The organism is Streptomyces sp. NBC_00086, from assembly GCF_026343255.1.
Taxonomy (GTDB): Bacteria; Actinomycetota; Actinomycetes; order Streptomycetales; family Streptomycetaceae; genus Streptomyces.
Map to the genome: position 1 here is coordinate 3599415 of NZ_JAPELZ010000001.1, position 57671 is coordinate 3657085.

At 70.7% G+C, this 57671-nt stretch carries 41 protein-coding genes, 1 tRNA gene and 1 pseudogene (2 of these 43 cut by a window edge); 21 read left to right on the forward strand and 22 right to left on the reverse strand.

Annotated elements, in window-relative coordinates:
• The 3 genes from OG276_RS16020 to OG276_RS16030 form a co-directional block, all read right to left on the reverse strand.
• On the reverse strand, positions 1-15 hold the start of the coding sequence (locus OG276_RS16020) for a hypothetical protein (RefSeq protein WP_266906010.1). The gene continues 1257 nt to the left of window position 1, outside the view; the window shows 15 of its 1272 coding nt (coding positions 1-15); the start codon lies at positions 13-15; its stop codon lies beyond the left edge, outside the window.
• 95 nt (positions 16-110) lie between these two features.
• Entirely contained in the window at positions 111-620 is a 510-nt protein-coding gene (locus OG276_RS16025; protein ID WP_266906012.1) for a SigE family RNA polymerase sigma factor, read from the reverse strand.
• A gap of 65 nt (positions 621-685) precedes the next feature.
• Positions 686-1267: a GNAT family N-acetyltransferase gene (locus tag OG276_RS16030; protein ID WP_266906014.1), complete on the reverse strand. Its 582-nt coding sequence runs from the start codon at positions 1265-1267 to the stop codon at positions 686-688.
• A gap of 123 nt (positions 1268-1390) precedes the next feature.
• Here OG276_RS16030 and OG276_RS16035 point away from each other — a divergent pair, with 123 nt between their 5' ends.
• The gene (locus OG276_RS16035; RefSeq protein ID WP_266906016.1) at positions 1391-1954 is read left to right on the forward strand and encodes a LemA family protein; all 564 of its coding nucleotides are present in this window, start codon (positions 1391-1393) and stop codon (positions 1952-1954) included.
• Positions 1955-4039 (forward strand): DUF2207 domain-containing protein, encoded by a 2085-nt coding sequence (locus OG276_RS16040; protein WP_266906018.1) that lies wholly within the window; start codon positions 1955-1957, stop codon positions 4037-4039.
• On the opposite strand, the gene OG276_RS16045 is transcribed toward OG276_RS16040, so the two are convergent.
• Together OG276_RS16045 and OG276_RS16050 are read right to left on the reverse strand one after the other, a co-directional pair.
• Positions 4017-5183 (reverse strand): serine hydrolase, encoded by a 1167-nt coding sequence (locus OG276_RS16045; RefSeq protein WP_266912868.1) that lies wholly within the window; start codon positions 5181-5183, stop codon positions 4017-4019. The two genes, OG276_RS16040 and OG276_RS16045, sit on opposite strands and share 23 nt — an antisense overlap.
• Positions 5184-5295: 112 nt before the next feature.
• Positions 5296-6012, reverse strand: a complete 717-nt coding sequence (locus OG276_RS16050) for a TetR/AcrR family transcriptional regulator (protein ID WP_266906020.1) — start codon at positions 6010-6012, stop codon at positions 5296-5298.
• Positions 6013-6141: 129 nt separating this feature from the next.
• Here OG276_RS16050 and OG276_RS16055 point away from each other — a divergent pair, with 129 nt between their 5' ends.
• The 4 genes from OG276_RS16055 to OG276_RS16070 all read left to right on the forward strand — a co-directional run bounded on the left by OG276_RS16055 (position 6142) and on the right by OG276_RS16070 (position 11021).
• On the forward strand, positions 6142-6774 hold the full coding sequence (locus OG276_RS16055; RefSeq protein ID WP_266906022.1) for an NADPH-dependent FMN reductase: 633 nt from the start codon (positions 6142-6144) through the stop codon (positions 6772-6774).
• Between the two features lie 14 nt (positions 6775-6788).
• Positions 6789-8243 (forward strand): DHA2 family efflux MFS transporter permease subunit, encoded by a 1455-nt coding sequence (locus tag OG276_RS16060; protein ID WP_266906024.1) that lies wholly within the window; start codon positions 6789-6791, stop codon positions 8241-8243.
• Positions 8244-8655: 412 nt separating this feature from the next.
• Positions 8656-9648: a DNA cytosine methyltransferase gene (locus OG276_RS16065; RefSeq protein WP_266906026.1), complete on the forward strand. Its 993-nt coding sequence runs from the start codon at positions 8656-8658 to the stop codon at positions 9646-9648.
• A gap of 11 nt (positions 9649-9659) precedes the next feature.
• Positions 9660-11021 carry a DNA cytosine methyltransferase gene (locus tag OG276_RS16070; protein WP_266906028.1) on the forward strand — a complete coding sequence of 454 codons (1362 nt, stop codon included), beginning with the start codon at positions 9660-9662 and terminating at the stop codon, positions 11019-11021.
• 17 nt (positions 11022-11038) lie between these two features.
• On the opposite strand, the gene OG276_RS16075 is transcribed toward OG276_RS16070, so the two are convergent.
• Genes OG276_RS16075 through OG276_RS16085 form a run of 3 tightly spaced genes read right to left on the reverse strand, consistent with a single transcriptional unit; the run spans position 11039 to position 15060 of the window.
• Entirely contained in the window at positions 11039-11917 is an 879-nt protein-coding gene (locus OG276_RS16075) for a DUF6339 family protein (protein WP_266906030.1), read from the reverse strand.
• Positions 11914-12909 carry a hypothetical protein gene (locus OG276_RS16080; protein ID WP_266906031.1) on the reverse strand — a complete coding sequence of 332 codons (996 nt, stop codon included), beginning with the start codon at positions 12907-12909 and terminating at the stop codon, positions 11914-11916. The genes OG276_RS16075 and OG276_RS16080 overlap by 4 nt, the downstream gene beginning before the upstream one ends.
• A 3-nt stretch (positions 12910-12912) precedes the next feature.
• Positions 12913-15060, reverse strand: a complete 2148-nt coding sequence (locus OG276_RS16085; protein ID WP_266906033.1) for a helix-turn-helix transcriptional regulator — start codon at positions 15058-15060, stop codon at positions 12913-12915.
• 545 nt (positions 15061-15605) lie between these two features.
• Here OG276_RS16085 and OG276_RS16090 point away from each other — a divergent pair.
• The 7 genes from OG276_RS16090 to OG276_RS16120 all read left to right on the forward strand — a co-directional run bounded on the left by OG276_RS16090 (position 15606) and on the right by OG276_RS16120 (position 28721).
• Positions 15606-15818, forward strand: coding sequence for a hypothetical protein (locus OG276_RS16090; RefSeq protein WP_266906035.1), 213 nt, complete (start codon positions 15606-15608; stop codon positions 15816-15818).
• Between the two features lie 473 nt (positions 15819-16291).
• Complete coding sequence (locus OG276_RS16095; protein ID WP_266912870.1) at positions 16292-20758, forward strand: DEAD/DEAH box helicase; 4467 nt, start codon at positions 16292-16294, stop codon at positions 20756-20758.
• Positions 20755-22659 carry a UvrD-helicase domain-containing protein gene (locus OG276_RS16100; RefSeq protein WP_266906037.1) on the forward strand — a complete coding sequence of 635 codons (1905 nt, stop codon included), beginning with the start codon at positions 20755-20757 and terminating at the stop codon, positions 22657-22659. Before OG276_RS16095 ends, OG276_RS16100 begins: the two co-directional genes overlap by 4 nt.
• Positions 22656-25913: a helicase-related protein gene (locus OG276_RS16105; RefSeq protein ID WP_266906039.1), complete on the forward strand. Its 3258-nt coding sequence runs from the start codon at positions 22656-22658 to the stop codon at positions 25911-25913. The genes OG276_RS16100 and OG276_RS16105 overlap by 4 nt, the downstream gene beginning before the upstream one ends.
• The gene (gene drmB / locus OG276_RS16110) at positions 25910-27775 is read left to right on the forward strand and encodes a DUF1998 domain-containing protein (protein WP_266906041.1); all 1866 of its coding nucleotides are present in this window, start codon (positions 25910-25912) and stop codon (positions 27773-27775) included. Before OG276_RS16105 ends, drmB begins: the two co-directional genes overlap by 4 nt.
• A 405-nt stretch (positions 27776-28180) precedes the next feature.
• On the forward strand, positions 28181-28480 hold the full coding sequence (locus OG276_RS16115) for a hypothetical protein (protein WP_266906042.1): 300 nt from the start codon (positions 28181-28183) through the stop codon (positions 28478-28480).
• A gap of 7 nt (positions 28481-28487) precedes the next feature.
• A complete protein-coding gene (locus OG276_RS16120; protein WP_266906044.1) occupies positions 28488-28721 on the forward strand; it encodes a hypothetical protein in 234 nt (77 codons plus the stop codon).
• 5 nt (positions 28722-28726) lie between these two features.
• On the opposite strand, the gene OG276_RS16125 is transcribed toward OG276_RS16120, so the two are convergent.
• The 6 genes from OG276_RS16125 to OG276_RS16150 all read right to left on the reverse strand — a co-directional run bounded on the left by OG276_RS16125 (position 28727) and on the right by OG276_RS16150 (position 36786).
• Positions 28727-30643: an anthranilate synthase family protein gene (locus tag OG276_RS16125; protein WP_266906046.1), complete on the reverse strand. Its 1917-nt coding sequence runs from the start codon at positions 30641-30643 to the stop codon at positions 28727-28729.
• On the reverse strand, positions 30643-31296 hold the full coding sequence (locus OG276_RS16130; RefSeq protein ID WP_266906047.1) for an isochorismatase family protein: 654 nt from the start codon (positions 31294-31296) through the stop codon (positions 30643-30645). The genes OG276_RS16125 and OG276_RS16130 overlap by 1 nt, the downstream gene beginning before the upstream one ends.
• Before the next feature lie 84 nt (positions 31297-31380).
• Positions 31381-32151, reverse strand: coding sequence for a 2,3-dihydro-2,3-dihydroxybenzoate dehydrogenase (locus OG276_RS16135; RefSeq protein WP_266906049.1), 771 nt, complete (start codon positions 32149-32151; stop codon positions 31381-31383).
• Between the two features lie 66 nt (positions 32152-32217).
• Positions 32218-33492, reverse strand: coding sequence for a 3-deoxy-7-phosphoheptulonate synthase (locus OG276_RS16140; RefSeq protein ID WP_266906051.1), 1275 nt, complete (start codon positions 33490-33492; stop codon positions 32218-32220).
• Positions 33493-33533: 41 nt separating this feature from the next.
• Positions 33534-35144, reverse strand: a complete 1611-nt coding sequence (locus OG276_RS16145; protein ID WP_266906053.1) for an FAD-dependent monooxygenase — start codon at positions 35142-35144, stop codon at positions 33534-33536.
• 157 nt (positions 35145-35301) lie between these two features.
• Complete coding sequence (locus tag OG276_RS16150; protein ID WP_266906055.1) at positions 35302-36786, reverse strand: MFS transporter; 1485 nt, start codon at positions 36784-36786, stop codon at positions 35302-35304.
• Positions 36787-37104: 318 nt separating this feature from the next.
• Here OG276_RS16150 and OG276_RS16155 point away from each other — a divergent pair, with 318 nt between their 5' ends.
• Positions 37105-37587: an SRPBCC family protein gene (locus tag OG276_RS16155; RefSeq protein WP_266906056.1), complete on the forward strand. Its 483-nt coding sequence runs from the start codon at positions 37105-37107 to the stop codon at positions 37585-37587.
• Positions 37588-37665: 78 nt separating this feature from the next.
• Here OG276_RS16155 and OG276_RS16160 read toward each other — a convergent pair whose 3' ends face one another.
• Positions 37666-38400 carry an SDR family oxidoreductase gene (locus OG276_RS16160; protein WP_266906058.1) on the reverse strand — a complete coding sequence of 245 codons (735 nt, stop codon included), beginning with the start codon at positions 38398-38400 and terminating at the stop codon, positions 37666-37668.
• 68 nt (positions 38401-38468) lie between these two features.
• The gene (locus tag OG276_RS16165) at positions 38469-40046 is read right to left on the reverse strand and encodes an FAD-binding oxidoreductase (protein ID WP_266906060.1); all 1578 of its coding nucleotides are present in this window, start codon (positions 40044-40046) and stop codon (positions 38469-38471) included.
• Between the two features lie 311 nt (positions 40047-40357).
• On the opposite strand from OG276_RS16165, the gene OG276_RS16170 reads away from it, so the two are divergent.
• Complete coding sequence (locus tag OG276_RS16170; protein ID WP_266906062.1) at positions 40358-40834, forward strand: SRPBCC family protein; 477 nt, start codon at positions 40358-40360, stop codon at positions 40832-40834.
• A 91-nt stretch (positions 40835-40925) separates the two neighbouring features.
• On the opposite strand, the gene OG276_RS16175 is transcribed toward OG276_RS16170, so the two are convergent.
• The gene (locus tag OG276_RS16175) at positions 40926-43757 is read right to left on the reverse strand and encodes a helix-turn-helix transcriptional regulator (protein WP_266906064.1); all 2832 of its coding nucleotides are present in this window, start codon (positions 43755-43757) and stop codon (positions 40926-40928) included.
• Positions 43758-44204: 447 nt separating this feature from the next.
• Here OG276_RS16175 and OG276_RS16180 point away from each other — a divergent pair, with 447 nt between their 5' ends.
• From OG276_RS16180 to OG276_RS16200, 5 genes are read left to right on the forward strand one after another with little or no spacing between them, the layout of a single operon-like run.
• Positions 44205-45059: a 2-amino-3,7-dideoxy-D-threo-hept-6-ulosonate synthase gene (locus tag OG276_RS16180; protein ID WP_266906066.1), complete on the forward strand. Its 855-nt coding sequence runs from the start codon at positions 44205-44207 to the stop codon at positions 45057-45059.
• A gap of 54 nt (positions 45060-45113) precedes the next feature.
• Positions 45114-46220, forward strand: coding sequence for a 3-amino-4-hydroxybenzoic acid synthase (griH, locus tag OG276_RS16185; protein WP_266906068.1), 1107 nt, complete (start codon positions 45114-45116; stop codon positions 46218-46220).
• Entirely contained in the window at positions 46217-47005 is a 789-nt protein-coding gene (locus OG276_RS16190; protein WP_266906069.1) for an amidohydrolase family protein, read from the forward strand. Before griH ends, OG276_RS16190 begins: the two co-directional genes overlap by 4 nt.
• Positions 47002-48315 (forward strand): phenylacetate--CoA ligase family protein, encoded by a 1314-nt coding sequence (locus OG276_RS16195; protein WP_266906071.1) that lies wholly within the window; start codon positions 47002-47004, stop codon positions 48313-48315. The genes OG276_RS16190 and OG276_RS16195 overlap by 4 nt, the downstream gene beginning before the upstream one ends.
• Positions 48316-48354: 39 nt before the next feature.
• Entirely contained in the window at positions 48355-49551 is a 1197-nt protein-coding gene (locus OG276_RS16200; RefSeq protein ID WP_266906073.1) for an FAD-dependent monooxygenase, read from the forward strand.
• Positions 49552-49657: 106 nt separating this feature from the next.
• Here the strand turns inward: OG276_RS16200 and OG276_RS16205 are convergent, their stop codons facing one another.
• On the reverse strand, positions 49658-50911 hold the full coding sequence (locus OG276_RS16205) for an aspartate kinase (protein ID WP_266906075.1): 1254 nt from the start codon (positions 50909-50911) through the stop codon (positions 49658-49660).
• A gap of 404 nt (positions 50912-51315) precedes the next feature.
• Here OG276_RS16205 and OG276_RS16210 point away from each other — a divergent pair.
• Positions 51316-51534 (forward strand): annotated as a pseudogene (locus OG276_RS16210) (hypothetical protein); the annotation flags it as partial.
• Positions 51535-51711: 177 nt separating this feature from the next.
• Here the strand turns inward: OG276_RS16210 and OG276_RS16215 are convergent.
• The 4 genes from OG276_RS16215 to tmk form a co-directional block, all read right to left on the reverse strand.
• Positions 51712-51785 (reverse strand) — tRNA-Thr (locus OG276_RS16215).
• 117 nt (positions 51786-51902) lie between these two features.
• Positions 51903-53486, reverse strand: coding sequence for an alpha/beta fold hydrolase (locus tag OG276_RS16220; protein WP_266906077.1), 1584 nt, complete (start codon positions 53484-53486; stop codon positions 51903-51905).
• A gap of 181 nt (positions 53487-53667) precedes the next feature.
• On the reverse strand, positions 53668-54879 hold the full coding sequence (locus OG276_RS16225) for a DNA polymerase III subunit delta' (RefSeq protein WP_266906078.1): 1212 nt from the start codon (positions 54877-54879) through the stop codon (positions 53668-53670).
• Between the two features lie 112 nt (positions 54880-54991).
• Positions 54992-57671: the 3' portion of a dTMP kinase gene (tmk, locus tag OG276_RS16230; RefSeq protein WP_266906080.1), read on the reverse strand. 566 nt of this gene lie beyond the right edge of the window; the window shows 2680 of its 3246 coding nt (coding positions 567-3246); the start codon falls outside the window, past its right edge; its stop codon occupies positions 54992-54994.

Sequence of the window (57671 nt, forward strand, 5' to 3'; positions counted from 1 at the left end):
ATCTTCAAGGGACATGCGGAATCGAACCTTCCGTTCACAGGGATCGTGGAATGAGGAGAAGCGGAGAGAAGGAGGTGCGCGGGAGAGGGGCGGGAGGGGGCGGGAGGGGCTCAGCGCCCCGCGAACTCCGCCAGAGAACCGCCCAGTTGCTCCCGCAGCCGGGTCAGCGCTCGCGAGCTGCGGGTCCGTACCGCCGCCGAGCTGACGTTCATCGCGTCGGCGGTCTCCTCGACGCTGCGGTCCTCCCAGTACCGCAGCACCAGGACCGCCCGGTCCTTCGGCGCCAGCCTCCCCAGCGCCTCCAGCAGCGTCAGCCGCAGCGCGGGATCGCCGCCGGCCGGCGCGCCCGCGTCGGGGAACTCCCCGACCGGGCGCTCCCCCGCCGACCGGCGGCGCTGGTGCGTCAGGAAGGCACGCACCAGCACGGTTTGCGCGTACGCCGCCGGATTGTCTATCCGTGCGACGCGCGCCCAGAGCAGGTACATCCGCCCGAGGGTCTCCTGTACGAGATCCTCCGCGAGGTGGGTGTCACCGCTCGTCAGCAGACAGGCCGACCGGTACAAGTGCGCCGATCTGCCCATCGCGAACTCACGGAACCCATCTCTGCGTCCGTACCCCATCCACTCCCCCTCGTGTGCGTCTCACCCCAATGACGCGACGGGGACCGGGAATGTTTCAGCCGATCTCAAACTGATGCGGACCCGGTCTCAGAGCCGGTCCCGGACCCCTTCTCGGACCCGGTCTCGGACCCCTTCTCGGACGCGCTCTCGGAGAGGTCGTGGAAGTACACGTGGAACTCCTCCCGCACGAACCCCTCGGCCTCGTACAGCCCTTGGGCGACGAGGTTGTCGTACGCCGTCTCCAGCTGCACGCCAGAGACCCCGGCCTCCCTCGCCCGGCGCAGCACCTCGCGCAGCAGCGCGCGGCCCGCGCCCGTACGGCGGCCGGCGGGGGCCACGTAGAGGTCGCCCAGCAGCCACGCGGGCTTCATGGCCAGCGAGGAGAACATCGGATAGACCTGCGCGAAGCCGACCGTGCCCGCACCGGGGACCTCGGCCAGCAGGATGAAGGAGTCCCCGCCCGCCAGCCGCTCCGCCAGGAAGGCGCGCGGCCGCTCCGGGTCCTCGACCTCCACCTCGTAGAACTCCAGGTAGCCGCGGAAGAGCTCGGCGGCGATGTCCAGATCCGCCTCGCCCGCCTGCCGCAGGACCACCTTGTCCGGCTCTCCGGCCCCCAGGAGTTCGCCCTGCGTCTTCCGACCGTTCATACCGCTCTCCTTCGTCCACTCCCGCGCGCCGATTCCATTGTGCGCGGGGGGTCCCAATCCACCGGCGCCGCCCTACGCTACGGCCGGGCCGGCAGGGGACCGGCCCGTATCGGGGGGCCACACATGACACCGCTCGGCACGCTCGTCATCGTCTGCGTCGTGATCGTCCTGCTGGTGCCGGTCTGGCTGACCGCCACCTACAACGGACTCGTCCGGCGCCGCAACCAGGTCGACAACGCCTGGGCCCAGGTCGACGTCCAGCTCAAACGGCGCTACGACCTGATCCCGAACCTCGTCGAGACCGTCAAGGCCTACGCCGCCCACGAGCGCGGCACCTTCGAGGCCGTCGTCCGGGCCCGCGAAGCGGCCGTCGCCGCCAGCGGCCCCGCCGACAAGGAACGGGCCGAGGCCGTCCTGCGCACCGGCCTGACCGGGCTGCTCGCCCTCGCCGAGGCCTATCCGGCGCTGCGCGCGGCGGGCAACTTCGACTCCCTGCAGCAGGAGCTGGCGACCACCGAGGACCGCACCGCGTACGCCCGGCAGTACTACAACGACGCCGTACTGGCCTACAACACCGCCGTCTCGGCCTTCCCGGCCCTGCTGGTCGCCGGGCCCCTGGGCTTCCGCGTCCGCGCGTTCTTCGGTGCGCCCGAGGGCGAAACCGGCCCGGTCCAGGTCCGGTTCTAAGTGACCTGGACCTGGTTCATCGGGGCGGCCGCCCTGGTGAGCGCCCTGCTGTGGCTGGCCGCCGTCGGCTGGGCGGTGGTCGCCAACCGGCCCGCGATCGTGGCCGCCGACGGGCCGACGATGGACCTGCGGCCCGAACCGCCCGCGCTGGTGGAGTTCCTGACCGGCGGCTGGGAGTCCGGCCGCGGCGCCCCGCGCGCCACGCTCCTGGACCTGGCCGCGCGCGGGTTCCTCGCGCTGGAGCAGACCGGCCCCGATCCGCGCGACACCCTCGTCCGCATCAGGCCGCCACGGCGCGGGACGGCCGCCGGAGCGGGCGCGGAGGAGGATCTGCTCCCCTACGAGGCCCTGGTGCTGGCCCGGGTCACCGCCCTGGCCTCCGCCGGGGTGCTGCCCGTCGGCGCCCTGGCCCGGGGCACCGAGGACGAGGACCGGCGCTGGTGGCGTGCCTTCGGCCGGGCCGTGGCCGCCGACGCCCGGGACCGCGGACTGGCCCGGGACCGCTACCCGGCGCCGCTGAAGGCCGGTCTGACGCTGGCGGCGGTCCTGCCGGCCGTCCTGGCCGCCGTCCTGTTCGTGTCGCTGACCGGGGTCGGCGGCTGGTTCATGTCCCTCGCCGTCGGCCTGGGCGTGTGGGCGTGCGGCTCGGTACTGGTGGCCCGCCTCACCGGGGAGCGGGAGACGCCCGCCGGTGTCGAGGCCTGCGCGCACTGGCTCGGCGTACGGGAGTGGCTGGCCCGCGACGAGTCCTTCCCCGGGCTGCCCCCGGCGGCGGTGGCCCTCTGGGACCGCTACGTCGCCTACGGCGCCGCCACCGGGGTGGCCCGCTCCGCACTGGCCGTGCTCCCGCTCGGCCCGCGCGACGAGCGCCGCGCCTGGTCCACGTACGGCGGCGGCTGGCACGAGGTCAGGCTCCGCTACGCCCCCGCCCCGGCACGCACCCTGCGCCCGCCGCGCGACAGCGTGCGCCTCGCCCTGCGGCGGATCGGGTCGACCTCGATCGTGCTGCTGCTGGTCGCCTGGTGGCACACGCATCCGCCGACCGAGGTCCGCCTTCCGGTGCCGAGCGTCCCGCTGCTGGTCGTGGAGCTGGTCCTGCTGATCGGCGCGCTCATGGGCTCCCGCTGGCTGTGGACCGGCCGGCGGCCCGTGATCCCGCTCGCGGCGTACGTGTACGGCGGCTTGCTCGCCTTCGTCGGCTCCACCTGGGGGCTCCAGGCCTCCGGGAACTGGACGGTGCCGCCCCGGGCGGTGTGGGCGCAGCTGCCTCCGGTGCTGATCACCGGTCCCGTGCTGCTCTGGTACCTCTTCCTCCTCGCCGCCGCCCTGCTGGACCTGTCCCGGCGGGCCTGGACCGAGGGCGAGGTGGTGCGGCTGCGCACCGGGAGGGGGGTGCGCCACCTGGCGCTCGACCCGGGCGGCCGGACCACGGTCACGGCCTGGCCCGTACGGTCCGGGCTGTACGGGCCGCTGCGCGAGGGGGCGGTCGTACGGGTGCTGCGGGGACCGGTGCTCGGGCACGTCTACGAGGTCGTGCTGGTGACGCCCTCACCGCAGGGCGAGCTGTTCCCGGAGGCGGACCCGTCCGAGTCCGAGGTCTCCGACTCCGGCTCCGGCGCGGAGGACTCCGAGTCCGGGTCCGGCTCCGGCTCCGGGGAGGCCCCCGGGCTGCCCGGACTCACCGTCCCCGCCGCCCTCTCCACGCTCCTGCGGCGGGGTGATCCGCAGGAGTTCCTCCCGGTCGCCGAAGCCGCCCGGATCCTGCGCGTACGGCTACGGGCGTCGGACACCCTGCCCGGCCTCGGCATCGTCACCTACGTCACCCCGGACGGCCGCACCGCCCTGCTGCTGCAGACCGCCTCGGGGGCCCTCGGCCGACGTCTCCTCGCCACCCACAAGCGGCGCGCCGTCCCGGTCGGCGCGGGTGAGGCCGACGTGGCCTACGCGCGGGGGCGGCGGCTGGTGCTGCGCCGCGGCGAGCACGTCCTGATGCTCGAACTCCCGGACGGCGCCGACCCGTCGGCCCTGCCGGCGCTCGCCGAGGAGGCGGCCCGCCGGATGGTCAGTGGTCCTCGTCCCCGGTGACGGGCTGGGCGGGCAGCGTGTAGACGTGCTGCGGGGTCACGATCTTGGTGATCGCCTCCCCGAACAGCGTGCTCGGCTCCTCGCCCTCGGCGGAGATGTCGGTGTTGAGGAGCACCACCAGGGTGGCATCGGACTGCTCCGGGTTGTAGACGGTCAGGGACTGGTAGCCGGGCAGCGAGCCGTTGTGCCCGATCCACCCCTGGACGTTGAAGATCCCCAGTCCGTAGCCGGTGCCCGGCAGGGCCGGTACGACATCGAGGCGCTCGGCCTGGGTGGCGGGGGTGAGCAGCTCACCCGTGGCCAGCACCTTGGCCCACCGCCGCATGTCCGGGAGGTCGGAGATCATCGCTCCGGCGGCCCAGCCCCAGGAGGGGTTCCAGTCGGCCGCGTCCTCGGTCTTCCCCGAGGCCGTCTGGTCCGTGTAGCCCTGGGCGTGCGGGGTCGGGAACTCGGCGCCGGTCGGGAAGAGGGTGTTCTTCAGCCCGGCGGGCTCGATGACCTCCTCGGTGAGGTAGTCGGCGAGCGTCTGCCCGCTGATCTTCTCCACGACGAGCCCGATCAGGATCAGGTTGGTGTTGCAGTAGGAGAACTGCGCGTTCGGCTCGAAGAGCACCGGGTGCTTGAAGGAGTACGCGAGCAGCTCCTGCGGGGTGAAGGGCCGCCGGGGATCGCTGGTCAGCGCCTTGAAGAAGCCTTCGTCGGCCGAGTAGTTGAACAGCCCGCTGCGCATGCCGGCCAGCTCGCGCAGGGTGATGCGGTCGCCGTTGGGAACGCCGTCGACGTACTTGCCGATGGGGTCGTCCAGCCCGATCTTCTTCTCGTCGACGAGCTTCAGCATCGCGGTCACGGTGAAGGTCTTGGTCTCGCTGCCGATCCGCATGTTGAGGCCGTCGGTCATGGACGCCCCGGTGGCCTTGTCGGCCACGCCGAAGGCCCGTACGTACTCTCCCTTGCCCGGCGCCGACAGGACCACTTGGACCCCGGGCACCTTGGCCTCGTCCATCACCTTCCGGATGGCGTCGTCCAACTGCCGCGCCACGGCGGGGGTGAGCTGCGGAAACTCATCGGAGACGGCCGAACTGCTCGCCGCCGGAGGTGTCGGGGCATCCACTGCGTACCCGGCACCGGCCCCCACGGGCACCATCAGGAGCCCCACTGCGGCCGCCCCCACAGCCGCCCTGCGCAACCGTGTCGTGCTCACCCGTCCAACGTAGCCCCGGGCCGGGGGCCGGGCGACCGGAAGGGCCGGCTCGGGCTCAATCGGCCCGATAGGCCCGCAGGAAGGCGCCCACGCCGCCCGCGATCAGGCGGTCCGTCTGCTCCTTGGGCAGGGGCACGACCCCGTAGTGCGAGAGCTGCCAGACGGTGTGCGAGGTCAGTGCCATGAAGTGGGCGCCGGCCATCATCGCGTCACCGCGCAGGTCGATCAGCCCGGCCGCTTCGAGGCCCTCCAGCGCGTCGGCAAGCGCGCGGGACACCGGGCCGGGGCCGGCGTTCACCCAGGCTTCCAGCACCTCGGGCGGCACGTGGTCGGCCTCGGCGTGGATGTGGCGGACGAGCGCGAAGTGGTCGGCGTAGTCGGTCAGGAGCCCGATGACCCGGTGGGCGAAGTCGACCAGGTCCCGCTCCAGGTCCTCGGGGCGGGGCGGGCGCACGGGGTTCAGGACGGCTTCGATCTGGGCGATCTGGGCGTCGCGCACCTGCGTCGAGGTCCAGGTGACGACGGTGGCGAAGAGCATCGCCTTGCCGCCCGGGAAGTGGTTGTAGAGCGTGCGGGTCGAGATGCCGGCCGCGGCGGCGAGCCCGTCGACCGTGGCCCGGGCGTAGCCCTCACGGCCGAAGACCCCGCAGGACGCGCTCGCGATGGCGAGCTGCTTCTCCAGCTTCTTGGCATTGGTTCCGGGGGTTCCGGCTCCGGGGGTTCCGGCTCCGGGGGTTCCGGCTCCGGGGATTCCAGGGGTTCCGGTGCTCACTGCGCCTCCACGCGGGAAAAACAACGACCGAGAAGTACAACGACCGTTGCACTTTTTACAACGCCCGTTGTACTTTACCGGAGGAGCGGCCGTACCGAACGGCCGCCCCGCCAACGAGGGGACCCTGCCATGCCCGTCACCAACGCTTCCACTCCCGCCACCGCGCCCCACGAGGACGCGCCGCTGCGCGTCGCCGTCATCCTCGGCAGCGTCCGCGAGGGCCGTCAGGGCCCCGCCGTCGCCGACTGGTTCCTCGGCGCCGCGCACGCCCTCGGCGGCCTCGACCTCGACCTCATCGACCTCGCCGACGTCGACCTGCCGCTGGTCATGCCCGGCTGGGGCGGCTCCCCGGACCCGCGGGCGGCCGCCGCCCTCGCGGAGGTCAGCCCGCGGCTGGCCGCCGCCGAGGCCTTCGTCATCGTCACCCCCGAGTACAACCACAGCTTCCCGGCCGTACTGAAGAACCTCATCGACTGGCACCGCGAGGAGTGGCACGCCAAGCCGGCCGGCTTCGTCTCCTACGGCGGCCTCGGCGGCGGCCTGCGCGCCGTCGAGCAGCTCCGGCTGGTCTTCGCCGAGCTGCACGCCGTGACCGTCCGCGACTCCGTCAGCCTGCACGGTCCCTGGTCCGGGCTCGGCCCGGACGGCGCACCGCGCGACACCGCCGTGGCCGAGGGCGCCGTCAAGGGCATGGTCGGCCAGCTGGCCTGGTGGGGACGCGCGCTGCGCGCCGCCCGCGCGAGCCGCCCGTACCAGGGCTGAGGGGCGGCAGGAAGATGCGTACGACCCGAGAACCCGGCGGCCCCGACCAGCCGGCGCCGCCCACGGACCCCGCGATCGCCGCCGGCTCCCCCGCCTCCGCCTCCGCATCCGCGGCCCTGCTCCGGCGCACCGCGGGAGTCGTCATCGTCGGCTCGGTCATGGCGGTGCTCGACATGACGATCGTCAACGTCGCCCTGCACCGCCTCTCCGAGGCCTTCCACGCACCACTCGCGACGATCCAGTGGGCCGCCAGCGCCTACACGCTCGCGCTCGCCGCCGTCATCCCGGCCTCGGCCTGGACGATGGGCCGCTTCGGCGCCAAACGCACCTACCTGGGCGCCCTCACCCTGTTCTCGCTCGGATCGCTGCTCGCCGCGTGCGCCTGGAGCGCCGGCAGCCTGATCGCCTTCCGCGCGGTACAGGGCCTCGGCGGCGGGCTGCTCATGCCCGTCGGCATGGCCATGGTGATGCGCACGGCGGACCCGGCCCGGCTCGGGCGGGTGATGGCCCTGCTCGGACTGCCCATCATCGTCGGGCCGGTGGCCGGTCCGGTCCTGGGCGGCTGGCTGGTCGACTCGGCGTCCTGGCAGTGGATCTTCCTGGTCAACCTGCCCGTCGGGGCGGTCGCCCTGGTCCTCGCCGCGAAACTGCTGCGCTCCGACGCCCCGAGCACCCCGGCCTCCCCGCCGCGGCTGGACGTACCCGGCCTGCTGATGCTGTCCCCGGGCCTCGCCCTGCTCCTCTACGGCCTGGCCCGCGGCGGCGAAGGCGGCACCTTCACCGCACCCGACGCCCTGCTCCCCACCCTGGCCGGCGCCGCGCTCGTCGCCGCCTTCACCCGCCGGGCCCTGACCGCCCGCGAACCCCTCCTCGACCTGCACCTCCTGCGCGACCGCACCTTCCGGGCGGGCATCGCCACGCTCGCCCTCTTCACCTGCGGCTACTTCGGGTCCATGCTGCTCGCCCCGATGTACTGGCAGCAGGGCCGCGGCATGAGCGCGACGGCCGCCGGCCTGCTGGGCGCACCGACCGGCCTCACCGTCGGCCTGGTCATGCAGATCGCCTCCCGCCGCGTCGACAAGGTCTCCCCGCGCCGCCTGATCCGGGCCGGGATCGCGGTGGGCGCACTGGGCATGGCCCTGACCGCCCTCCAGGCGGGCTCACCGGATGCGGCGCCCTGGCGGTTCGTCGGCGCCTCGATCGTCATGGGCATCGGCGCCGGCATGGTCATGATGCCGACGATGACCACCGCGAGCCGCGACCTCCCCAGGCCCCACCTGACCGCGGCGAGCACCCTCCTGAGCATCAACTCCCAGATCGGCGCCTCGATCGGCACGGCCCTCCTCTCGGTCACCCTGACCGAAACGGGCACGACCCCCACGGGCTTCCGCACCACCTACGCGATCGCAGCCCTCCTCCTCGCCCTGGCCCTACTCCCGGCCTCCCGCCTCCCCGACCGCCACCCCTGACCGGCCTCCGGAAAATGCCACTACACCCGCGGGCCGACGGCCGACCCGCATCGCGGTGCCGTGCACGATCGTCACCTCGCTCGCCACAGGAGGCCCGGCCCGCTGGGCATGGCAGTCCCACCCGCCGAGAAGACGCTCCGCGGGGGTATGAAGAAGCCCCAGGTCACGGCGAGTGAGTCCTGGGGCCGATCCGAGCCGACTTCGGGGCACGGCAGGCGGAATCCGGTGCGGCCGCGCTCGGCCCGTGATGGAATCAACACGACAGCCGTAGCGGCTCGACGGTACGGAGTCGACTGCCGTCGGGAGCGAGTCACGATCGTGAGGCCGGAGCACGAAGCACCGGATGGCGTGGCTCTCCGTTTCACGGCGGCGGTGGAGCTTGGGAGGGGCCGGCGGGGACGGGGAGGAATCGTTGAGCGGGCTGAGTTTTGTCGACATCTGCTCGGGGGCAGGTGGACTCGCTCTGGGGCTGGAACGAGCGGGTTTCACGCCTCGACTCCTCTTGGACAACGAGCCGACTGCCTGCGAGACGCTCAAAGCCAACCGGCCGCATTGGAACGTGCTGAAAGCGGACCTCCTCGACTTCGACCCCGTGGACCACCCCGAGGTGTACGACGTCGATCTCCTGGCAGCCGGCCTCCCCAGGGTGAGGTCGAGCGCGACGGTGATGCGTCGGTCGGACGCCGAGTTGCGCCTCATCGAGGCGACCGCCTATCTGGTCCACGCCGTCCAGCCTCGTGCACTGATCATCGAGAACGTGCCCACCCTGGTCGACGAGGACTCCTTGGCCCCGATACGGGACTTTCTCCGCGAAGAATTGGAGCACCTCGGCTACGCACTGACCTGGTTCATCCTGAACGCTTCCGACTTCGGAGTGCCCCAGCACCGCTTGCAAGGCATCGTCGTGGCCGTCAAACAGCAGTGGGCCAGCGCCTTCCGACCGCCCCGACCCAGCGTCCACCAGCACGTGTCCGTCGGGGCGGCGCTGGCGCCGTCGATGCGTTCCTGCGGCTGGCCGGACGCAGACCGTTGGGCGGCCCAGGCGGCGAGCGTGGCACCTACCTTGGTGGGTGGATCCAAGACGCACGGAGGCCCCGACTTCGGACCGAGCGGCACGAAGGCCAAGTGGCGACGGATGGGGGTCTACACGAAGTCGTTCGGAAACGAACCGCCCGGCCCCGACTTCACATGGGATCCGTCACTCGGTGACGACGGACTGGTACGGATCACGGTGGACCAGACCGCCCTGCTCCAAGCCTTCCCCGAAGCGTGGCGGATCTCCGGCCTCAAGACCGCCCGGTACCGCCAGATCGGCCACGCGACCCCGCCGCCGGTCGGAGAGGCGCTGGGACGGGCCGTAGCCGAAGCGTTGAACCGGGATCCGCGAGGGCCCGCGGCCGGCTAGACTTCCGCCACATGACCAGCTCGGCGCACCACCAGCCCATCCTCGACAACCCCTTTGTCCTGGACCTCTTCGCAGGACCCGGAGGGCTGGATGTCGCTGCGCAGGGGCTCGATCTCCCGAGTCTCGGCATCGAGTGGGACAAAAGTGCGTGCCTCACGCGATACGCGGCCGGGCTGGACACTCTTCACGCCGACGTGAGCGCGGCACGCAGGGATTCCTTCGAGTCCCTGCCGCCGGAGATCAACGTGCTCGCAGGTGGCCCTCCGTGTCAGACGTACTCTGTGGCCGGGCACGGCGCCGGACGCCAAGCCTTGGACCAGGTCGCGAAGTACATCGAGCGGCTGATGGCCGGCGAGTCCGACCAGAAGATCGACGAGGATCTGAAAACCCTCACCGATCCGCGCACCGCGTTGGTCCTCGAACCTCTCCGATACGCGATTCAGGCGACCAGGAGCCCTAATCGGGGGCACCGCCCGTACGACGTCATCGTCCTGGAGCAGGTCCCTGCGGTGGCCCCGCTCTGGAGGCACTACGCCAAGGTCCTGGAGGAGACGGGGCTCCCCGACGGGACCAAGTACAAGGTCGTCGTCGACATCCTCGCCACCGAGACCTACGGGGTGCCTCAGACACGCTCCCGCGCTGTACTGATCGCTCGGCGTGAAGGGCTCGGAGAGCCCTCGCTCCCCCGTCGGACCCACCATGCCTATGAAGCGAAGGAATGGAATCGGAAGAACGGGACGCGCGAACCCGACCAGGCCGCGGAACAGGTCCATCAACCGACTCTTGACGACGGCGCCCCCGCATCGAAGAGGGACGAGGAGCCACAGCCCTGGAAGTCGATGCGGGATGCCCTTGGGAATCCGGTGGGCTCGCACCCGGGACGTCCGAAGCCCTTCCTGGTCCGCTCGAACTACGGCAGTTCCGGGATTCCGGGAAGGCGTGGAGTGCGGACCGACCAGCAGCCCGCCGCCACCGTCACCGGCCGCATCTCCCGCTTCGTGGTCTTCGAGCACCTCGACGAGAACATCGTCTACGAGGGCCCTCGGTTCAGCATGAACGAGGCCGGGCTGCTGCAGACCTTCCCGCCGGACTATCCGTGGTCCGGTACGGCGCAGGCCCAGCAGGTGGGCAACGCGGTACCGCCGCTGTTCGGTGCACACCTGCTGAGCGCCGCTCTGGGGCTCCCCAAGCCGGACCCGGAGGCGTTGCGGAAGCCGTGGCAGCCGGCCACGGAGGAGCAGCGGGCCAAGCTGCGTAGCAGCGGCTGCGGGGCCGCCGACGCTTGCACCGACAGGTGCCCGCGCCCCACGGACCAGGTGCCGCCCCCTTCCTCCGTGCGCCCTCGTAAGAGCAAGAAGGCGTCGGCGAAGTAGCCCGAGCAGGGCCCAGGTCAATCCCCGCTCTTCCTGCCCCTGACCGGCGCAGTCTCGAACAGCTCCGCGAAGTAGCCGGTGAGCGCCGCTACGGACTCCTCCGGGACAGGGTCCTCGTCGGGCCCGTTCGGGAGTTCGTACCGCTCGACCGGTGGCGCCGATTCCGCTTCCGCGATCCAGTCCCGCAGTCGGGCGGGGTCGCGGGGCTGGTCCGGCGCGAGGATGTCGTAGAGCAAGGTCGCTCCCACGGTATTGATCGCGACGCTGAGGCCGTTGACCTCTCGCCCGCCGGAGACCTGGCCGCTCCTCAGGAGACGGACCAGGGCCTGAGCGGTGGGACGGTGATCGATCAGCTCGGTCCGGAGAACGGTGTGGATGAGGTCCTGATTTCCGCAGGCGACCTCTACCGGCTCGTAGTCCGACCCGTTCCGGAAGAGTTCGGCCGCCCACCACAGGCGCGAGAAACACTGCCGGTCCGCGGGGCCACGGAAGCGCTCGGCGGCGATGCGCCTTTCCGGCCTGTTGGCCGTCGGCTCCGGCTGGTGCCGCCAGACCACATAGTCCGGGGCCACAGCCAGGGCGAGGTGGTTCCACAGACGCTTGTCCGCCGCTTCCCGCCGCGTCAGGCGCAGCGTGGCATGGAGCCGAGGCGCGAGCCAGGCGTCGGCGCGGGTGCGGTCCTCCCGGAACTCGAACATGGCGTCCTCCACCAGGCTCCGGATCGGCTCGACCCACCACCTGGCGTCGCCCTCGGGGAGCGGCTCGACTACCTTGGCGAGATCGATGCCGCCGTGAACCTGTTCGCCTTTGAGGAGCTCCTCGGTGAGAAACGGATCGACGGCAGAGGTGGCGAGCAGCCCCAGGCGCTCCGGCACGTGGTTCGGTTGGGTGATCACGTCTCACTCTCGCGGTTCATCTGTTCCAGGCTGCGGATGACAAAGGCAAGCGCCTTGGTGGCATCGGCGCGGCGGACCGCCGCGTAATGGATACGCGTCTGTAGCTCCACCCACCCCGATTCGCCGGTGCGCCGGCGATGGACCTGCCGTAGGGCCTCCTCGACATGGACGCCGGGAATCACGTCCGGGAGCATCTCCCGTAGCACCTCGCCCTGCCAGTCGGTGGGGAAGACCGGCCCGCCACCGGGTTCCACCTCGAGATCGCCGATGGCACCGTGAAACACTGCGGTCCAGACGTCGGTGGACATCTGGGCGACCAAGAGGTCACGCACCTTGCTGTCCACACCCGAGCCATTGCTGTCCAGCAGATCGATGACACCTTCGACATCGGTGTTTACGAACACGGTGGGGACCCTGGACGAGGTGTCCACGACCCAGGGCGCGTCGGCGTAGGCCTGGAGCCACTCCCGGGAGCTTCTCTTGAACGACGCTTTCTGAACGTCGAGCTGGAGCCCACGGACGGGCTCGTCCGAAACCGTGTCGATGATCCAACTCCGGTCGGTCTCGGCGATCGACCGTCCGCGCACTCCTTCCACTGTCCCGATGGCGTACACGGCGACGGAGGCCCGCGCCAGGTGATCGTCACGGAACACCTCCAGCGAGCCGGACCAGTCCCGGCCGTCACCCGTGTCGAGCGTGAGATTCGCAGAGGTACGGACATTGGTCTCGCCGTCCGTGAGTACGGCAAGGACACACAGATCCGACCAGGGCGCGTCCGGCGCGTTCGCCCCGGGCGGCAGCGTCGCCGAAACACCGATCCTGGCGCTCACCCATTCCGTGTGGCCCTCGATGCCGAGCGCGACAGCCTGCTGTTGGTTCGAGTACGCGGTGGTCTCCAACTGGTCGCGGGTGCCGTCGGAGAGCTTGAGAGAGACAGAGGTCACTCTGAGCGCGATCGGCCGGTTGAGCCGCTTGTACGGGTAGAACTTCACTGGTCACTCCCCCTTGCCGGCACGGAGTTCGACAACGAGACGGGTGAGGGTGGTCCTGACCGGGTGGCTGGTGGCGTCGGTGGTTCCTCGGAACTTCGCGCGCCGCGCGCCAGGCGTGAAGTACAGCATTCCGTCCACCTCTTCGCACCCTTCGACGCCCACCAGCTCCGCCCAGTCCAGTCTGGGGCGGCCCCCCGAGCGCACGTCCAGCTGAGCCACCGGCATCATCGGGACGATCTCGTCGCCACGCGGGATGCTCACTTCGCCGGTGATCCGCCACTCCCCGGCGTCGCCGACCATCGCGTCGAGCCCGTCCAAGAGTGGAACCACGGGGCCGGCGGGTGTCTTGGCCTTGGGCCTCGTCCGCACCGTCAACGCCTTGCGCAGGGCCTCACCGCCTTCGCCACTGCTGCGCTTCGGCCGTGCGACAAGCTCTCTCGCCGCATTGTTGGCCTCGGCGGTCAGTGCGTTGATCCGCCGGTACGCGGACGGTGACCACCGCAGTGTCAGCTCTTCCGTCTGCCCCCAACGATCGTGCTCGGGAGGTTCCGCCGCACGCAGGAAGTCCTCGGCCTCCTTCGCGAAGGGGGCCGTCTCTCCGGCTGCCGCCCCGACCAGCAGAACGGCCTGGAAAGGATTGGTGCTGCTCGGCAGCCTCGGGACCACGCTCCTCTTGACGGTCATGCGATTGCCGCGCAGCGAGTGCATCCGGTTCTTCGCCCCGTCCCTGTCCCCCTCGGCCTCCGTGAGAAGCAAGACCGCTTGGTGCGTACCGAACGTCCCGTGGGCGCCCCCGGACAACGGCAGCTTCAACGGGACGCTCCGTACCGCCACCTGCCCGGCCTCGGTGAGACGATCCACCGTGGTGCCCTCGTAGTGCGCCCTCAGGGCACGGGTCCGCGCAGGCTGCTCGACAGACGGGTCCACCTGTTGCTCCGCCACGACCTCCTTGCCGTTTCGCAGGGCTCGGACAGAGACCTCCAGGAGGGGGAGTTTGCCGCCCCCGCCGGTCATCGCGGCCCAGAAGTCACGCCCCAGCGCTTCGACCAGTCGGGCGTGCATCGTGTTGATGTCACGCGTGTCCTCGTCGCTCTCCTCGTCGCCGATGAATCCGTCATCGGGATCGGAGGAGTTCGCCGCGAGACCGGCCACATCGTGCGCACCGACGATGAGGAAGGACGTGCCGGGTTCGTCGCTCTCCCGGGCCAGATACAGGTTCTCCACGGTCTCCTCGTCCGCCCACCAGGAACGGGCGACCAAGGCCCCGGGCGAGTGAGGATCAGGGCGCCCGAACCAGGCGGGGCCGGCGTACGACTCGCCGTCGACCTCACGCCACGGCAGTTCGAGGCGGCCGATGACCCGTCGCTCGGTACGTCCCTCGTGAGGCACGGACAGAGTGGAGTTGATGAGGACGAGCCCGAGGGAGCTGGTGGCCCACAGCGTCGCCTTGCCCAAGCCGTACGACCCTCCGGCGCCAGGACCGGACTTGAGGCTCTCCAGTTGGCGTCTGACCACGGCGGCGAACTTGCCGTCCCCGTAATCGTCGCCGGTCAGACCGGAAGCGTTGTAGTCGTCGACTCGCAGCAGGACCAAACGGCCCTTCTCGTACATGTCGCGCACCCCGGCGTCCACGACCCGGCCGACCTTCTGGTTGCCGGCGGTCTCCGAGACGGCGGAGTAGTGCGGAAAGAGATCGTTCCAGAGGATCGCCTCGCGGAAGGCGTCCAGGGCGTCGCCGGTGAGCTCGTGCAGGGTGTAACGGACCTTGACGGGGCGGCCGTTCTCCGTCAGCCTCTCGTCCAGGCTGTTCTGGCACGTCTCTCGCGCGAGGACTTGCACGTCGGCGTCGAAGGCGAAGGCGGCGGCGTTGCCCAGGTCACGGCCGCCATCGGGATAGCCGGGGCGGTGGTACCAGGTGACCGGAAGGCCGGCCTGGGTATCGGTGGTGCGGGTGTGCACCGTACCCACGTCCGTGCCGAGCGCCTTGGCGATGTCCGTCATGGTGGTCGGACGAGGAGTCGACCTGCCGGTGATCCACGCGGACACCGCGGCCCGAGTCAGGTTGAGTTCGTCGGCCAGTTCGGCCTGCGTCTTCCCCGCAAGCGCGAGCTGTCGGGACAGCCAGGGCCCGAATTCCTCACCTGTCTCCACGCGCCGCCTGCCTCTCCTGGGACTCCCATGCCGATCGCATGCTGTGGATCACGAGGCTAATTTGACAAGGGCGCAAGCGTCAACCGGCAGTTGATCGGCTTCGATCGCCAGGCCACTTCAACTCGATGTCCGACTTGCCCTTAATGATCAGGTATTCCCCCTTGCGTGCAGTGCCTCTGCAAGCGGACCACTCAACTCCCCTTATGTGAGCGGGAGTTCGGGTTGCGTGTTCGAGCGAATACCCGATAAGGTCGCCGACGATGGGGATGCCATCTCGCTCGCGAAACCCGAAACCCGGGAGGTCGGGCGACCGGGGAGAAGTGCGCCCAAATTCCGAAACCCCATTCCCGGAAGACGCCTCCAGAGCCGCACAGAAGAAAACCTTCCGCAAAGGGCTGGCTGCACGAGACTTCCATCCCCTAGCGTTAACGAGGACGAAAGTCTCACCCAAGGCTCAGATTTACCCATATCACTTCACACGGGGGACGTGTGCCCAAATGCACCCCTGTGCAGCTGCAGGATGCAACCAACCAGGGGCGGATCAGATGAATGAGCAGGACAGTGAATCGTTGGACTCGTTTCGGGAGTCGAGCGCATTCGAGCTGGCGATTATGACGGCTGGAAGCAAGCCCGCGGTTCTCGAGGTCCTTCACGACCACGACCTGTCCGAGGAGGTTTTCACCAACAGGTTCCCCGGGCTGGCGAAGATGACTCAGGGCCTGCCGGACGTCCCGGACGAGCCTGCTCCCCCGATCTGATTCAGCACGTCAAGGGCCTGAAGTCTCGGTCTCGCAACAAACAACGCCTTCACAGTGAACCCTCTGCTTCACGAAGGCACTGTGGAAAACAACGCCCAGCGCCACGGCGAACGACGGGCCGGCCGGCCCGTCGTTCGCTCTTCATCCGGATCTTTGACACCAGGAGCGCAGAAGCAGTGCCGTCATCGTCCTCTTCGGTCGTTCAAACCGTTCTCGAACAGTCCTCGCGTGTCCTGCAGACTTACGCCGTGGACCCCGGCCTCGTGGCCGAGCACGCCAATGGAGAGCGCCGCATCACGCAGGGCGGATACGGCGATCGCCAGCTTTTCGAGCTCGTTCAGAATGCGGCAGACGAAATGGCCGACGACTCGGTGGGGCGGGTTTGCGTCATCCTCACGGAAACACACTTGTACTGCGCGAACGAGGGAAATCCGGTTTCCTCGGAAGGCGCGGAGACTATTCTTCGGATGAGTATGTCGAAGAAGCGTGGCGGCCAGATCGGTCGTTTCGGAGTGGGCATCAAATCGGTTCTCGTGGTGACCGACGCACCGGAATTCTTCAGCAGCACCGGAAGTTTCGGATTCGACCGCGCCTGGTCGTACGCGCAGATCAAGGCCGTGCCCGGAGTGACTGCACGCTACGGACCCGAGTTCGACGCGCCTGTGCTGCGGATGGCCCGACCTCTGGACGTGCAGGCCGAGTGCGCATCCGATCACGTCCTGAACGAGCTGCTGAACTGGGCCACCACCGTCGTTCGTCTGCCTCTGCTCCCGAAGGCGGACGACCGGCTGGGCCGGGACATGCACGGCGGACGTGGCAAGGACCACGGCGAGCCCCGCGAGGAATTCCCGGTCGGCTTCCAGCTCTTCTCGCCGCACGTCACAAAAGTCGTGCTGGAGGACCGCCGGCCACGGCCCGTGGCTCGTCGGACACTGACCGCCCACCGGACCGGCGACCTGCACACCTTGATCGAGGAGCGGACCGGGAAGTCTGTCGCCACCGATCGGTGGCGTGTGTTCACCACCACCCACGAACCCGGTCACAGTGCCCGCGCGGACGCCGGCGAACTGCACGACCGGCTCTCACTCAACCTCGCCTGGGGCGTCCCCGCCCTGGAGAAGGACCCGGAGAGCGGTCTGTACGTCAGCCCGCGATCACGCGGGCGCGGCAAGTTCTGGTCCTTCTTCCCGACCAAGTACGAGATGTCGCTGAGCGGCATCCTCAACGGCGCCTGGAAGACGAACGAAGATCGTCAGAACCTCCTCGACTCCTCTCCCTTCAACCAGGAGATGATCCGGATGTCGGCAAAGCTGGTCGTCGACTCCCTCCCTACCCTTGTTCCCGATGAAGACCCCGCCGCCTATCTCCCCCTGCTGCCCGGTCGAACCAAGGAAGCGATCAGCTGGGCCGACGAGTTCCTGACCCGAGAGATCTGGGCCCGCACGGCGGACCGTCCGGCGTTGCCCGACCAGGACGGTGTCCTGCGCATCCCGACGACACTCAGGATCCACCCGCGCCTCGACAAGGACCTCAAGAAGCTCTCCAAGTGGCTGCGGATGTGGCACGAGTGCCCCGGGCGCCCCTCGAACTGGCTTCACCCGAGTGTCGAGGCGGACGCCCTGCGCTCCGGAAAGGTCGAGCACATCATCGGTGCGGCCGGGCACGAGCGGACCGGTGTCCGGGAATGGCTGGAGGCTCTGGTCGGGAGCGGCACCCCCGAGGCGTCGGCGGCGGCCGTTCGCATCCTCGCGGACATGATCGAGAACCACTCCCCCCATGCCGAAGAGGCCCGTAAGGCCCGCATCGTGCTCACCGAAGAGCATGGTCTCGTCGCACCCGTGCACGGCAAGGTGTTCCGCCGTGCAACCCAGGGCGGGCTGCGCGAGACCCTGGTGTATGTGGTCGACAAGCTCGCCCAGAACCCGTCACTGGCTCACGCCCTCAACGTCCTGGGCATCCGGGAGGCCGATGTCGAGGGCCGGTTCGTCAGCGTGCTCGATCAGGGCTTCGACCACTACGGCGACTCGGACTGGGAACGGTTCTGGGAGCTGTTCCGTCAGGCGGGGGTACGTCGGCTGGCCCACACGGTCCTGGAGAGGGTCCCCACTCCACGCTCGGCGCTCCGGGTACGCACCGCCGACGGTCGGTTCCGGCCGGTCGAGGACTGCATGCTGCCGGGTGTCGTGGTCGATGCGAAGCGCGACCCCGGCATCGCTGTCGACATGTCGTTCCACTCCGACGACACCCCCTTCTTCTCACAGGTCGGCCTGCGGGAACGACCGTCCGGTGGGATCCGCCCCCAGGAAGACGAAGCGTGGTTCGTGGAGTACCGCGAAGCCCTCCACGCCGCCTACCTGCGCGGCTTGGACAGTCACGCCCCGCGCCCCGCGCTGAGCCGGATGAAAGTCGAGGGCGCCGCGATCGGCGGCCCGCTCCACCTCTTCCGTGCCCTGTCCGAGGAGTCACGCGCCGCCTTCCTGAAGGTGCTGCCCGACGACGCCGTGGTGGACAACTGGACGCGCCAGATCGGCGCACAGACCAACACGCGACAGGCCGTGGCCTCGCCGATCCGATGGATGCTGAGGAAGTTCGGCACGATCGCCACCTCCCAGGGGGTCAAGCCGGTCAAGGAGGCAGTCGGCCCCCAGCTCGCCGGCTACCGGGATGTGCTGCCCGTCGCCGACATCTCCCCCGAGAAGGCCCGCAGGCTGCGGCTCCCGACCACCGTTGACGAGGTCCCCGCCGACCGCTGGGACGCGCTCCTCGAAGAGGTGACCCGCAGCGCGGACGACTCCTTCGTCGGAGCCACCTACGTGATGCTGACCCGATTCGGCGCAGACTTCCCCGAGGACTCACTGACCAGGTGCCGGATCGGTGACGTCTGGGAAACCCGGCCCGACGACGAGATCACCGTCGCCGTCGGGACCGCTCAGTACCAAGCGCTGCGTGCCGAGCAACTCCCGGCGCTGCTCGTACCGACCACCGACGACGCCGAGCTGATGATCGAGAAGTGGGGCATGCTCCGCTACGCCGACGTGATCAGTCTGGAGACCCGTGAAGTACCGGTGGGTGACCCCGTGCCGCTGGTCGAGCTGTTCCCCGCCCTGCGGCAGCGTCTGAACAGCGGGAACCGGAACAGCATGGTGCAACGGTGCAGCGAACTGGAGGAGGTCACCCGAACGCCCAGGGGTACGCACACCTCCCCCCTGGACGCCGTGCGCCAGGACAGCACCGTCAAGCTCCGAGTCCCTCTGGAGCCGGAGCCGATGCTGCGCCTGATCGACCGCGAGCTCGGTTTGGGCCTCGGCGCTGCCGGCTGCCGCGCGGTGCTCGACCACCAGGACCGTATGGAACGGGACGGCGAGTTGAAGGCGGCGCAGAAGGCGGTGCGCGAGTCCACTGACGTGGTGACCAAGATCGAGCTGCTGGTCGGTGCCGACGCGCTCCGCACCGGCCTCCCCGAGGGACTGATGGAGGCCGAACTTCATTCGACCGACGGCGTCGAGCCGACCGGGCGTCGCATCGCACAGATGGCGTTCAACGCACACGGTGACGGTGTGCTCCAGCAGCATGCCAGGGACATCCAGGGACGCTTCCCCAACGCCCCTGTCGCGTACGGAGGTTCGCCCGCAGCGATCGCGTTCGTCTCGGAGCTGAGGCTGCCGGTCGCGTTCGCCGGTTCGAGGACTCCGTCCCCCCCGCCGTTCGAGACCGTCGAGGGCCCTCGGGACTTCCCGAGTCTCCACGAGTACCAGGAGGACCTGGTCCGGAACATCTCCACCATGCTCGACCGACTGGCACCCCAGCGCGGCATGCTGTCGCTGCCGACCGGCGCCGGCAAGACCCGGGTCACCGCCGAGGCCGCGATCCGCTGGGTGAAGCGAGTCGGCGACCTCAGGGGTCCACTGCTGTGGATCGCACAGACCGAGGAGTTGTGTGAGCAGGCCGTCCAGAGCTGGAAGTTCGTCTGGAGCAAGGTCGGCGCCGACCGTCCGCTCACCATCAGCCGGCTGTGGAGCACCAACGAGGCGGGTGACGTCGTTGACCACCCGCATCTGGTGGTCGCCACCGACGCCAAGTTGGAACGGTGCCTGGGCACCGACCAGTACTCCTGGCTGCGCCAGGCCTCCCTGGTGATCGTGGACGAGGCCCACACCGCCATCTCCAAGCGATACACCGAGATCCTGAGCCAACTGGGACTCACCCAGTACGAGACGGGCCGGCACCTGCTCGGCCTGACCGCCACCCCCTTCCGGAACACCAATGAGGAGGAGACCCGCCGCCTGGTCCGGCGCTTCGGCAATCGGCGACTCGACGAAGGCGTCTTCCCGTCGGGCGACCCGTATCGCGACCTCCAGGACTGGGGCATGCTCGCCCAGGTCGAGCACCGCACCCTCGAGGGCGGCCGTATCGAACTCACACAGGACGAGAAGACGCACGCCGACCGCATGGCCATGCTCTCCCGCTCTGCCGAACAGCGACTCGCCGACGACCACACGCGCAGTCGGCGCATCGTCGACTGCGTGGCCGATCTGCCGGACGATTGGCCGACGTTGCTCTTCGCCACCTCAGTCGATCACGCCAAGTACCTGGCGGCCATGCTCAACGACCGGGGTGTCCCTTCCGCTGCCGTGGACTCGACGACCAGTGCGCAGGACCGCCGCGCTCGCATCGAGAACTTCCGAAGCGGTCGGATCCGGGTTCTCACCAACTACGGCGTGCTCACTCAGGGGTTCGACGCACCTGCCACTCGTGCCGTGGTCGTGGCCCGGCCGGTCTACAGCACCAACGTGTACCAGCAGATGATCGGTCGCGGATTGCGCGGGCCGCGGAACGGCGGCAAGGACAGCTGCCTGGTCCTGAACGTCAGCGACAACATCGCCAACTTCGATACCAACCTCGCCTTCACTCAGTTCGAGCACCTCTGGAGCCGGAAGTGACCGACGTCTACCAGGACAGCCCGACGCTCACCGACGAGCAGCTGGCCGTTGTCGAGCAGCCCTGGGATGCCCGGGTACTGGTCACGGCCGGCGCCGGCGCCGGAAAGACCCACACCCTGGTTCGCCGGCTCGACGCGCTGTGCAGTGACGAGGACCCCGAGCAGGCGCTGGAAGCCGCCGAGATCCTGGTACTCACCTTCTCCCGAGAGGCGGCCCGGGAACTGCGCGAACGGATCTCTCGGCACGGGGAACGAGCTCACCGGGTGCGCGCCCGTACCTTCGACGCCTGGGCCTATGAGGTGCTCCTTCAGGCACACCCGGACGGCGAGTGGGGTGAGGTCGGGTTCGACGCACGGATCGCCGCCGCGGCCCGCGCGATCGAGAAGGGTGCGCTGGAGGTCGGCGACGCGGTGCCACCGGCCCATGTCGTCATCGACGAGGTGCAGGACCTGCTGGGCGGGCGACGCGAGCTGGTGGAGACGCTCCTCGACCGGTACCAGGACAGCTGCGGGTTCACCGTCGTCGGAGACGCCGCCCAGTCCGTGTACGGCTTCCAGATCGAGGACCTGGGCGAACGCGCGGACGAGACCGGCCGGTTCTTCGATTGGCTGCGCTGCTCCTACCCGGACGACCTGGTGGAGCTGCGTCTCACAAGGAACTTTCGGGCCACCACGGCCGAGGCCGGTATCGCGTTGGCGCACGGCCCTCTGCTCCAGCAGGTGACCGAGCCGGACGAGGCCGAGCGGCTCTACGACGAATTGCGCGATCTCCTGTTGGATCCGGTGAACGGCATGGGTGATCTCGGTGACGAGTTCACCCTGGAAGGCCTGCGGGACCTCTCCGACACCTGCGCCGTCCTCACCCGCGACAACCGGCAGGCTCTCGTGATCTCCGCACTGCTGCACGCGCATGGCATCGACCACCGGATACGGCGCCCGCTGGAAGAGCGTCCGGTGCCGTACTGGGTGGCCGAGCTGCTGCGTCGCACGGAGGCGACCGGCCTCACCGAGGACCGGTTCCGTGCGCTCCTCTCGGACATCCCTCTTCCCTACGAACCCGACGCCACCGCCCTGTGGACGGTGCTGCGCAGGGTCGCGCGCGGAGCGGGGCGCGGGGTGCTCGATCTGGACCGGCTGCGCCGTGCGGTCGCCGGTGGCCGGTTTCCGGACGAAGCGGCCGATCCGGAGACCGCCCGCATCGTCGTCTCGACGGTGCACCGCGCGAAGGGCCTGGAGTTCGACCGGGTGATCGTCCTGACGCCACCGACCCCCGCCGAGCTCCACAAGCAACACCAGGACGAGTTGGACCTTCCCGCCGAAGCCCGCGCCTTGTACGTGGCCATGACGCGCGCTCGCCAGGATCTCTATCACGTGGTCCCTCCCGAACTGCCGCACTTCAAGCGAGCGGGGAACCGGCGCAACGGCCGCCGCTACCTCGGGTCGTGGCGGTCGTACGACAGGTACGGGGTCGTCGCCGAGGCGGGAGACATCTGCCGCAACGACCCGCCAGGCCACCGGACCGACGCCGTCGCCACCCAGGCGTATCTCCTGGAACGCGTGCGGCCCGGCCAGGAGGTGCTGCTGCGCAAGCGCCACGACCTGCCGATGGGCGAGGTCGAGAGCCCGCCGTACGCCCTGATGCACGACGGCATGGAGATAGGGGAGGCCTCGCAGCGGTTCCGTGAGGATCTTTTCCAGGTACAGAAGGTCAACCGCAACTGGGGCCCCTGGTGGCCCGACGAGATCCATGACCTGCGGATCGACACCCTGGAGACCGTGACGGGCAGCACCGCCGCCGGCACGAACGCCGGACTGGGTGAGCGCGGTGTGTGGATCGCCCCGAGGATCACCGGCATCGGCCGGTACCGGAGAGCCGACGAAGACGAGGAGCAGCGCTCATGACGCAGGTGGCAGGTCCCCACTCCGAGCACTATCGGGTCCGGGACGAGGAGCTGCTGGTGGGGCTTCGCCGTGAACTCCTCGGCCCCGCCCAGGAGGCCATGCCGGACGATCGGGACGAGGTACTCGCCCAGGACGCACCGATCGACCGCTATCTGGCCGGCGTGCTCTATCCGCGGGCGGCGGACAAAGCCGCGAAGGAACGGAAGGACGAGGACGCGGCCGAGCAGGACGGCCTGGACGCCGCTCCTCTGCTCAACCGAGAAGAGGTCGAGGAATCCGGCAGCGCGCAGGAGGTGGGCGCTTCGGGTGACAGGCGTCCTTCCTCGATGGGTCTGACCTTCGCGGTCCGCCCGACCATAAGCAGAGTGATCGTGGTCTCTGCGCGCGCGGCTGCCTACGTACCCACCGACGCGGACGGCACTCCCGTCCCGGCTCGCCGCGCCGAGGCCCGCACCACCGCCGACCAGCGGGAGCAGTGGCGGCGTAGGGAACTCGCCTTTCCCGACGAGCACATTGACGTGACCCGATCGGATCCGAGGAAGACGATCCAGCTCACTCCGGAGGCATCGCTGCACGTCAACGTCCGGCCCGTCGATCCCGTCCACAACACGGTCACGGTCACGGTCACACTGATCAACGGGCAGAAGGTCGGCGAGCGGGATCTCCAGGACGCCTTCTCTCTGTTTCAGTGCGGTCTCACGGTCCGGGCCGCCGACGGCTCCACCGCCTTCGTCGAGCGTCCGGCCCCGGCCGCCACCCACGACGCCGAGATCGCCACGAGTCGGTTGCTGCACCGTCACGCCCCGACGTTCGCGGTCGGTCACGGATGCGCTGCCGAGTGGGACTGGACCCCCCAGCCGGTCGGTATGACCGAGGCCGAAACTCCCGCCGTCGCCGAGGTGCGGAGCCAGTTCGTGCCCACCGTGGAGGTGCTACTCACCGACTCCAACCCGGAGATCGACAGTTCGGCGCTGTCCATGCTCGGGCTGGCCGAGCACTCCGATGCCGAGGTCCTTGCCGCTCTGAAAGATCTCGCCACGGGTTACCAGCACTGGATCGACAGCAAGTCCGCCGAGGCAGAGGCTCTGACCGGCGGCCCTCACGAGAAGCCCGCGCGGGAACAGGTGAAAGCCTGCGGCGAGGCGCTCCACCGAATCCTTGAGGGGATCGAGCTACTGCGGACCAAGCCCGATCTCATGCACGCCTTCCGTCTCGCGAACCGCGCCATGGCAGACCAGCGTGCCCGCAGCAAGTGGGTGAAGGACGGCCGGGTCGGGTCCCCCGATCCGGCCGCCGGCCACTGGCGCCCCTTCCAGATCGCATTCGTGTTGCTCTGTCTGGCCGGCATCGACGACCCCGAGCACCATGACCGGGGGGTCTCCGACCTGCTGTGGTTCCCCACCGGTGGCGGTAAGACGGAGGCCTATCTCGGGCTGATCGCCTTCACGTCGTTCCTGCGTCGGATCCGCAAGGGAGCGGACGGTGGCGGTGTCACCGTCCTCATGCGCTACACGCTGCGGTTGCTCACCCTCCAACAGTTCGAGCGCGCCGCGATTCTGCTCTGCGCCATGGAGCGCATGCGGCGCCGAACGCCCGAATTGGGCGACGAGGCGTTCTCCGTCGGTATGTGGGTGGGGCGTTCGGCCACCCCCAACACGCTGGCCGTGGCAGGAGAGAAGCTCGATGAGCTGCAAAGGAATCTCGACAAGCGACTCGCCACCGAGAATCCCGTTCAGCTGCACGCCTGCCCCTGGTGCGGGACCCGCCTCGACGCACGGAACTACGAAGCCGATGAGGACGCCAAGCGGATGCATGTCCGATGCCCCGGCGCGGACTGCGACTTCGCCGACGGTCTTCCCGTCCATCTGATCGATGAGGCGGTGTACGCCGCACGGCCGACCCTGGTGATCGCCACCGTCGACAAGTTCGCGTCGATGCCATGGCGACCTGCGACCTCCGCGCTCTTCAACCGCGACGACGTCCCGGAGGGCGGCACTCCGCCCCCAGAGTTGATCGTCCAGGACGAACTCCACTTGATCTCCGGACCGCTGGGTACGCTCACAGGTCTCTACGAGACCGCCGTGGACGCACTCGCCGACCGGCCCAAGGTGATCGCCTCCACGGCGACCATCCGTCGCGCCGCCGATCAGGGCCGCCATCTCTTCGCCCGCGAAGTAAGGCAGTTCCCGCCCGCCGGGCTGGACGCCCGCGACTCGTGGTTCGCCGTGGAGACCCCCCGCGAGGAAAAGGCGACCCGCCGCTATGTCGGCCTCTTGGCCCCCGGCACCAGCCAGTCCACCCTCCTGATCCGCACGTACGCCACCCTGCTGCACCGGGCCAAGCAGGCAGAGACGGAGGACAAGGTGCGCGACGCGTACTGGAGTCTCGTCGGCTACTTCAACAGTCTCCGACTGTTGTCCGCGGCCGAACTCCAGGTCCATGACGACGTGGTGGCCTATCTGGAGATGCTCGCCGAGCGCGAGGGGGTGGAGGTCCGCTCGGTCGCCAACTACTCGGAGCTGACGAGTCGTATCGACGCCAGCGAGATCCCCAGCCGGCTCAAGGGCATCGAGAAGCGGCTGCCCGGCGAGGACACCGTCGACGTCCTCCTGGCCACCAACATGATCGCGGTCGGCGTGGACGTGGACCGCCTGGGTCTCATGGCCGTGATGGGCCAGCCGCAGACGACCGCCGAGTACATCCAGGCCACCAGCAGGGTCGGCCGCGCGCACCCCGGTCTGGTCGCGGTCATGTTCAACTCGACACGATCCCGGGACCGCTCCCACTACGAGAGCTTCCAGCATTTCCACTCGGCCCTGTACCGCGAGGTCGAGTCCACTTCCGTAACCCCGTTCTCCGCCCGGGCCCGTGACCGCGGCCTGCACGCGGTGATCGTCTCCCTCGCCCGCATCATGATTCCGGCCGCTCGACCCAATGAGGGCGCCGGCAAGGTGGAGTCGTACGAACACGTGCTCCGGGGACGCATCAAGTCGATCCTCATGGAACGCGTGGAGGCGGTTGCCGGGGAGGAGACCAGCACCGTGTCGCAGGCCTTCGACGAGTTCGTCGAGTGGTGGTGCGCCGAGGCCGATATCCACGACGGCCTGCTGTTCGAACCTCAGAGGGGCAGGCGCACCCCTTCGCTCCTGAAGGCGTACGACGACGAATCACAGGACGCCGAGGCATGGCCCACGCTGTGGAGCCTGCGTGACGTGGACGCCGAGACCGCCCTGTTCATGGAGGGAACCCGATGACCCCACCCCCCGCCCGCCGTCGACGGACCGGCGCGAACGGTGCCGCACCCGCCCACAACTTTCCTCGGCGTGGTGCGGTCCGCCGCGCCCAGGTGATCACCACGTACGGGGTCGGATCGCTCATCGCAGTCGACCACGAGTCCTTCATCGTCTCGGGACTGGACGAGGCTGAGCAGAGCTGGAACCGTGACGAGTCCCCGAGGATCCACGAACGGCGCCTGGCCCGAGTGCTCGATGTCGATTCCTTCCGGCTGCCGCCCGCTTCCGACGACACCAGCAAGGACGGTCTCCGGGTCCGACGCTTCCCCTTGATGCACTTCTGCCCCGAGTGCAACGACCTGCAACGGCACCGCGACTTCAACCCGCCCGCCGGGAGAAGCGTCTGCGGCACGTGTGAGGTCGACCTTGTCCCCTCCCGTTTCGTCGTCGCCTGCGAGGCCGGCCACCTCGGCGAGTTCCCGTACCGGCAGTGGTTGCACCGCTCCACGGACCGTGGTGCCGCGAGGGCGGCACAGTGCGGTGGGAAGCTCAAAATGCGCACGTCGGGGCGTACATCCTCGCTCCGCTCCATTCTCGTCTCCTGCACCTGTGGGCAGGTTCCCGAGGTCTCGATGGAAGGCTCCTTCCGCAGGAACGCGCTCAAGGACCTGGGCCTACGGTGTCAAGGAACCCGCCCGTGGCTCGGTGCGTCCGCCCCGACCCAGGAGTGCGGACTCGTTCTGCGCACACTTCAGCGAGGTTCGTCGGCATTGTGGCAGCCGGTGCTGAAGTCGGCTCTCTCCATCCCACCATGGAGCGACGGCCGGTCGGATCCGCTCGCCGAACACTGGGCAGCGCTTCGCGAGTACGACACACGCGAGCAAGTCGAGATCTATCTCAAGGGTGCCTTCAAGGGAAAGTGCCCCGTGCCGCTGGACGATGTGATGACACTCCTCGACGCCGAGCGCGAGGAGGACCCCGACGGCGACTCGACCCCTACCTTCGACCACCGCTACCTCGCGCTGCGCAACAAGGAGTACGAGCGGCTCCGCGCGGGCAACGAGGAGAGCGACCACTCCCACGACGAGCAGTTCGTCTGTGAGGCCCCGCTGGGCGACCAGAGCGGGCTCGACCCGCTCGGCGTCACCGGCCCCATGCTGGTCAAGAAGCTTCGCGAGGTGCGCGCTCTGAAGGCGTTCACCCGGCTCGTCGACGCCGAGTCGACGACCGACTCCGTGGAGATGCCGCTGTCGGAACGTCCCCTGCGCTGGCTCCCGGCCATGGAGGTGCGTGGCGAGGGAGTCTTCTTCCGATTGGACGAGGACCGACTCGGCGTCTGGGAAAAGAGCGTGGCGGTGGCCGCCCGGGTCGAGCAGATGCGTACCGCCCACCAGCGGGTGCTCGCACAGCGGGCCGATGACCCGAGCAGCGTCGTACCCTCCCCGGCAACCCCTCGCATGGTGCTCCTGCACACGCTGGCCCACGTCCTCATCAACGAGTGGAGCCTGGACGCGGGCTACCCGGCCGCGGCCCTGCGCGAGCGCCTGTACGCCGCCGACGACATGGCCGGGGTGCTCGTCTATACGGCGACGAGCGACTCGGCGGGCAGCCTTGGCGGTCTGGTCGCCCAAGGCGAACCGGAGACTCTCGGTCGTACGGTGCGTTCGGCCGTCCGCCGTGCCGAGTGGTGTTCGTCGGACCCGCTCTGCATGGAGACCGAGGCATCCGGTGCCGGCGGAATCAACCTGGCGGCCTGCCACGCCTGCGTGATGCTGCCGGAGACGAGTTGCGAGCACAACAACATCCTGCTCGACCGCGCCCTCCTCGTCGGTACCCCGCATGACCCCCGACTCGGCTACTTCGAGGGCATCCTGGGGCAGTGACGTCCCATCATCCGTAAGGGCACCGATGGTGATGGTGATCCGACGACTGGGCCGGCCGAGGAGGCGGATCCGGTCCACGCACTACACACGCAGGAAACCGGCATCCGAGGGCGACGGTTACGGGTGGTCAGCATGCCAATCTGTTGATCACTCTTCATAGTGGACCGCCCCTCAGGGCAGAACTCCGAGTCGACGACAAGCGTTCCCTTCTGGCAGACGCACTCCGCCTGAAGGGACACCGATGGGCGAGCTCTTAGCACCCCGGATCACCGCCACTTTGGCCACGACGGTCGGGCCGGCCGTCTTACCCCCACCCAGGCGCGTGCCGGCGCCATCGGCTCGACACCCGTCACCGGCTTCGACTACCAAGTCGGCGGTGTCACCATGAAGGTTCCGACGGGCTGCATGTTCACTCACGTCGTGCGCGGCGAAGGCAAGAAGATCACGTACCAGAACGCCGGCGTCGACTGCGGTTTCGTAGTGGCCCTGAATTCAGGCTTCTGCAACTGGCGCATTGACTTCACCTACGCGGACACCGACAACAAGACCTACCGCACCTTGCACGGTAAGACCCACAGCGAGTGCGAGATCCACCCGATGCGCGACAACGCGCCCCAGACGCTGCCGCGCTACGGCAAGGCGTGCGCTCACATCAACGTCAACGGTGTGCGCCGGGTCAGTCAGTGCCACCACATCACGAAGTGAGCCGCACATGACCGTCACCCCGGGCCCCGAAGGCCCTGTCGCCGAGGGCACCGGGCTCCGACGCTCCGGCATTGCCGGCTTCTTTGCCGGCACCGCCGCGGCCTTCGCCTTCTTCGGCTTCTTCCCCGGCCTCCCCCACGTCATCGACTGGGGTGCGATCATCGCCTCCCTCGCCTTCGGCGCCCTCACCCGCTGGGCCTGGCGAGCCCGGACCGGAAGGAAGCGCGCCCGCCTCCGGTAGGCCGCTCAGGCCGGGCGCAGGTGTGCGGGGGTCGACAGGATTCGGGTCATTGCTTCGCGGAGTATGCGCGGGCCGTCCTGGGTGAGGAGGGATTCGGCGTGGAACTGCAGGGAGGAGAAGTGCGGGCCGCGCAGGGCGTGGACCTCGCCGGTGTGCGGTGAGCGGCTGACCTCCACGATGCCGATGCCCTCGCATTCGGCCTTGTCCTCGTCGCTCCAGGCGGCGAAGGCGTTGTAGAAGCCGACGCGTTCGCGGCTCCCGAAGAGGTCGATCTCCTTCTGCAAGCCCTGGTTGGGCACGTCGCGCCGTCGCAGGGGAAAGCCGAGGCGGGCGGAGAGGATCTGGTGGCTGAGGCAGACGGCCAGGAACGGCTGTCCGGCGGCGAGCAGTCGGTCCGTCGCCGCGCTCAGGTGGGTGATCTTCGGGTGGTTCCCGTCACGCGGGTCTCCCGGTCCCGGGCCCATGACGACGAGGTCGTGGGCGCCGAGCTCGTACGGTTCGTCGTAGCGGCGGACGGTCACGTCCAGGCCCAGCGCCCGAAGTTGCTGGTCGAGCATGTGCGTGAAGGTGTCCTCGGCGTCGATGACGAGGGCCGTGCGTCCGGCGAGAACCGAGTCCGGGTCTTCGTGACCGGCGCCGTCGGCGAGCCAGAACCCCGCGATCGTGTCGTTGCGCCGGGCCAGCGCCGTGCTGACGTCGGGATGGTCGGCGAAGCGCGAACGGCGGTCGCTCTCCAGCGCGTTGAGCAGCCCGGCGGCTTTGGCACGGGTCTCCTCGACCTCGGACTCCGGGTCCGAGTGCCGTACGAGCGTGGCGCCCACGCCGATGCGCAGCCGGCCGCCGCCGTCGATGTCGGCGGTGCGGATGAGGATCGAGGAGTCGAGGCTGCGCTCACCTGCGTCGTCGTGGCCGATGAGTGCGAGGGCTCCGCTGTAGTACCCGCGGCCCCCCGGCTCGTGACGGCTGATCACCCGGCAGGCGCTCTCGAGCGGGCTGCCGGTGACGGTGGGCGCGAACATGGTCTCCCGGAGGATGTCGCGCACGTCGTGGGTGGTGCGGCCCTCGATGAAGTACTCGGTGTGCGCCACCCGGGCCATCTCCCTGAGGTGCGGCCCGGTGACCCTGCAGCCGTCCGTACAGATCCGGGCCATCATCTTCAGCTCTTCGTCGACGACCATGTACAGCTCGTCGGTTTCCTTGGGGTCCGCGAGGAACTCCATGACGTCGGGCAGGGTGGGGCCGCTCGCCGGGTAGCGGTAGGTGCCGCTGATCGGGTTCATCACGGCGGTCCCGTCGCGCAGGCTGACGTGCCGCTCGGGGCTGGCGCCGACCAGGGTCCGGTCCCCGGTGTGTACCAGGTACGTCCAGTACGCGCCCTGCTCGCGTTCCAGCAGCCGCCGGAAGAGGCACAGGGCGTGGGCGAGCGAGTAGTCGGCGATGTCCGCGACGAGCGAGCGCTGGATGACGAAGTTCGCGCCCTCGCCCGTGCCGATCTCGTCCCTGATCACCCGGCGCACGATCCCGGCGTACGTTTCGTCGTCCACGTCGAAGTGCTTGCCGGTCAACTCGATCGGTACGTCCGCAATCCGGCGCACCACCTCGGCGACCGTCATCACGGCCTGCTCGGTGACCTCCATGGCCAGCAGCGGGGTGCCGTCGTCGGTGCAGGCGAAGCCGCGCTCCGCGATCTGGCGGTAGGGAAGCAGGGCCAGGACCTCGTGCGCGGCCCGCCCCGGGCCCGCCGGCCGCGTCCGGACCGGCAGCTCCGCCAGTGAACCGAGCCCGGAGACCTCGCCGGTCACCACCTCCAGCAGCCCCGGCCCCACCGTCTCGGGCCGGTACAGCAGGGCGAAGGGCGGTGGTTTCGCGACCAGGACGCGTGCCAGCAGGTCCTGCGGTTCGGAGGGGGGCACCGAGCTCATCACGCCGCCACCACCGCGTCGAGCGAGGTGACGAGCGTGTCGGTGGTGAGGACCACCGCGCAGCGCTCGGCCGCGTACTCCAGCGCCATCCGGTGGTACTTCTCCGAGAAGTCGGCGACCGCGTCGGCGACCAGGAACGTCTCGATGTCGTGGGTGAACGCCTCCACGGCCGTCATCAGTACACCGACGTGCGCGTACACCCCGCACAGGATGAGCTGGTCACGGCCCGACTCCCGCATCCATTCCAGCAGCCCGGACCGGAAGAAGGCGCTGTAGCGCCGCTTGGTGAACATCCGGTCCCCGGCGGCCGGCGCCAGTTCGTCGACGACGTGCCGGTCCTCGGGGTCGGTGCGCATCCCCGGGCCCCAGAAGTCCTTCAGCAGTCCTCGCTGCCGCTCGTCCATGCCGCCGGGCTGCGCCGTGTAGGCCACCGGTATGCCGGATTCGGTGCACCGCTCGCGCAGCCGCACGGCATGGGCGACCAGTTCGTTGTGCGGGGCCCTGCCCGCGGGCAGCGGCTTGAGGAAGTAGCGCTGCATGTCGTGTACGAGCAGGACCGCGCGGCGCGGGTCCGCCACCCAGGGCGCCGTGTTGCCGGGCAGGTCTCTTTCGGTGGGCATGGGGTACGAGTGGATGGAGGGTATGCCGGACATGAACGTCTCCCGCGTGATCAGAACTTCCTGTCCGCCGGGCTTCCTTGGCGGCGGCCGGACAAAGGCTGTGCGTGCTTGCCGTGGTCAGACGCCGAGCGAGGCGCCACCGTCGACGGTGAGGGCGTGCAGCGTGATGTGGGACGCCTGGTCGGAAAGGAGGAAGGCGACCGAGTCCGCCACGGTGGCGGGGCTGGCGATCCTGCCCAGGGGGATGCCCACGCGGTACGCATCGGGATTGCCCTCGATGGTCCGCCGGCGGTCGCTCTCGTCCGACCACATCGAGCCGAGCATCGGGGTGTCGGTGGAGCCCGGAGCCACCACGTTGCAGCGGATGCCGTACCGGGCGACCTCCAGGCCCAGGCACCGGGTGAACATCGTCGCCGCCGCCTTGGAGGCGGCGTAGGCGGCCATGTCCGCGCGGGCCGTCGCCGCCGCGTTCGAGGTCACGGTCACGATCGCTCCGCGCGAACGCTCGACCATCCCGTTGACCACCGCGCGGGACATGTGGAACACGCCCGTGGTGTTCACCGCGAACGTGTCGGCCCAGTCCTCGTCGGTCAGCTTGCGCGCCTCGCCGAGCCGCAGCACTCCCGCCGCGTTGACCAGGTACTCCACCGGCCCGAGCCGGTGTTCCACCGCCCCCACGAGCGCCTCTACGGACGCGGCGCAGGTCACGTCGACGGGGAACGCCTCGACGGGCAGTCCCTCCGCGGCCAGCTGCCGCACCGTCTCCTCCAGCCGGCCGGCGTCCCTGTCGACCGCCGCGACCACGACTCCGCGCTCACCCAGGTTGCGGACCACGGCTTCGCCGATCCCGCCCGCCGCCCCGGTGACGATCGCTATCTTGCCTTCCATCCCTACGGACCTCCGTTGGCTCGGTCTTGTGCGGAGTTCTGCTGAGCGGTGCTCAGGCACCGGCTCTCATCCGCGCCACTCGGCGGCCACCGCGAGGGCCTGCCGGGGGTTGAGCCGCGGGTCGCACAGACTCGTGTACTTGACGCCGACCTCATCGAGCCGTGCGCTGTCGGCCACGCATTCGGTGACCTCGTCGGGTGTGGTCTCCAGGTGCAGCCCCCCGGGGACGCCCCCGGCCGCGCGGACCGCCGACCGGAACTCCCCGACCTCGTGCAGGACCGCCTGGACGAACCTGGTCTTCAGGCCGTCCGGACCGCTGACGGTGTTGCCGTGCATGGGGTCGGTCAGCCAGCCGACCGGGTGGCCGGCCGCGCGGACGGCCTCGACCAGCGGAGGCAGTTTCGCGGCCACGGCGTCGGCTCCCATCCGCGCGATGAGCGTCAGGCGCCCCGGCTCGCGTGCCGGGTCGAGGCGCTCGCACAGGGCCACCACCTCGTCGGGGGTCATCGTCGGCCCGACCTTGCAGGCGACCGGGTTCACCACCTGCGCCAGGAGCGCGACGTGGGCACCGTCCAGCTGCCGCGTGCGCTCGCCGATCCACGGCCAGTGCGTGGACGTCAGCAGCAGGCGCCCGTCCTCCGTGCGCCGCAGCAGCGGAGCCTCGTAGTCCAGTACGAGCGCCTCGTGGCTCGTCCACACCTTCGACCGCGCCCGCGAGCGCACGCGCGGCTCCGACGGCGACCGGAGGGCCGACGGCCCCTGGGCCTGCGCGCCCGGCCATCCGAGGTACTCCATCGCGTTGCTCGCGGCCTCGTAGCACGCCAGCATCCGGGCGGGGTCGTGGCGGCGGGCCAGCGCGTCGGGCTGCGGACCGTTCACCATGTGCCCGCGGTATACGGGGAGTTCCTGGTCGCCCACCGGTTCGGTCGGGCGGGAACGCGGCTTGGCGAACTGGCCGGCGATCCGGCCCACCCGCAGGACGGGCTTGCCCGAAGCGAGCTGCATCGCCTCCGCGAGCGCGTCGAGCAGGCTCGCCTTGCGCTCCACGTAGCCGGGTGTGCACTCGGCCGGGTCCTCCGCGCAGTCGCCGGCCTGGATCACACCGGCCTCGCCCGCCGCGACGTGCGCGAGCAGGCCGCGCAACTCTTCCGTGTCCTCGACACGGACCAGCGGGGCCGAGGCGGCGAGCCGCCGCCTCACCCGTACGAGCAGCTCCCGGTCCTCCCAGGCGGGCTGCTGCCGCGCCTCCCACGGATCCGGATACGCGCGCTCGTCCCCGGCCGTGCCGCTGAAGCCGGCCGAGGCAACCAACGTGCCCGATCGGTCGACGATCCCTGACATTTCACATCCCCCGTTGCTCTGATGACTCGTACGTGTGCCGGTCAGCCGCCGGTGACCTCCTCCAGCAGGCCGTCCCACGCGCGGGGCTCCGGCGCCACGTCGCCGCGCCACGCCACGTGGTGGTCGGGCCGGACGAGCACCAGATCGCGCGCCCAGACGGCGCGCACGTCGGCGCTGTCCACGGTGAGCAGCTCGACCGGCAGTCCCCGGCGCCGCGCCTGCTCCACCAGGTCCTTGCCCCGGTTCTCGCCCGAGAGGTCGACGAGGGTGAACCCCGTCCCGAGCCGGTCGAACAGCGGTGTGCCGTCCGCCAGCCGCACGTTCGGCGCACGGCCGCCGGGCAGGGTCGTCGGGACGATCGACTGCCACTCCCAGCCCGGGTCCGGGGTGTCCTCGTGGCGTACGACCGGGGAGCCGGTGTAGCGGTAGCCGAAGTGGATGCCCAGGTTGTCGATCTGGAAGCTCTCCTTGGCGAGGTACCCCGCGAGCTGGGAGCGGGACGCGCCGGCGGCCGCCAGCTGCGGGAAGCGCATCCACACGGCGAGGAGGTTGGCGCACATCTCGCGGTTGAAGAGCGCGACGGGCCGGCGCTCGGCCTCGTAGGAGTCGAGCAGACCCGGGCCGGCCCGGCCGGTGAGCGTGGCGGCGAGCTTCCACCCGAGGTCGACGGCGTCACCGAGGCCGGTGTTCGCCCCGTGCCCGCCGGTCGGGTAGAACTGGTGCGCCGAGTCGCCGGCGAGGAAGACCCGGCCCGCGCGGTACGAGTCCGCGACGGCGAGGCGCCCGTACCAGTAGGCCACGTTGAGGACCTCGTCGACCTCGAAGTCGAAGCCCAGCCGTTCCTTGACGACCGCGAGCGGCTCGTCCGGCTCGGGTTCCCCGTCGGGGAGGACGAACGTGCCGGTCCAGGTCCGCCCGCCGTCGCGGTTCACCAGCGTCGCCCCGCCGGCGGCGATGGTGAGGAAGAACTTCCCGTTCCGGAACAGCGCGGGGTCCTCACTGCGGAAGTACACGTCGCAGTGGCGGGTGCTCGGACCGCTCAGCTGCGTCGTGATGTCCGTGCACCGCCGGACCGTGCTGCCGCCGCCGTCGCAGCCGACGACGTAGGCGGCGCGCAGGGTGTGCTCGGTGCCCTGCCCGACGTCGGCCAGGCGCGCCGTCACCCCTTCGCCGTCGTCCGTCAGGTCCAGCAGGTTCCATCCCTCCCGCAGGTCGACCAGCGGGTGTTCGCGCACCCGTTGGCGCAGCACGTCCTCCAGCAGCGAGCCCTGGAGCCGCTGGTACGGCTCCAGGGGCGCCGAGCCGTCGGTGACCTCGGCGAACTTCTGGCGCAGCTCCGCCACGGAGGGGTACGTCCACACCGAGACGGGCGGCTGCGCGGGGTCGGTGATCCAGTGGAAGTCGAAGGGCTCGTCGGCCGCGACACCGCGGCGGCGGATCTCGTCGGTCACACCGAGGCGGCGCAGCAGTTCCATGCTGCGGCCGTTGATGAAGTCCATCTTGGGATGCGCCGAGACCGTCGTGGACCGCTCGACCACGGTGCTGCGCACTCCGTGGTGGGCCAGTTCGAGGGCAAGGGTCGCACCGACCGGTCCGGCGCCGACGACCAGGACGGACGCGCTGTCGGGGAGGGACGGGGGATGGTCAAGCACGGATGCTCCTGCGGGATCGGCACGGGGGAGGTCAACGGGATGGAGGGCCGGGTCACGGACACCGGGTCCGGTCCGGGCCGGATCGGGCCGGGTCACGGACACCGGGTCCGGACCGGGCCCCGGACGACGAGGCCGGTCCGGGGCCCGGCCGGACGCGCTACGAGGGCTGGCCCTGCTCCTGCGGCTGCCCGCCGAAGCGGATGAACCGGGTGAGCAGCGCCGCCAGGAGGGCCACGCCGACCGAGCACCACAGGGCGAGCTGGTAGCCGGACAGGAGGGCCTCCAGCGGCGCCTGGTCGGCGGACGCGCTGTGGGTACGGGCGGCGGCGACCGCGACGAGGGCGGCGAGGCCGATCGCCCCGCCCGCCTGGTACGACGTGGTCGCGAGGCCCGAGCCGGCGCCGGCGATGGGACCGGTGAGCCCCATCGTGCAGACGACGAAGGACGAGACGATGGAGACGCCGAGGCCGAAGGACCAGAACACGGCCGGCAGCAGGAAGCCCGTGAGGTAACCGCCCTGGACGTCGATCACCGTGGCCCACGCGGCGAGCGCCGCGCCCTGGATGAGCACCCCGCCCATGAGGACGTTCTGCGGGCCGAACCGGAGCACGCGGGGGGCCACCTGCGTACCGGCCAGCATGGCGAGCGGAATGGGCACGTAGGACAGGCCGGCCTTCGCCGGGCCGTAGCCGAGCACCTGCTGCAGGTAGATCGTGATGATGAAGAAGGTGGAGATCAGCAGCGTGCCGACGAGGGCGAAGGCCACGTTGCCGATGACCAGCGGTCGCATGCGGAGCAGCATCGAGGGCAGTACCGGATCGGCCGCCGTGCGCTGGCGGACGACGAAGCCCACGAGCAGCACCGCGGCGGCGGCGAACTCGGCCAGTGTCGCGGCCGAGCCCCAGCCCTGGGCGCCTCCCTGCGACACGGCCAGGATGAGCATCACCAGTCCGGCGGTGGCGGTGACCGCGCCGATCACGTCGAGCTTGGCTTCCGTCTGCGGGCCGGTGGCCGGCAGCAGGCGCAGGGCGGCCAGCAGGATGCCGATGCCGATCGGCACGTTGATCATGAAGATCCACTCCCAGCCGGCCGTGGTGAGCAGTCCGCCCAGCACCAGACCGACCGGAGCGGCGACGCCGCCCATCCCCATGAACAGGCCGAGCGCCTTGTTGCGCTCCGGCCCCTCCGGGAAGATGTCGGTGATCAGCGCCAGGGCCGCCGGAGTGACCAGGGCAGCGCCCAGGCCCTGCAGCAGCCTGCTGACCACCAGCTGCCAGTCGTCGGCCGCGAGTCCGCAGGCCAGCGAGGCGACGGTGAAGAGGGCCACGCCCGCGGCGAAGAGCCGCCGCCGGCCGATGACGTCGGATGCGCGGCCCGCCAGCAGGAGGAAGCCGGCGAAGCCGAGCAGATACGCGTCCACGACCCAGGCCAGGCCGGTGGGCGAGAACCCGAGGTCGTCACGGATGGCGGGCAGCGCGATGTTCACCACCGAGGCGTCCATCACCGCCATGAACTCGATCAGTGCCAGCACCGAGAACATCGCCCAGGGACTGCGGCCACCGGCCGCTCCGGCCGTCCCTGACTCCGGGGAGTCGGCGTGGTCCGCGGCCCCGGTCCGACTCGGCGTGATGCCGTTGGTCATGAGAGGTGTCCCATTTCTTCGTGTCGTCGAGTTGGATCCTGGCTGCGCTTCGCCGCGTCTCACCGCGTCTCCCCGCGCATCTCCGTACGCCTCGGGGGCGGGAGCAGCGGCGCGGTCACGCTGATCCATCGTCGGCCGGGCCCCGGTACCCGGCATCACGTCTTCACGCCATCCTTCGTGACCCGCACGGCGGAAGGGCGGCCGCCAACCGGTCGTGGCAGATCGCGTGAAACTGGGATGTCCGGAGGCCCGCGCGGAAGCCATGCTGCGGCGAAAGGCAACGCCGATTGCTACCGGAACGCACGAAAGGCTCGACCCATGGTCGTCTTCACTTACACCTTGCTCGTCAACGACCCCCGCCTGCCCGGGTACCCGGAGATCCAGCGCGACGAGCTCTGGGAGAGCCTGGTGCACAAGGCGGCCAACCCGGTCTCCTACGTGCCGTCCATCAGCTTCGCGGAGGTGCTGGAGGAGTTCGACGGCGGTTTCGTGCGGCGCATCGCGCTGCGCGGCGACCAGTCGGTGCTGCTGCGGGAGCGGGTGACCCTCGAGCCGCAGCGGCGCATCGTCTTCACCCAGATCGACAACCCGCTGCTGACCGCGATCACCAACGAGATCGGCGAGGACGCGGAGGGCCGGCTCACCTTCACGTTCACCGCCACCCTGTCCGCCGCGGGCCTGGAGCGGAGCCGCCAGGAAGCCGGATTCATCGCGGAGAACGACCTGCTGTTCTACGACACGGCCGCCGCGACGGTGAACACCGTCCGGCTCACCGCTGGCCGGGCGGTCACCGCGGCCTGACCGTGGACGTACGCCAAATGCCGCGGTCCGGAACCCGTCAGGGGCTCCGGACCGCGGCATTTGGCCGGTGGGTACGGCTTAGGCGAAGCCGCCGTTGGCGTGGAGGGTCTGGCCGGTCAGCCAGCGGCCGTCCGAACCGGCGAGGAAGGCCACGACGTCCGCGATGTCGGCCGGCTGCCCGAGCTTGCGCAGCGGGGTCTGGGCGATGAGGCTGTCGAGGTTGGCGCGCGCCTCGGGGGCGAGCATGTCCGTGTCGGTCGGGCCGGGGGCCACGGCGTTGACGGTGATGCCGCGCTCGCCGAGCGCGTGGGCGAGGGACCGGGTGAGGACCTCGACCCCCACCTTGGTCGCACCGTAGGCGCCGAGGTAGGCGATGGCCGCCGCCGGCAGCCCGGCGGCGAGGTTGATCACGCGGCCGCCGTCCCGCAGGTGCTTGGTGGCCTGCTGGTGGGAGAGGAAGACGCTCTTCAGGTTGGTCGCGACCAGGCGGTCGAAGACCTCCTCGCTGATGTACTCCACGGGCGCGGCGGCGACGGTCGCGGCGTTGTTGACGACGATGTCGACGCCGCCGAACTCCTTGACCGCGGCCTCGTACAGAGCGGCGACGTCGGCGGCGACCGACACGTCACCCTGGACGGCGACGGCCTTGCCACCGCTCGCGGTGATGGCCTTCACCGTCTGCTGCGCCGCCTCCTCGTTGCTCTGGTAGTTGACCACGACGGCGGCGCCCTCGCGGCCGAGGCGCTCGGCCGTCGCACGGCCGATGCCGCGGGATGCGCCGGTGACGATGGCGACCTTGCCGTTGAGACTCATCTTGGTTGGCTCCTAGTCAGTGCTGGACGACATGGGGGTTGTTCACCGGTCTTCCGCACGCCGCCCGGTCAGGCCGGCAGCGGTACGGACTGGGCGTGGCGGAAGACGTTCCTGGGGTCCCACTTGGCCTTGACCTGCTGCAGCCGCGGGAAATTGGCGCCGTAGTACAGGTCGTGCCAGGGCACGCCCGACGTGTTCCACGCCGGGTTGGAGAGGTCGCCGTCGGCGTAGTTGACGAAGCAGCCGTCGGTGACCGCACCGGACACGGGCACGCCGCCGGTGTCGGCGTACACGTCCCGGTAGAACTCGCGGATCCAGGCCTCGTGCCAGGAGTCCTGCGACTGGTCCCGCCAGAAGTTGACGTACATCAGCTTCATGACGGAGCTGCGCTGGGACACGGCGGTCGCCGTCGGGGAGACGGTGTTGACCTTGCCGCCGTACGAACTGATGAGCACCAGGGCACCGGGGTAGGGGTAGTCCGGGCGCGTGAGGTGCTTGTAGAACGCCGCGACGTGGGCGTCCGTGAAGGTCTTCTTCATGTAGGCGGACTTGCCCTTGAAGCGGTTCGTGGGGTCGCCGCCGCCGGTGAATCCGGGCCACTCGGTGGCGTGCAGCCAGGGAACGGTCCTGCGCTCGTCGACGCGGAAGGAGACTCCCGTGCCGTTGTTGACGGCCGCCAGGAAGTCGTCGAGCAGCTGGTCCGCACCGGGGAGGGTCGCGTCGATCTCCGTCGTCAGGGAGAACGAACCCGCGGCCTTGGGGGCGGGCTTCAGCTGGCTGAACAGGCCCGCGTACGGCGAGGACGCGGACGCGTTGTTCTCGCACCAGGTCCCGTAGTTCTTCAGGATCCGGCCGAACGACTGCTCGTTCAGGTCGGCCCAGGACCAGGACACGGAGTTGACCAGCAGCGTGGTGGGAGGCTTGGGAAGCAGGCTCTGAGGAGCGCCGGCGGCGTTGGGCGAGCGGAACAGGTAACGGGTCACCACGCCGAAGTTGCCGCCGCCACCGCCGGTGTGCGCCCACCACAGGTCCCGGTTGGGGTCCGAGGGCTCACGGGTGGCCGTGACCAGCCGTGCCGTGCCGGACGCGTCCACCACGACCACTTCCACCCCGTACAGGTGGTCGACGATGAGGCCGTGACGCCTGGAGAGCGCGCCGTAGCCGCCGCCCGCCACGTGTCCGCCCGCGCCGACGGTCGGGCAGGTACCGCCGGGCAGGGTCACCCCCCACTTCTTGTACAGGCTCTTGTAGATCTCCGAGATCGTGGCACCGGCCTCCACCACGAAGACCTGCCGGGCAGAGTCGAAGTACACCTGGTTCATCTCGGACACGTCGACGACCACGTTGACGCCGTCGCCGACCCAGGGCTCGTAGCAGTGGCCGCCGCTGCGCACGGAGAGCCGCTTGCCCGCCTTGACGGCCGCCTGCACGGCGGTGACCACCTGACCCGGTGTGCTCACCATCCGGACGTAGTCCGGCTTGGCCACCCAGCGCTGGTTGAACCCGCGGACGAGGTCCGTGTACTGCTGGTCCGCCGAAGTGACGTCGAAGGGGCCGCTCGCCGCCGCGGCCTCGCCGGCTTCCGCAGCGGACGCGACCGCCGTGGCGGCACCGCTCACGGCGGTGCTCGCCGCAGCCGTGGTCACCAGGAACCTTCGACGTGATATGCCGCCCATGTACTTCTCCCCCGTCACGTACCGATCAGCTCTCCCACAGCGGGCTCCGGACCCGTGCTGTGGGGTCCCCAGCCTGGTCAACCACGCCTTCTCGCACATCGCGTCTTTACGTGATCCTCGGCCGGCCGGGACGGCCTGACTGCGGTCCGGCGCCGGGGAGAAGCTCACGAGAACCGGTGATGTCCCGGGAGGCCCGCGGACGGAAGCTGTTGGTCTGCGGGAGAACCGCGACGCGCGGGCGACGGCGTCCGCCGCGGTGCCGTGCCACAGGAGGCGACGACATGTCCGAATTGAGCTGGACGCTACCGGTCGTGGGAGAGGACGAGGAGGGGAAGCGACTGCTGACCCCCGAGGAGGTCTGGCGGGGGCTGCTGCGCAAGGCGGAGAACCCCGTTCCGTTCATCGCCGGCATCACCGACTGCCGGGTGCTGGAGCGCCATGAGGACGGGCTGCTGCGGGAGATCACCGTGGCGGGCCGCGCGAAGGCCCGGGAGCGGGCCGTCTTCCACGACCGCCGGCTCATGGTCTTCCACCAGCTGGACGATCCCTACCTGGCCGAGATCCGGAACGAGATCGGGCACGACGGGCAGGGGGCCACCACGCTCACGATCCGGGTGGTGCTCTCGGCGGAGGGGAAGGCGAAGGGCGAGCAGGACGCTTCCTTCGTGGCTTCGACCGCCCAGTACTTCGGCGGGATCGTGCAGCCGATCATCGACACCATCGTCCGCATGCGGGAGGAACTGACGCCCCGGGCCTGACCGCTCGTGCGGTGACCCCCGGGCCTGACCGCTCGCGCGGTGGCCCCCGGGCCGGCCGGGAGGGCGATCGCGCCCCCGGCCGGCCGACCGGTCAGGCGGCGCCCGGCTCCTTGCCCGCCTCCTGCTGCATCGCCTGGCGCGCGAGCTCCACCCGGCTGGAGACGCCCAGCTTGGCGAAGGCGTGGCGCAGGTGCGTGTCCACGGTGTGCGGCGACAGGAACAGCCGCTCGGCGGAGGCCCGGTTGGTCAGCCCTTCTGCGACCAGACGCACCACGCGCAGCTCGGCGGCCGTCAGGCTGTCCCAGCCCGTCTGTGCCCGCTGCACCGACTGCCACTTCTTACGGCGCACGCCCAGCCCGCGCAGCGCCCGCTGGACCCGTGCCACGGACCGGGTGGCCCCGCAGTCCGTGAACCGGCCGAGGGCCTCCTCGAACAGGGCGACGGCGTGGCTGCGGCGCCCGGCCCGGGCCTCGGCGTGCGCGGTGTCCTCCAGGGCGATGCCCCGCGCCAGGTGGCGCGGGCTCGTGCGGTAGGCCTCCACCGCTGCGCGCAGGGAGGCCACGTCATCGTGCAGGAGGCCCTCGGCGTGGTGCGCGGCGGCCGTGAGCGAGACGGTCCTCGGGGTGCTGTCCGCCAGCCGCCGGGCCGTGAGCGCCGCCGCCTCCGCTTCCGGCCGGGCGCCCGCGTCGAGCGCGAACCGCACCAGGGCCGGCGCCGACCAGGAGACCTGGGTCAGCAGCAGGGGACGCTCCTCGAACTGCTCGTAGACGCCCGACAGGGCCGTCATCGCCGCCTTCGGGTCCCCCGCGGCGTACGCCAGCTGGGCCTGCAGCCAGGCGATGTCCTCCGCCACGACCCCGTACCCGGAGTCGACCATCCGGCGTGCCTCCCTGAACGTCTCCCGGCCCCGCGCCAGTTCGTCCCGGTGGATCTCCACCTGGCCGAGGATGGCGAGCAGCGACGGAACGATGGCGAGGGCGCTGAGCTGCTCGGCCACCGCCTTGCCGGCCCGCGCCTCCGCCTGGGCGTCGTCGAGCTGGCCGGCCATCATCCGCAACTCGGCCCGGCCGTAGTGCCACAGGGGCAGCGACCAGGCGGAGCCCAGTGTGCGCGCGTCGCCCTCACCGAGTTCGAACACGGCGTCGGCCTCGCTGAAGCGGTCGGCGGCGACCAGGGCGCGCCCCAGCCACAGCCGGGGGTGCCGGTGGCGTGCGTCCCCGCCCTCGTCGTCGGCCAGTTGCACGGCGTCCGAGGCGAGTGACACGGCCTCGTCGATCCTTCCCCGGATCCGTGCGGCGGCGCTGCGGGCCGCGCCCGCGTACACCGCGGTCTCCGGTTCTCCGACCGCCATCGCCTCGACCGCCGCGGCCTCCGCTCCGCGCAGGTCGTCGCCGTTGAGCAGGGCGTGCGCCTGGACGGCGAGGAGCTGTCCCCGTACCGCGTCCGGGACTTCGGGGTGGGCCAGCGCGCGGCGGGTGCACTCGACCGCCATCGCGTCCTGGCCGGCGTGTTTCAGCGCGTCCGCCAGCCCGACGTAGACCGCCGCCTCCTGGACGCGGCTGATGGTGCGATGCAGCGCCACCCCGCCCAGGTCACGTGCCTCCGTGATGCGTCCCGACGAAGCCAGCAGGCTCACGGCCTTGGCGATGAGGGACGGCGCCTTGGGGTCGTCGGGCGGCAGGATCTCCAGCGCTTCCAGCATCATGTCCGCGGCCGTGCTGGGGGAGGTGGAGGCCACCTCGTCCGCCGCCTCGCACAGCACGGTGATGGTGTGGGGGTTGTCCCGGCAGGCCCCGCGGACCAGGTGCAGCGCGGTCTCGGCGCGCCGGTTTCCCGTGGCCTCCAGGACGGTGGCGGCCTCCTGGTGCAGGACCCTGCGTACCGATCCGGACAGCCCGTCGTACACCGCCTCCCGGAGGAGCCCGTGGCGGAAGTCCAGCGCCGTGCCGTCGTCCAGGAGGATGTGCGCCTCCACCGCCTCTTGGACCTGGGGCAGCAGGGCGACACCGCGCTCGCCGAGCAGGCCGGCCGCCTCGCTCACCAGGAACGGCCTGCCGAAGACGGAGCCGGCCTCCAGGAACCGGCGGGTCGGCACGGACAGGTGGCGCAGCTGGCAGTCGACGGCGGACAGGAAGTCCTCGGGCAGCGCGTCGCTCCCGTCGACCTCCACCGTCCCGTCGGTACGGTGCAACCGGCCGTCGGCATCGAGGGCGTTGAGCAGCTGGCCGAGCAGGAAGGGGTTCCCGCCGCTGCGCGCCGCGAGCGCGGCCAGCACGGATCCGGGGTCCCCGCCGACCGCGTGCGAACAGAACTGGGCGATGGCGTCGGAGTCGAGCGGACCGAGCGCGATGTGCTCCGCACCGTCCCGGCGGAGGTGGCCGAACACCTCGTACCCGAGCGCCTGGGCCGAGGGCGGGCGCCGGGCCAACAGCCACATCACCGAGTGGCTGCGCAGTCTGGGCACCAGGATCTGCAGCGTGAACGCCGTGAGCTCGTCCATCGACTGGGCGTCGTCCAGGGCGATGAGCAGCGGGCGGGTGCGCGCGTACTCCTCGATGAGGTCGCCGAGCCGGCTGACCAGCCAGAAGCGGCCGGCCTCCTGGCCGCCCAGGCCGCCGAGCGCCGCCATGTCAGCCGAGTCCACGACGGGCGGCACACTGTCGCGCAGCGCGGACAGGAGGACCGAGAGCGGCGCCACCCGGTCCAGCTCGGTGGCGCGGCCGAGCGCACTGGTCATCCCGAGCCGCTCCGCTTCCCGGGCGGCCTCCTGCAGCAGCCGGGTCTTGCCGATTCCGGGCGGCCCTTCCACCACGAGGCACTGGCCGGTTCCCGAGGCTGCGGCTCTCAGGCTTTCCCGTAGCAAGGCCAATTCGGTATCCCGGCCCAAGGCCGGACCTGCCCACTCCACAATTGCGTTCCGCATCGTCCCCCCGATCAGTTGGCGAAACCCCCGGTTCTCCCATCCGGGCTGGTCATCAGCACGTCACTTCCCATGTCACGGTAACCGCTGCCGACTGATCGCCGATTTCCTTCTCGCGGAAGCAAAGCCCGGAAATGGCCGAAACATTTCCCTGCCCGGTGGCGAATGTGTCAATGCGCGGAGTGCCGGCCGATTCCTCGTTCGGGGCAGAAGGGCTGGTGTCCGCCCCTCCGCCGTCCGCAACGACCTCGGCCTTCCGCACCCGGGGCCGTACGGCCCTCCGTTCGAATCTCCCGTGCCCTTCACGGACGGGATCACGTAAACGGGCGATGGCACGCCATGGCCCCTCGGCGAAAACTTGCCGTCGACGGGCCGGGGGCACGCCGAGCGAGCCGGAACCGCGGACCGCTCGGCTCCCGCCCCACACCCGACAGGGAGGGGATGCGTGTAATGTTCACCAATCTTTCGTTCGGCCGGCGGCTCCGATTGAGGCGCCTGTACGGAGACGGCGGCGACCGGCTGCTCGTCGTACCACTGGACCACCCCATCAGTGACGGGCCGATCGCCCTGCGAGAAGGCGGACTGGACGCCTTGGTCGGGCAGCTCACCGACAACGGCGCCGACGCCGTGGTCCTGCACAAGGGCGGGCTGCGCCACGTCAGTCCGGACCGGTTCTCCCGGACCTCGCTGATCGTCCACCTCAGCGCGAGCACCATGTACGCCCAGGACCCGGACTCCAAGTACCTGGTGAGCGGCGTCGACGAGGCACTGCGGCACGGCGCCGACGCGGTCAGCGTCCACGTGAACCTCGGTTCGGCCGAGGAGCAGCAGCAGATCACGGACCTCGGCCGCGTGTCGGACCTCTGCGACCAGTGGAACGTCCCGCTGCTCGCCATGATCTATCCGCGGGGCCCGAAGGTCACCAATCCACGGGACCCCGAACTCGTCGCCCACGCCATCACCGTGGCAGCCGAACTCGGCGCCGACATCGTCAAGACGCCGTACGTGGGCTCGCCCGACGAGATGGCGGACGTCGTCAGGTCCGCGGCCATCCCGGTCATCGTCGCCGGCGGCCCGCGCAAGACCACGGTGCCCGACGTACTGGCCTACGTGGACGAGGCGCTGCGCGGCGGCGTCAGCGGCTTCGCGATGGGCCGCAACATCTTCCAGGCCGCCGACCCCGGCGCGATGACGCGGCAGATCGCGCAGCGCCTGCACCGGCTCCGCGGCGAGGAACTCGGCCTCGGCGATCACCGCCCCACGCAGAACCCGCGCCCGGAGCAGCTGCCGACCCTCGTGGGCTGAGCCCCGCCGGCAGCGTTCCACCTCATCTCACTCATACCCATCAGGGAGTAAGCAATGAAGATCACCTGGCTTGATATCCGCGGTCTCGGCGAATCCAAGGAAGCGATCCTGCAGGAGGCGCTGCACTACCGCGTCGAAGGCATCGTCGCGGACGACGCCGCCGATCTGGCGGAGCTGCCGCCCACGATCACCAAGGTCCTCTTCCCGCAGGGCAAGGACCTGCCGGAAGACTTCGGCGACGCGACGGTGGTCGTCGTCGACCCCGCCCGTCACGGTGCGACCACGGCCGAACTGGCCATCAAGCACCCCGGAGTGGAGTTCGGCCGCTTCGTGGAGATCATCGACGCGCCGACCCTGGAGGACGCCTGCGAGTCGGCGCGCACCGAGGCGTGGAGCCTGCTGCTCTTCCGCGACCCCACCAAGATCCCGCTGGAGATCGTCATCGCCGCGGCCGCCCGTGCGACGGGCAGCATGGTCACCATCGCCCAGGACATCGAGGAAGCGGAGATCATCTTCGGCGTCCTGGAGCACGGCTCGGACGGCGTGATGATGCTGCCCGAGAAGGTCGGTGACGCGGCCAAGCTGAAGGCAGCGGCCCAGACCGACGTGCCGGACCTCAACCTGACCGAGCTGGAGGTCGTGGAGACCTCGCACATCGGCATGGGTGAGCGGGCGTGCGTGGACACCTGCTCGTACCTCCGCGAGGACGAGGGCATCCTGGTCGGCTCGCACTCCAAGGGCATGATCCTGTGCGTCAGCGAGACGCACCCGCTGCCCTACATGCCGACCCGCCCGTTCCGGGTGAACGCCGGCGCCATCCACTCGTACACCCTCTCCAAGGACGAGCGCACCAACTACCTCAGCGAGCTCAAGGCGGGCAGCAAGGTCACGGCCGTCGACATCAAGGGCCAGACCCGGCTCGTGACCGTCGGCCGGGTCAAGATCGAGTCCCGTCCGCTCATCTCCATCGACGCGGTCGCGCCGAACGGCCAGCGGGTCAACCTCATCCTGCAGGACGACTGGCACGTGCGGGTGCTCGGCCCCGGCGGCGTCGTGCTCAACAGCACCGAGCTCAAGCCCGGCGACAAGGTGCTCGGCTACCTGCCGACCGAGGACCGTCACGTCGGTTACCCGATCGACGAGTTCTGCCTCGAGAAGTGAGTCCTCACACGCAGGTGGCGGGGACCGAGCGGCGGGTACTGGATTTCCACGTCCGGCTCGCCCCGGTCCCCCGGGCCCCGGATCGCCTGCTCGCCACGATGGACGAATGCGGCATCGGCCGCGCGGTGGTCTGCGCGGGCGGCACCATGCCGCTCGCGCAGCTCTCCCGCTTCCTCGTCGAGGGCGGGCACATAGAGTCCGACGCGGACAACGACGCGGTCCTGCGGGCGTGCGAGGCGTCGGACGGCCGGCTGATCCCGTTCTTCTTCGCCAACCCGCACCGGGATCCGGAGCACTACCGCAAGGCGGCGCCGGACTTCCGCGGCATGGAGATCTCCCCGGCGGTGCACGGGGTGGCTCTGACCGACCCGCGCACCGCCGGCCTCGTCGAGGCCGCCCGGGACTTCGGGCACAGCGTCTACACCGTCTGTCTGGAACGTGACGGCAGCAGGGTCGCCGACCTCGTGTCGCTCGCCCTGCGGTACCCCGAGGTCACCTTCGTCCTCGGGCACGCGGGCATCGGGAACATCGACCTGTACGCCGTCGAGCTGATCGCCCCGCTGCCGAACGTGCTGCTGGAGACCTCCGGCGGCTACACCTGCGTCGCCCGCGCCGCGGTGGAACAACTCGGAGCGGACCGAGTCCTCTTCGGCTCCGAAGCTCCGCTGCAGCACCCCGAGGTGGAGCTGACCAAGCTGCGCCACCTCGGGCTCGGCGACGAAGACTGGCAGAAGATCGCGTGGCGCAACGCCTGCCGACTTCTCGGACAGGAGGAAACAGAGTGACGACGACGGACAAGCTGCCCCAGCTCGGCGACTGGTCCACCTACGCGGAACTGGCCGAGCTGCAACAGGCGATGCTGCCCGGGGTCCTCGCACGGGCCGCCAAGTCGCCCTTCCACCAAGCCCGGACGGGCGGCGACGCGATACCCGGCGACCCGGGCGACTTCGCCCGGGTCCCGCTCACCACCAAGTCCGATCTCCGCGACAACTACCCGTTCGGCATGCTGGCGGTGTCCAACAGCGAGCTGGCGACGTACCACGAGTCCAGCGGATCCACCGGCCAGCCGACCCCCTCCTACTACACCGAGGAGGACTGGGTCGATCTCTCCGAGCGCTTCGCCCGCAAGTGGGTCGGCATCGACGCCTCGGACACGCTGCTCGTCCGCACCCCGTACGCCATGCTGCTCACCGGACACCTGGCGCACGCGGCGGGCCGGCTGAACGGCGCGACCGTGGTCCCCGGCGACAACCGCTCGCTGGCCATGCCGTACTCACGGGTGGTCAGGGCCCTGCACGACCTGCGAGTGTCGCTGACCTGGTCGATGCCCACGGAGTGCCTGCTGTGGGCCGCCGCGGCCAAGGCCGCGGGGCTCCGGCCCGACGAGGACTTCCCCGCGCTGCGCGCGCTGTTCGTCGGCGGCGAGCCGCTGAGCCCGGCCCGTCGGGCCAGGATCAGCAGGCTGTGGGGCGTGCCGGTGGTGGAGGAGTACGGCTCCACCGAGACCGGAAGCCTGGCCGGCGAGTGCACGGAGGGCCGCCTGCACCTGTGGGCCGACCGGGTCCTCTTCGAGGTCCGCGACCCGGACACCGGGGAGATCCGCAGGGAGGGCGCGGGGCAGCTCGTCGTCACCCCGCTCCACCGGGCGGCCATGCCGCTGCTGCGCTACAACCTGGAAGACTCGGTCGAGGTGTCGTACGACCCGTGTCCGTGCGGCTGGGTGCTCCCCACCATCACCGTCCTCGGACGGGCCGTCTACGGGCACCGGATCGGCGAAACCCTCGTCACCCAGCACGGGTTGGAAGACCTGGTGTACCGGCTGCCCTTCGAACACGGGGTGCTGTTCTGGCGCGCGCAGACCGCCTCCGACCACCTGCGGGTCGAGATCGAGGTGGCGGACGAGCACCGGGCCGCCGCGTGCGCCGAGCTGGCCGTCACGGTCCGGCAGGAACTGGGCGTGGAGTGCCGGGTCGAGGGAGTCGCCCCGGGAACCCTGGTGCCACAGGACGTGCTGACGGGCATGCCCGATGTCGTCAAGCCCAGGAGTCTGTTCGGCCCGGACGAGGACTGGAACAAGGCCATCCTCTACTACTGAGACCGCCCGTCGAGAGTTGTGACTATGATCCAGGATCGCATGCCCCCCCAGTGGAAGCGTGAGGGCAGCCGCATAGCGGTCGTGGGCGCCGGCATCGCCGGCCTCACCGTGGCACTGGCCCTCGGCCGCGCCGGCATCCGCTGCGAGGTCTTCGAGCAGACGAAGAACCTGCGCGAGGTGGGGGCGGGTCTGCAGCTTGCGCCCAACGCCACCCGCATCTTGCACCAGTTGGGTCTCGCCCAGCGGCTGAAATCGGTGGCGGTGCGCCCCTCCGCCGTGGAGATGCGCCGCTGGGACGACGGCCGGCTGATCGGCCGAACCGAGCTCGGAGACGCCTGCGAAGAGCTCTACGAGGCCCCGTACTACACGGTGCACCGGGCCGATCTGCACCAGCAACTGCTCAGCAGCATCGACAACATCCTGCACATCGGCCGTCGGTGCGTGGGCGTCGAGGAACGGCCGGAGGGGGTACAACTCCGCTTCGAGGACGGCTCCGTGTACGAGGCCGACGTGGTGATCGGCGCCGACGGCATCCACTCCTTGGTGCGCGACTCCCTCGCCATGGACGAGCCCACCTTCTCCGGCCAGTCGATCTACCGGGGGCTGGTTCCGGGCGATCGGCTGCCGTTCCTCCTGGAGGACCCGAAGGTCCGGCTCTGGTTCGGTCCGGAACAGCACGTCGTGTGCTACCCGGTGAGCTCCGGGCGGTGGATCAGCGTCGGGGCCACGGCTCCGGCCGGCGACTGGTCGGTCGAGGCGTGGACGGCCGAAGGCCGCGTAGAGGAGCTCCTCGAGACCTACCAGGGGTGGAACGAGGAAGTGCACAGCGTCCTCAAGTCCCTGGATTCCGTGAGCCGGTGGGCCCTGCACGACCGCCGGCCGCTCACGCACTGGTCCACCCCCCGGATCGCGGTCGTCGGGGACGCGGCGCACCCCATGCTGCCCTTCCAGGCACAGGGCGCCAACCAGGCGATCGAGGACGCGATCGTGCTCGCCGCCTGCCTGCGGGACGTGGCACCGGACGGCATCCCGGCGGCGCTGGCCCGTTACGAGCAGGCGCGCCGGCCGCGGACCGACGAGCTCCAGCGGCTGTCCCGGGCGAACTCCCGCACCTTCCACCTCTCCGACGGGGAAGGGCAGCGCGAACGCGACCTGGTCCTGGCCGGCACCCAGAACCTGCGCAAGCAGGACTGGCTGTACGGCTACGACGCGGAGTCGGCCCTCCTCGGGACGTAGCGCGTCGGACGACCGAGAGCGGCAACGCGACGACGCCGCGGCCCGTGGGCCGCGGCGTCGTTGCGTCGTTGCGTCGTTGCGTCATCGCGTCGTTGCGAGGAAGGCGTCACACAAGGATGCCGGCACCCGCGAGGTCGAACTCCGCGTGCAGCAGCCGCAGGGCCCGCACGTGGTCGCGACTCGGCACGACCACGGAGACGCGCAGCTGGGAGCTGGACATCCAGCTGGTGACGATCCCCGCACCGTCGAGGACCGTCATCAGACGGGCCAGGTACTCCGGGCGGTTCAGCAGGCCCATGCCGATCAGCGACACCTTGACGACGTCCGTGTCCACCCGGATGCCGCCGTCGAAGGGAGCAACGGCGTTCGCGAGCGGCTCTTCGATCCGGGAGACGTCACTGCGGCGCACGGTGAAGCCCATCCGGAACTCGTCCTCCTGCGGACCGGAACGGGCCACGAGATCGGTCGGCACCGCGTTCCCGGCGAGAATGCCGAGGATCTCCGAAGCCGGATCGCTCCGGCCCTTGCAGTGCACGAGGATCCGCGCGACGTCCGTGTCCGACGTGACGGCGGTGATCGCGCTCCCCGTCTCCAGCAGGCTCGTGCCGTTCCCGCTCACCACGGTTCCCTCCCTGTCGACCAATGAACTTCTGACGTGCAACTCGACCCCCTTGGCCGCTGCCAGCTCCGCGGACCGGGAGTGCAGCACCTTCGCCCCCGCGAAGGCCATCTCCACCATGACGTCCGCGGCCACGTGCGGGAGCTTGCGGGCCGACTCGACCAGCCTCGGGTCGGCCGTGTACACGCCGTCCACGTCCGTGTAGATCTCGCAGCTCCCGGCGCCCAGGGCCGCCGCGAGCGCGACGGCCGTGGTGTCGGACCCGCCACGGCCCAGGGTGACCACGTCACCCGTGTCGTTGAGTCCCTGGAAACCCCCGACGACGACCACTCGTTCCTCGTCGAGACACCGCGTGACCCTCCCGGTGTCGATGGAGTCGATCACACCGTCCCCGTGCCGTCCGACCGCCCGGATGCCGGCCTGCGCCCCGGTGAGCGAGACGGCCGGCACGCCCAACCGCTCCAGCGCCAGGGCGAGCAACGCCGCGGAGGCGTACTCGCCCGTGGCCAGCAGTTGGTCGACCTCCCGAGGCGCCCGCCGTGCCGCGTGCCGCCCCCCGATGTCTTCGACCAGGTCCAGCAGCTCGTCGGTGGTGTCCCCCCGGGCCGACACCACGACCACGGTGCGTTTGCCGGCCCGGCGGCTCGCCGCCACCCGCTCGGACACCCGGCGGAGCCTGTCCGTCTGGGAGAGAGAACTCCCCCCGTACTTCTGTACCAAGATGCCCAAGGCTGGTCCCATCCCCGATCGGATCCGGCCGAGCGGTCAACCCACGTGCTCCGGCCCGTGGGGAGCCTGCCTTGTCCCCGGAGCGCGGGGCATCACCCGATCGCGGGATGCCAACGGGTGAGCACACCGGCGGATGCGATCACGTGACCGCGCGGCACCATCCGACGGGGCGTCACGCCGCCCCGCCCCGGACATGGCAAAACCCCCAGGTCACGGCGAGTGAGTCCTGGGGGTTCCACAGAGCCGCCTTCGGGATTCGAACCCGAGACCCACGCATTGCCCCGAACAGCAGAAGGCCGGTGGCCGCACGCCATAAGGCGGACCCCTCTCCGATGGTGGAGCTAGGCAGACACGGCCACCGGTAAGACCCCGAGCTTGTCAGCACCCGAAGTACCCGCAGCTTGGCAACCTTCCCCGTGCACGTCAAAGGAGATTCCGGCACGGCCATCACCGTCGCGCTCGTCTCGCTCGTCGCGCCCTTCGGACTCGTCCTGTACTTCCTCCTGCGCTCCCACCGCCTCAGCGCCGGAGGAGCGTTCGTCGCCGCCGGGTTCGGGTTCTCCCTCGCCTCGACCGGCGCCGCGGGCCCCATCAACGAGATGGCCAACGCCATCGTCCCCGCCATCCCCAACCTCCAGGGAGACAGCACATGCCCCGGCTCCGTATCTGCCGGACCACCTGGCCCCGATCCGGTGTCTGAGACCAGAACTGAGACCGACAACACCCGGGCCGCCCGCGCACGGCGGCGGCGCCAGATCCGGTAAAAAGCAAAACCCCCAGGTCACGGCGAGTGAGTCCTGGGGGTTCTACAGAGCCGCCTTCGGGATTCGAACCCGAGACCTACGCATTACGAGTGCGTTGCTCTGGCCAGCTGAGCTAAGGCGGCACCGCTGGGAAGACAAGAATTTCCCTGGTGGGAGGCTCTCATCAGCAGCGGCGCCAAGTCTACAGGGTTAAACGGGGTGCCCCGAACACGGTGCCGGGACGGCTCCGCAGGCGGGGGTCAGCACCTCTTTCCGTCCTTCGGAGCCGTGCCCTCCAGGAGGTAGCGGTTGATCGCCGAGTCGATGCAGTCGCTGCCCCGGCCGTACGCCGTGTGGCCGTCGCCGTCGTAGGTCAGCAGGACGCCCGAGTCGAGCTGGCCGGCCAGCGCCTCGGCCCACTTGTACGGGGTCGCGGGGTCGCGGGTGGTGCCGACCACCACCACCGGCGGGGCGCCCTTCGCGTGCAGGGCCCGGGCCGTGCCCGTGGCCTTCGCCGGCCAGTACGTGCAGTTCAGCGAGGCCCAGGCCAGGCCCGCGCCGAAGACCGGAGAGGCCTTCTCGAAGGAGGGCAGCGCCTTCTCGACCGCTTCGGGCCCGGCGGCGAAGGCCGGGGGCTGGTCGAGGCAGTTGACGGCGGCGTTCGCCGACATGAGGTTGGCGTACTTGCCGTCCTGCTCGCGCTCGTAGTAGCTGTCGGCGAGGGCCAGCAGCCCGTTGCCGTCGTCGCCGTCGATCGCGGCCCCGAGCGCCTCGCGCAGCTGCGGCCAGGCGTTCTCGTCGTACAGGGCGGCGATCACCCCGGTCGTCGCCAGCGACTCGCCGAGCGTGGCGCGCGCCCGGTCGCTCGTGGGGACCGGCTGGGCGTCGACCTTGCGGAAGAACTCCTTCAGGCGTTCCGCGATCTGCTCCGGGCTGCCCTTGCCGAGCGGACAGTCGGTCTGCTTCGCGCAGTCCGCGGCGAAGGCGCGGAAGGCGGTCTCGAAGCCCTCCGTCTGGTCCCGGTTCAGTTCGAGCGCGGGCCGGGAGGGGTCCATCGCCCCGTCCAGGACCAGCCGGCCGGTCCGGCCCGGGAAGAGGTCGGCGTACGTCGCCCCGAGGAAGGTGCCGTACGAGGCTCCGACGTAGTTCAGCTTCTCGTCGCCCAGCGCCGCACGCAGGACGTCCATGTCCCGGGCGGCGTCGACCGTCGACACGTGCGGCAGGATCCGCTGCGAGTGCGTCTGGCAGGCAGCCGCGAACTCCTTGAAGGCGGCCACCAGCAGGGCCCGCTCCGCCGGCGTGTCCGGCGTCTGGTCCACCTGGGTGTACTTGTCCATGGCCGGGCCGTTCAGGCATTCCACGGGGCTGCTGCGGTCCACGCCGCGCGGGTCGAAGGAGACCATGTCGTACGCGGCGCGGACCGGGGCCGGGTAGCCGATGCCCGCGTACGCCTGGAGGTAGCCGATGCCGGAGCCGCCCGGGCCGCCCGGGTTCACCACCAGCGAGCCGAGCCGCTTGGAGGGGTCGGTGGCCTTGCGGCGGGCCACCGCGATGTCGATGTCCCCGGCGGCCCCGGCTTCAGGATTCTCGTAGTCCAGCGGGACCTTCAGGGTGCTGCAGTCGAAGCCGGGCACACCGCACTCGCGCCAGCTCAGCTTCTGGTCGTAGTACGGGCGCAGCGCGGCCGGGACGGCGGTCGGCGCGGCCGACGGTGCCTCGGAGGCCTCGCCGGACGAAGCGGCGGCGCGGGGTGTTCCCGAACCGCCCGAGGTGCACCCGGAGAGCAGTAGCCCCGCGGCGGCGATCACGGTCCCGGTGGTGCGCAGCAGGCGACTGGTGTCCATTCCCGGAGCCTACGGCCTGCGGGGACGCCCGGGGCGGTGCTACCCGCGGCGGGCGGCGGGCGGCCGCCCGGGCGCGGGGCGCCGCCCCGCACGGACCGGTGGCGTCTGCGGCCCGCCACGCGGACCCCTCGAACGGGTGAGGCGGTCAACCGGAGTCGCGGGCCGGGGAGAGCCGCGCGCGTCAGCCCGCGCGCAGCGACATCGTCATCGCCTCGACCGCGAGCAGCGGGGCGACGTTGCGGTCCAGCGCCCGCCGGCACGCGATGATCGCCTCGATGCGCCGCAGCGTGCGCTCGGGGCCCGACTCCCGGGCGATCCGGTCCAGGTCCTGTCGTATTTCCTCGTTCGCGATGGCCAGCGAGGAGCCGAGCTGGAGGGCCAGCACGTCCCGGTAGAAGCCGGTGAGGTCGGTCAGCGCCAGGTCGAGGCTGTCGCGCTGCGTGCGCGTGCGCCGGCGCTTCTGCCGGTCCTCCAGCTCCTTCATCACGCCCGCCGTACCGCGCGGCATCCGCCCGCCCGTCCCCGCTCCGGCGCCGAGCGCGGCCCGCAGCTCCTCGGTCTCCTTGGTGTCGACCTCTTCCGCGACCTGCTTGGCGTCCTCGGCGGCGGCGTCCACCAGCTCCTGCGCCGCCTTCAGGCAGTCGCCCACGTCGCTCACGCGCATCGGCAGCTTCAGTACGGTGGCGCGCCGCGAGCGGGCCGCCCCGTCGGTGGCGAGCCGGCGAGCCCGGCCGATGTGCCCCTGGGTCGCGCGGGCCGCGGCCTGCGCCACCTCCGGCTCGATGCCGTCGCGCCGCACGAGAACCTCCGCGACGGCGGACACCGGTGGGGTGCGCAGCGAAAGGTGCCGGCAGCGGGAGCGGATGGTGGGCAGCACGTCCTCCAGCGAGGGGGCGCACAGCAGCCACACGGTCCGCGGAGCGGGCTCCTCCACGGCCTTGAGCAGCACGTTGCCGGCGCCCTCCGTCAGCCGGTCGGCGTCCTCCAGGACGATGACCTGCCAGCGTCCGACGGCCGGGGAGAGCTGCGCCCGGCGCACCAGCGCCCGGGTGTCCTTCACGCCGATGGACAGCTGATCGGTACGGACGATCTCCACGTCGGCGTGCGTGCCGATCACGGTGGTGTGGCAGCCGTCGCAGAATCCGCAGCCCGGCTCGCCGCCGAGGGCGCGGTCCGGGCTGGTGCACTGGAGCGCCGCAGCGAAGGCGCGGGCGGCGGTGGACCGCCCGGAGCCGGGCGGTCCGGTGAACAGCCAGGCGTGCGTCATCTTGGAGGCGGCCGGCGGCGGGGTCCCCGCCTCGATGGCGGTGACCAGGCCGTCGGCGTCGACCGCGGCGGCGGCCAGCTGCGTCTGGACCCGCTCCTGTCCCACCAGGTCGTCCCATACGGGCATCCCGCCCACCACCTTTCGCCTCGCTCGCGTACCGTCCGTGCCGTCTGCTCACCCAGTGTGGCGGCTCCCACTGACAATCCCCGCCGTCGCCGCCGTCACCGCGTCAGCACCGTCAGCGGCGGCGCGGCCCCCGGCCCTGCTCGTCCTCGTCGTCCCGGCGCCGTCCCAGCAGTTCGTCCGCCAGGGTCGGCAGATCGTCCAGCGGAGTCTCCTCCGCCCAGTCCGAGCGGGGCCGTCGCGGCCTGCCGTCCTCGGCGGGGAGCGGCAGTTCCCGGGTCGCGTCGTTGCCGGAGTCGCGGAAGATGCCCGGCGGGACCCGGTCGGCCGGGTTCTCCTCGGGGCGCTGTGCCGTGGGCCGCGACGCGGAGTACGAACCCCTGGGCGCCGCCGGCCGCGTCGCCGCGGCCTCGTCCGCACCCGTGGGGCGTACGGGCGGCAGGACCGCCGTCTCGTCCGCGGGACCCGTCGCCCGGACGGGCGGCAGCACAGCCGTCTCGTCCGCCGGACCCGCCGCCGGATCGGCCTTCGGGACCGGGACCGTCTGGGTGACGTCGTCCGGCTGCACGACCCGCCTGACGACCGGAGTCTCGATCGTCACGGCCTCGTCGTGGCGCGGGTCCTTGCGCAGATCGGCCTTGGGCGCGGAAGCGCCGGAAGCCGCCGGGGCAGCCGCGGGAGCCGCAGGGGCCGCCGGGGCAGCCGCAGCGGCCGCCGGAGCCGCAGCCGCGGCCGAGGCAGCAGCCGCCGCAGCCGCAGCGGACTTCGCCGCCGCCTCCGCCGCCGAGGCCTCGGCCAGCCGCCGCGCCTCCTCGGCCTTCAGCAGGGCCTCCTCGGCCCGCCGCTGCTTCTCCAGCCGCCGCTCCTCGGCCTCGGCGTGCAGCCGGGCCTCTTCCTCCGCCTGCTTGCGCAGCCGCTCGGCCTCCACCGCGCGGGCCTTCTCCTCGGCCTCCAGCCGCAGTCGCTCGGCCTCGGCCCGCGCGCGGGCCTCCTCCTCGGCGCGCAGCCGCTCCTCGCGCTCCTTGCGGGCGGCCTCGGCCTCGGCCGCGATCCGGGCCTCTTCCGCCTCGCGGGCCTTGCGTGCCTCTTCCTCGGCCAGCAGCCGGGCTTCCTCGGCCTTGCGCGCCGCCTCTTCCTCGGCCTTGCGCTTGGCCTCCTCGATGGCGAGCCGGCGGGCCTCCGCCTGGGCGGCCACCTCGGCCTCCGACAGCGGGAGCATCCGGTCCAGGCGGTGGCGCACGACGGTGCTGACCGACTCCGGGTCCTGGCCCGCGTCGACCACCAGGTAGCGCCCGGGGTCGGCCGCGGCCAGGGTCAGGAATCCGGCCCGCACCCGCTGGTGGAACTCCGCCGGCTCCGATTCCAGCCGGTCCGGCGCCTCCGTGAACCGCTCGCGGGCCGTCTCCGGCGACACGTCGAGCAGCACGGTCAGATTCGGTACGAGGCCACTCGTGGCCCAGCGCGAGATGCGGGCGATCTCGGTCGGGGACAGGTCCCGGCCGGCGCCCTGGTAGGCCACCGAGGAGTCGATGTAGCGGTCGGTGATGACCACCGCGCCGCGCTCCAGGGCGGGGCGTACGACGGTGTCCACGTGCTCGGCGCGGTCGGCCGCGTACAGCAGGGCCTCGGCGCGGTTCGACAGGCCCGCGGAGGACACGTCGAGCAGGATCGATCGCAGCCGCTTGCCGACCGGGGTGGCCCCGGGCTCGCGCGTGACGACGACCTCGTGACCCTTGGCCCGTATCCAGTCGGCCATCGCCTCCACCTGGGTGGACTTGCCGGCGCCGTCGCCGCCTTCCAGGGCGATGAAGAACCCTGCGTCGGACGCGGCCTGGACCGGCTCCCCGCCGCGCAGCGCCTCGCGCAGGTCGCGGCGCAGCGGTACGCCGGCGCGGTCGTCGGCCTTGGCCAGGACGATGACGGCGACCGGCAGCAGCAGGGCGCCGACCAGCATCAGCGTGAAGGCCGCGCCGCCGTGCGCGAAGACGACCTCGCCGGCGGCCAGCCGGTGCGGTCCGATCAGGGCGGCCAGCAGCGGGGCGGCCACGGCGCCGACGGCCACGGAGACCCGGACGACGGCCTGCAGGTGCTCGGTGACCCGGGCCCTGCGGAACTCCTCGGTCTCCTGGTCGAGCAGCGTGTGCCCGGTGTTCGCGGCGACGCCCGCGGCGGTGCCGGCGAGCAGCGAGAGGAACACCACCGTCGAGGTGTCCGGCACCAGCCCGGTCAGCAGCAGCGCCAGCCCGGCCACGCCGACGGCCAGGGCCAGCAGGCGGCGCCGGGACAGGGCGGGGAGGACCTTGCCGGCCTGGGTGGCGCGGATGCCCAGAGCGGTGCCGCCGAGCAGGGCCAGTACGAACAGCGCGAACGCGGCCGCTCCGCCCCCCAGGTCGGTGGCGTGCAGGACGGCAACGGCGGCGGCGGAGGCGACGGCTCCCGCGACGGCTGCGCAGACGAGGACGAGCAGCGGGATGGCCCCCGTACGCCCCTTCTCCGGCCGGTCCCCCGCCTTGGGGGCGCGCAGGCCCTCCAGCGGGGAGCGCGGACGCGGGGTCTTCGTGCCGGGCAGCACCAGCGGGAGCAGCAGCGATACGGACGCCGCGAAGAGGCCGGAGGCCACGTACGAGCCCAGGGCCGCCTGGTTCTCGGCGAACCAGCCGATGCCGAGGCCGAGTGCATTGCCGATCAGGGTCGCGGCGAGCAGCGCGGCTGCGGCGACCGGCATGGCCGCGAAGGCGGTGCGCAGGTTCAGCCGGCGCAGTGCGTCGAGGTGGTCGGGCAGCGGCCGTACGGTC

Coding starts and splice junctions, on each gene's coding strand:
- OG276_RS16160 (WP_266906058.1), bottom strand. CDS start 38,400: ATGAGTCTCAACGGCAAGGTCGCCATCGTCACCGGCGCATCCCGCGGC.
- OG276_RS16140 (WP_266906051.1), bottom strand. CDS start 33,492: ATGTCAGGGATCGTCGACCGATCGGGCACGTTGGTTGCCTCGGCCGGC.
- OG276_RS16060 (WP_266906024.1), top strand. CDS start 6,789: ATGCGTACGACCCGAGAACCCGGCGGCCCCGACCAGCCGGCGCCGCCC.
- OG276_RS16045 (WP_266912868.1), bottom strand. CDS start 5,183: ATGGTGCCCGTGGGGGCCGGTGCCGGGTACGCAGTGGATGCCCCGACA.
- OG276_RS16095 (WP_266912870.1), top strand. CDS start 16,292: ATGTCGAAGAAGCGTGGCGGCCAGATCGGTCGTTTCGGAGTGGGCATC.
- OG276_RS16030 (WP_266906014.1), bottom strand. CDS start 1,267: ATGAACGGTCGGAAGACGCAGGGCGAACTCCTGGGGGCCGGAGAGCCG.
- OG276_RS16055 (WP_266906022.1), top strand. CDS start 6,142: ATGCCCGTCACCAACGCTTCCACTCCCGCCACCGCGCCCCACGAGGAC.
- OG276_RS16175 (WP_266906064.1), bottom strand. CDS start 43,757: ATGCGGAACGCAATTGTGGAGTGGGCAGGTCCGGCCTTGGGCCGGGAT.
- OG276_RS16200 (WP_266906073.1), top strand. CDS start 48,355: ATGCCCCCCCAGTGGAAGCGTGAGGGCAGCCGCATAGCGGTCGTGGGC.
- OG276_RS16170 (WP_266906062.1), top strand. CDS start 40,358: ATGTCCGAATTGAGCTGGACGCTACCGGTCGTGGGAGAGGACGAGGAG.
- OG276_RS16135 (WP_266906049.1), bottom strand. CDS start 32,151: ATGGAAGGCAAGATAGCGATCGTCACCGGGGCGGCGGGCGGGATCGGC.
- griH (WP_266906068.1), top strand. CDS start 45,114: ATGAAGATCACCTGGCTTGATATCCGCGGTCTCGGCGAATCCAAGGAA.
- OG276_RS16225 (WP_266906078.1), bottom strand. CDS start 54,879: ATGCCCGTATGGGACGACCTGGTGGGACAGGAGCGGGTCCAGACGCAG.
- OG276_RS16090 (WP_266906035.1), top strand. CDS start 15,606: ATGAATGAGCAGGACAGTGAATCGTTGGACTCGTTTCGGGAGTCGAGC.
- OG276_RS16025 (WP_266906012.1), bottom strand. CDS start 620: ATGGGGTACGGACGCAGAGATGGGTTCCGTGAGTTCGCGATGGGCAGA.
- OG276_RS16220 (WP_266906077.1), bottom strand. CDS start 53,486: ATGGACACCAGTCGCCTGCTGCGCACCACCGGGACCGTGATCGCCGCC.
- OG276_RS16205 (WP_266906075.1), bottom strand. CDS start 50,911: ATGGGACCAGCCTTGGGCATCTTGGTACAGAAGTACGGGGGGAGTTCT.
- OG276_RS16130 (WP_266906047.1), bottom strand. CDS start 31,296: ATGTCCGGCATACCCTCCATCCACTCGTACCCCATGCCCACCGAAAGA.
- OG276_RS16180 (WP_266906066.1), top strand. CDS start 44,205: ATGTTCACCAATCTTTCGTTCGGCCGGCGGCTCCGATTGAGGCGCCTG.
- OG276_RS16155 (WP_266906056.1), top strand. CDS start 37,105: ATGGTCGTCTTCACTTACACCTTGCTCGTCAACGACCCCCGCCTGCCC.
- OG276_RS16105 (WP_266906039.1), top strand. CDS start 22,656: ATGACGCAGGTGGCAGGTCCCCACTCCGAGCACTATCGGGTCCGGGAC.
- OG276_RS16150 (WP_266906055.1), bottom strand. CDS start 36,786: ATGACCAACGGCATCACGCCGAGTCGGACCGGGGCCGCGGACCACGCC.
- OG276_RS16070 (WP_266906028.1), top strand. CDS start 9,660: ATGACCAGCTCGGCGCACCACCAGCCCATCCTCGACAACCCCTTTGTC.
- OG276_RS16115 (WP_266906042.1), top strand. CDS start 28,181: ATGTTCACTCACGTCGTGCGCGGCGAAGGCAAGAAGATCACGTACCAG.
- OG276_RS16125 (WP_266906046.1), bottom strand. CDS start 30,643: ATGAGCTCGGTGCCCCCCTCCGAACCGCAGGACCTGCTGGCACGCGTC.
- OG276_RS16120 (WP_266906044.1), top strand. CDS start 28,488: ATGACCGTCACCCCGGGCCCCGAAGGCCCTGTCGCCGAGGGCACCGGG.
- OG276_RS16035 (WP_266906016.1), top strand. CDS start 1,391: ATGACACCGCTCGGCACGCTCGTCATCGTCTGCGTCGTGATCGTCCTG.
- drmB (WP_266906041.1), top strand. CDS start 25,910: ATGACCCCACCCCCCGCCCGCCGTCGACGGACCGGCGCGAACGGTGCC.